The following is a 57,358-nucleotide window of genomic DNA, read 5'->3' on the forward strand; positions in this document are numbered from 1 at the left end:
GGGACGCCGCCGCACGTGCCCACCGCGGTGCACGACGGCCGGCAGCTCACCGCGGTGTCCGCCCTCGCGCGGGCGGAGGGGGTGCGTCGGGGGATGCGTCGTCGCCAGGCCCAGGGTGTCTGCCCCGAGCTGGTGCTGCTGCCCGCGGACGACGCCCGGGACGTCCGGCTGTTCGAGCCGGTCGCGGTCGCGGCCGAGACCGTGGTGGCGGGCATCGAGGTGGTCCGCGCGGGGCTGCTGCTGCTGCCCGCGGGCGGCGCCAGCCGGTACCACGGCTCCGAGGACGCCCTGGCGGAGAAGCTCATCGACGCGGTCGCGGCCGGCTCGGGCCACGAGTGCGCGGTCGGCACCGCCGACGGGCTGCTGGCTGCGGTGCTGGCCGCCCGGACCGGTGCGGTGGTCCCTGCGGGGACGTCGGCCGCGTACCTGGCGCCGCGCGCGATGGGTGAGCTGCTGCACGCGGCGGTCACCGACGAGGCGGCGTCCGCGGTGGCCCAGCTGGTCGAACTGCTGCACCGCCTGGGGCTGCGGCAGCTCGGCCACCTCGCCGCCCTGCCCGCCACCGACGTGCAGGCACGCTTCGGGCGCCTCGGTGCGTGGGCGCAGCTGCTCGCCCGCGGGGACGACGAGCGGCCACCGGCGCGTCGCCGACCGGAGGCGGACCTCGAGGTGGCCGCCGACCTCGACCCGCCGCTCGACCGGGTGGACACCGCGACGTTCGCCGGCCGCAGGCTGGCCGAGGAGCTGCACGCGCTGCTCGTGCAGCACGCCGTGACCTGCGGCCGGCTGCAGATCTCCGCCCGCACCGACGAGGGCACCGACCTGGTGCGGACCTGGCGCACCGACCTCGGCGGGTGGGGTGGACTGACCCCGGCGCGGATCACCGACCGGATCCGCTGGCAGCTGGAGGGCTGGTTGGCGTCCGGCGCGGTCGAGACGGCCCGGGCACGTGCCGCCGACGACCCTGCAGCCCGGTCCCGCGCACGGTCGGCACGGCACGCCGTCGCGTCCGGGAAGGACCCGTGGGCGCACGACGACCTGCCGGTGGACCCGTGGCCTGACGAGTCCCGTGCGGTCACCCTGGTGCACCTCGCGGTCACCGCCCTCGACGTCGCCCCGGCGGGTGCCGAGCAGGGGCGGCTGTGGGGCGGGCCGTCGGGGGGCGACCTGCGCGCGCACCGGGCGCTCGACCGGGTGCAGGGGATCGTCGGCGGGTCGGGGATCCTCGTCGCCACCCTGCAGGGCGGGCGGGACGTGCGCGACCAGGTGCACCTGCAGCCGTGGGGGGAGCAGGCCGAGCCCGCCCGGCCCGTGGACCGACCGTGGCCGGGGCGGTTGCCCGACCCCGCGCCGGCGACGGTGCTGGACCCGCCCGAGCGGGTCGACGTGCGCGACGCCACGGGGGCGCCCGTGGTCCTCGACGTGCGCAGCGGGATGAGCGGGGAGCCCGCGTGGGTGCGGTGGCTGCCGCAGGCGTCCGACGAGGACCGCGCGGAGCGCGCGCACGAGCGCGGTGACGAGCGTCGCCGAGGCCAGGGCAGGCGACGTCGCGCCGAGGCGTGGGACGTCGCCGTCGAGCGGCTGCGGACGGCGGACGACGGGCCGCGCGCCGTCGCCGGGTGGGCCGGGCCGTGGCTGCTCAGCGAGCGGTGGTGGGTGGCGGCCGCCGACCGCCCTGGACTGCGGGCGCACCTGCAGGTGACGTTCGACGACGGCCGGGCGGTGCTGCTGGCGTGCACGGCGAGCGGCTGGACCTGCGAGGCGACCTATGACTGAGAGCTTTCCCCCGCGCTACGCCGAGCTGCACGCGCACTCGGCCTTCAGCTTCCTCGACGGTGCCAGCCAGCCCGAGGAGCTCGCGGCGGAGGCGGCCCGGCTGGGGCTGGGCGCGCTCGCGCTCACCGACCACGACGGGCTGTACGGCGTGGTGCGGTTCGCGCAGGCGGCCAAGGCGGTCGGGCTGCCGACGGTGTTCGGGGCGGAGCTGCACCTTCCCGCGCCGGACGGTCGCCGCCACCCGCGGGAGAAGACCGGGCTCACCCCAGGACCCCCGGTGCTCGACCTGCCGACGGGCGTCCCGGACCCGCGGGCCTCGCACCTGCTGGTGCTCGCGCGCGGACCCGACGGCTACCGGGCCCTGTCCCGCGCGATCGCCGAGGCGCACCTGCGGACCGGCAAGAAGGGCGCCGCGGACTATCGGCTCGAGGAGCTCGCAGCCACGGCCGCCGGGCAGTGGCTGGTGCTCACCGGCTGCCGCAAGGGGGCGGTCCGGCGCGCGCTCGCGGGCGGGGACCCGTCCGGGGTCACCGGCGTGACCACAGCGGGGGTCGAGGCGGCGCGCACCGAGCTCGACCGGCTCGTCGCGCTGTTCGGCCGGGACAACGTGGCGGTCGAGACCACGGCGGTGGGCGACCCCTACGACGCGGACCGCGCCGACGCGCTCGCGCACCTCGCGGCGGACGCCGGCCTCCCGCTCGTCGCCACGGGGAACGTGCACTACGCCACCCCGAGCGACGCCGACCTGGCCGCCGCGCTGTCCGCGGTGCGCGCCCGCTCGTCCCTGGAGGACCTGGACGGCTGGCTGCCCGGCGGTCCGACGGCGCACCTGCGGTCGGCCGTCGAGATGCTCGCGCTGCACCGTCGGCACCCGTCGGCAGTGGCGACCGCGGCGGGCCTGGCCGCCGAGTGCGCGTTCGACCTGTCCCTCGTCGCGCCCCGGCTGCCGCCCTACCCGGTGCCGCCCGGGCACACGGAGGCGACGTGGCTGCGCGAGCTGGTCCGCCGCGGCGCGCTCGAGCTCTACGGACCGCCCGAGGCAGAGCGCGTTCCGGGTGCGTACGCGCAGCTGGCGCACGAGCTGACCGTCATCGAGGACCTCGGCTTCCCGGGGTACTTCCTCGTGGTCTACGACCTGGTCGACTTCTGTCGCCGGAACGGGATCATGGCGCAGGGCCGCGGGTCGGCTGCCAACTCCGCCGTCTGCTACGCGCTGCGGGTCACGGCCGTGGACGCGGTGCGGCACGGCCTGCTGTTCGAGCGGTTCCTCGCTCCGGAGCGGGACGGGCCGCCGGACATCGACGTGGACATCGAGTCCGCGCGGCGCGAGGAGGTCATCCAGTACGTCTACGAGAAGCACGGCCGCTCGCACGCCGCCCAGGTGGCCAACGTCATCTCCTACCGGCCGCGGTCGGCCGTCCGGGACGCCGCGCGGGCGCTCGGGTACGACACCGGGCAGCAGGACGCGTGGGCGTCGTCGATCGAGCGGTGGGGGAGCCTGCGACCGGCACCCGCACCGGCACCGGCACCGCCGCCCGAGAAGCCGTCCGCGTCGGGTCGACCGGCGCGGCCGCACGTGGACCACGCCGGTCACGTGCCTACCACGGCGCGCGACGAGCGCCGGCGGACGCAGGCCTCGATGTGGGGCAACACGTGGGAGCCGCCGTCGGTGCTGCGCGCCGCGAAGGGCGTCGACACACCGGGCCTGGTCACCGCCGACGGTCACGACGTGGTCCCGGCGGTCCTGCCGCCGTCCGCCAGCGACCTCGACGAGATCCCCGAGCAGGTCATCGACCTGGCCGACCGGTTCCTGCGGCTGCCGCGGCACCTCGGCATCCACTCGGGCGGCATGGTCATGTGCGACCGGCCGGTGATCGAGGTGTGCCCGGTGGAGTGGGCGCGCATGCCGGGCCGCACGGTGCTGCAGTGGGACAAGGAGGACTGCGCGGACGCGGGGCTGGTGAAGTTCGACCTGCTGGGTCTGGGCATGCTCACCGCGCTGCGCATCGGGTTCACCTCTGTGCACGAGCACGAGGGTGAGCTGCTCGACCTGCACGGCCTGCCGGCCGAGGACCCGCGCGTCTACGACCTGCTCAGCGCCGCGGACACGGTCGGGGTGTTCCAGGTGGAGTCGCGCGCGCAGATGGGCACCCTGCCGCGCCTGCAGCCCCGCACGTTCTACGACATCGTCATCGAGGTCGCGCTCATCCGCCCCGGACCCATCCAGGGCGGCTCGGTGCACCCGTACATCGAGCGCGCGCACGGCCGCCAGCCGGTCACGTACCTGCACCCGCTGCTGGAGAAGTCGCTGGCCAAGACCAAGGGCGTGCCGCTGTTCCAGGAGCAGCTCATGCAGATGGCCATCGACGTCGCGGACTTCACCCCGGCGGAGGCCGACCAGCTGCGACGCGCGATGGGTTCCAAGCGGTCGACCGAGCGGATGGAGGCGATGCGGGAGCGGCTGATGTCCGGCATGGCCACGCACGGGATCGATGCCGAGACCGGTGGGCAGATCTTCGACAAGCTCAAGGCGTTCGCCGACTTCGGCTTCCCCGAGTCGCACGCGTACTCGTTCGCGTTCCTGGTCTACGCCAGCGCGTGGCTGAAGGTGTACCACCCTGCCGCGTTCTACGCGGGGCTCCTGGCGGCGCAGCCGATGGGCTTCTACTCCCCGCAGAGCCTGGCCGCCGACGCCCGTCGGCACGGCCTGGAGGTGCTGCGCCCGGACGTGCAGGCCTCCGACGTCCAGGCGTGCGTGGAGCGCCTCGGTCCCACGCCGCCCGGCGGGGAGCCGCTGCTGGTACCGACGCCGAGCGGGACGGGACCGGTCACCGCTGCGGGGGTGCGCACGGGGGACGGCGCCCGCTCGCTCGCGGTCCGGCTCGGCCTGGCCTCGGTGCGATCGGTGGGCGAGGACGTCGCGCAGCGGGTGGTGGACGAGCGCCGCGCCCACGGCCCGTTCACGGACCTGCGCCAGCTGGTGCGGCGGGTGCAGCTGTCCACCGCTCAGCTCGAGGCGCTCGCCACCGCGGGTGCGCTCGACTGCCTGGGGGTCACGCGCCGTGAGGCGCTGTGGGCGGCCGGCGCGCTTGCGCAGGAGGGACCGGACACGCTGCCCGGCGTCTCCGTCGGGGTGAGCGCGCCGATGCTGCCCGGGCTCAGCGACGTGGAGATCGCGACCGCGGACGTGTGGGCCACGGGCGTCTCCGTGGACTCCTACCCGACGCAGTTCGTCCGGGACGGGCTCGATGCCGCCGGGGTCCTGCGGGTCGAGCAGGCGTACACCCACGAGGTCGGGCGACGGGTCGCCGTCGCGGGCGTCGTCACCCACCGGCAGCGGCCCGGCACGGCGGGCGGGATCACCTTCCTGTCGCTCGAGGACGAGACGGGGCTGCTCAACATCATCTGCTCGGCGGGGCTGTGGCAGAAGTTCCGCAAGGTCGCCCGCACCTCGCGCGCCCTGGTGGTCCGCGGGCGGCTGGAGCGGTCGGACGGTGCCACCAACCTGGTCGCGGAGCACCTGACGCCCATGTCGCTGAAGGTCAGGACGGCGTCGCGGGACTTCCGGTGAGGCTCAGGCCTGAGAGACGACCTCGTCGTCCTCGATCTCCGCGACGCTCTCGACCGGCTCGACGTCGTCGTCCGCCTCGTCCTCGTCCATCGGCGGGTCGGGGGTGTGCAGCCGGGAGAAGACCGCCCAGCACACCGCGACGAGCGGCACCGAGATGACGGCGCCCAGGATGCCTGCGGTCAGGGTGCCCCCGGTGACGGCGAGCGCGATGACCACCGGGTGGATCGCCACCTGCTTGCCCATCACCAGCGGCTGCAGGATGTGCCCCTCGAACTGGCCGATCAGGGCGATGCCGACACCGACGATCGCGGCGGCGAGCAGGCCGTTCGCGGCGAGCGCCACGATCATGGCGACGACCATCGCCAGCGGCGCCCCGATCAGGGGGATGAACGCACCGATCATGACCAGGACCGCGAGCGGGGCCGACAGCGGCACCCGCAGGATGCTCAGCAGGATGAAGGCCAGGATGCCGTCGGTGACCGCGATGATCACCGTGCCGCGGGTGTAGCCGGAGAACGTGTACCAGCCGGCACCGCCCGCCGTCTTCCAGCTCTCACGGGTGCGGGCGGGCAGCTGGTTGAGGAACCACGTCCACATCTCACGGCCGCGTGCCAGGAAGAACACCGTGCAGAAGATCGCGAGCGCGAGCGCGGTGAAGACCTCGACCACCGACCCGGCCCCCGCGGCGGCCTGGCTGGCCAGGTCTCCCGCGTGCTCCTGGACCCACCGCTGGCCGTTGGTGATCGCCTCGGCGATCTGCTCGTTGGTGATGGTGAAGGGCAGTGAGCCGTTCTCCAGGAAGTCGATGATCTGGTCGATGCCCTCGCTGAACTGCTTGGCCAGGTCGGTCCACTGGTTGGCGATCGAGTACGCCACGTACGTGAGCAGGCCGAGGAAGAAGACGATGCCGCCGAGGATGCCGAGCGCGGTCGCGAGGCCGCGGGGGAGCACGCGCCCGAGGAGGTCGACGACGGGCCGCAGGACGGCCGTGAAGACGAGCGCGAGGAAGACCGCGACGAACAGCAGCTGCACCTGGGACGTGGCGTAGAAGACCAGGGCGACCATCGCGATCACCACGAGCAGGCGCCACGACACCCCCGCGGCACCACGCAGCCAGCGCGGTGCCGTCTGCTCGGAGCCGTACGCGCTCGGGTTGCGTCGGGCACCGGCGACCCGGCGTGCCGTCGGGCTGGCCGGCCCGCGTCCCGTCGAGCCGTTGACGTCGGTCATGGGTCTCCCTGCGTCGTGCCTGGTGACAGCCTGGACTGGCTCGTGCGGCCAGTGTCCCTCTCCCGGCCGATGCGTGCTCGCCCGCCGCGCCGTGCTATCTTTTCTGCCGCACCTGAGGGCGCCTCCGGGTGCCCTGCGGTCCACCCGTCCGGGTGGCGGAATGGCAGACGCGCTAGCTTGAGGTGCTAGTGCCCGAAAGGGCGTGGGGGTTCAAGTCCCCCTCCGGACACTCGTTGAGACAGCGACGAAAGTGCCCCTGATCTGCGGAGACGCGGAGCGGGGGCATTTTTCGTTCTCCGCCGGGCGAGGCCTGTGCCCGCCGCTGGTCGCCGGCGCAGGCCGCGCCGCCCGGTGCTCGCCGTCGCCGGACGAGGTGGCGCGAGCTCGCGCCCGACCAGACCCGCCGGGCACCCGCAGCGCGTGACGCTCGACACGGTGCCTCCCGACGACGACGACCCCCGATCGCGCGATCGGGGGTCCGTCGTCGTGCAGCGTCGTCGGCTACCGGTCCAGCGACTCGGTCGTGGGGACGGACCCCGGGGAGGCGGGCTCGTGGCCGGTCCCGCGCCACTGCTCCAGCACGCGCATCAGGTGGTAGACGCCGAGAGCGGCAGCGGTGCCGAGCGCGATGCCGCCGAACTCGAGATCGCCGGGCGCCCAGGTGAAGTTGGCGATGCCGACGACCAGCGCGACGGCGGCCGTCGTGAGGTTCTTGGCGTCGGAGAAGTCGACCCTGTTCTGCACCCAGATCCGGGCGCCGAGGATGCCGATCATCCCGTACAGGACGGTGGTCGCCCCGCCGAGCACGCCGGCGGGGATCGATGCCACGACGGCCCCGAACTTCGGCGACAGGGACAGCACCAGCGCGGTGGCGGCGGCGACCCAGTAGGCGGCGGTGGAGTACACCTTGGTGGCGGCCATGACACCGATGTTCTCGGCGTAGGTGGTGGTGCCCGAGCCGCCACCGAGGCCGGCGACGGCGGTCGCGATGCCGTCGGAGAACAGGGCGCGCCCGGCCAGCGGGTCCATGTCCGTCCCGGTCATCGCGGCGACGGACTTCACGTGCCCGATGTTCTCCGCGACCAGGACCAGCACGACGGGGACGAACAGCCCGAGGACCGTGATGTCGAAGGTCGGGGTGACGAACTCGGGGAAGCCGACCCAGTCGGCGGCCGTCACGCCGGAGAAGTCGACCTCGCCGCGCAGGGTGGCCACGAGGTAGCCGACGAGCACACCGACCAGGATGGACAGGCGCCCGAGGATGCCGCGGAAGAGCACCGAGCACAGGATGATCGCGAGCAGCGTCACGAGCGCGGTCACGGGGGCGGCCCGGAAGCCGTTGGTGCACGACTCGACGATCTCGCCGTCGACCACGCTCTGCGTGCAGGTGCCCCAGGCGGTGGGGGCGAGGTTCAGCCCGATGAGCGCGACGATGGTGCCGGTGACGACGGGCGGCATGAGCCTGTCGATCCACCCGGTGCCCGCGACGTGCACGACCGCGCCGATCACGGCCAGCAGCACGCCGACCACGACGATGCCGCCGAGCGCCACGGACTGCCCGCCGCTCGCGGTCGCGGCGCTGATCGGCGCGATGAACGCGAACGACGAGCCCAGGTAGCTGGGCAGCCTGTTGCGCGTGACGAGCAGGAAGATCACCGTGCCGACGGCGGAGAAGAACAGCGTCGTGGCCGGGGAGAAGCCCGTCAGGAGCGGGACCAGGAACGTGGCGCCGAACATCGCCACGACGTGCTGCATGCCGATGCCGATGGTCCGCGGCCAGCTCAGGCGCTCGTCGGGTGCGACGACCTCACCGACGGGGATCGTCCGACCGTCACCGTGCAGCCGCCATCCGATGCTCATGGGGGTTCCTACTCCTCGACGTCGATGGGCTGTTGCCCCGCGCACCTGTGCGGCAGCCGGACGCTAGCAACGTGAGCACACGCGGCGCCAGCGCGTCCACCCGACCGGGACATGAATACCGTCGCGCACCGGGTGACGCCGCGCATAGCGTCGGCTCCGTCATCCGTTCCCTGGTGAGAGGCGGTTCTCATGACTCCCACGGCCGATCGTGTCCTGGGCAGCTCCGGCATCCAGGTCAGCGCCCTCGGGCTCGGCTGCTGGGCGATCGGCGGCCCCTGGACGATGGACGGTGCGCAGGCCGGCTGGAGCACGGTCGACGACGAGGAGTCCGTCCGTGCCCTGCGCAGCGCCCTGGACCTCGGTGTGACCTTCTTCGACACGGCGGCCAACTACGGCGCCGGGCACAGCGAGGTCGTGCTCGGCCGGGCGCTGCGCGGCCGGCGCGACGAGGCGGTGCTCGCCACCAAGTTCGGGTACGAGGTCGACGAGGCCGAGCGCGTGGTGCGGACCTACGACGGCGACGCGGAGGACGGCGATGTGGCCGGCCGGGTGCGCGCCGACCTGGCGGAGAGCCTGCGGCGGCTGGGGACGGACTACGTCGACGTCTTCCAGCTCCACGTCGGGGGCCTGTCGATCGAGCGGGCGCTCGAGGTGCGGGACGTGCTCGACGAGCTGGTCGTCGAGGGGACGATCCGCACGTACGGCTGGAGCACCGACCGTGTCGACGCCGTGCGGGCGTTCTCCACGCACCCCGGCTGCGGTGTCGTCCAGCAGGGGCTGAGCGTGCTGGACGACGCCAACCCCGCGATGCTCGCGCTGTGCGAGGAGCTGGACCTGGCCAGCATCAACCGCGGTCCGCTGGGGATGGGCCTGCTCACCGGGAAGTTCTCGCCGACGACGACGTTCGCCCGCGACGACGTGCGCGCCTCGATGACCTGGCACCGCGGCTTCGTCGACGGTCGGCCCACGACGCAGTGGTTGGACCGGCTCGCGGCGATCCGCGACGTGCTGACCAGTGACGGACGGACCCTGGCACAGGGGGCGCTCGCGTGGATCTGGGGGCGCAGCGGGCGGACGGTGCCGATCCCTGGTTTCCGGACCACCGCGCAGGTGGCGGAGAACGCCGGTGCGCTCGCGTTCGGGCCGCTCACCGGCGCGCAGATGGCCCAGGTGGCGCAGATCCTCGACGAGAACGCCGCCTGACACCACGGCGGGGTCGTCAGCTCTCCGCGGCGCCCGGCACCTTGTCGGTGATGTCGTCGTACGTCTGGTCGCCGGGCAGCTCGCTCGGGGCGTAGACCAGGTGCACGACGCCGGTGGGGAAGACGGCCGACCGCAGCAGCGCCAGCGGGTAGATCGGCTCTCCCTCGTCGAACAGTCGCTCGCCGTGGCGGGCGGCGACCGGGTGCACCAGGAGGCTGAGCTCGTCGACCAGCCCGGCCGCCAACAGCTGGCGGACGACGGAGATGGACCCGGGGATCAGGACCTTGTCGACACCCGGCTCCGCCTTCAGCGCGGTCACGGCCTCGATCAGGTCGCCCCTCAACGCGGAGGCGTTCCGCCAGCCGAGGTCCTGGTCACCGCGCGTCGCGACGAGCTTGCGCATGTCACCCAGCTGGGCGGCGAAGGTGGCGTCCTCGCCACCCGCGGACTCCCGGTCCGGCCAGGCCCCCGCGAAGCTGTCGTAGGTGACCCGGCCCAGCAGCAGGACGTCGACGCCCGTGTAGTCCTCGTCGACCACGGCGCCCATGTTCTCGTCGAAGTAGGGGAAGTGCCACGCCGGGTCGATCTCGACCACGCCGTCGAGGGAGGTGAACAGGGTGGAGACGAGCTTCGCCATCAAGTCCTCCAAGGTGTGCGACCGCTCGGTGCGGCCGCTCCACCCGAGCGAACCGCATGGCACCCACGCACGCCCAGACCTTTGAACGACGAGATCCCCGACGAGCGGTGAGCACGGATGTCCCCCTCGGCGCCCGTACGCACGCCGCTGGGCGGGATCCGGACCCCGGGTCTACCGTCGATGACGCAGGACAAGACAGGCACGATCCGAACAGCAGGGGGAGCATTTCATGTCCGACGACCAGCCCAATGACGTCCTCGCCGTCTCCGACGGCGCATACACCCTCTTCGTGGCCGACTTCGCCGACACCGACACGGCCTGGGCCGCCTACGAGGAGCTGAAGTCGGTCGAGGACCGCAAGACGTTCGACATCGACGGCGTCATCGTGGTGAAGCGCGAAGCCGACGGCAAGCTCCAGATCCAGAAGGCGACCGACCACAGCACGCTGCGCGGGCTGGGCTGGGGAGTCGTCGGAGGCATCGTCCTGGGTGCGATCTTCCCGCCGACGATCATCGGCAGCGCCGCGGTCCTGGGTGTGATCGGCGCGGCGACGGGCAAGGCCGTCGAGCTCAAGCATCACAAGGACCTGCGCGAGGACCTCCAGGACGCCATCCCGGAGGGCCACTCCGGGCTCATCGCCCTCGTCTCCGACCCCGCCGCCGTGCACATCCGCAAGGCGCTCGACAAGGCGGACGCGATCGTGGAGAAGGCGGTCGACAAGGCGGCGGTCGACGAGATCAAGGCCGCCGCCAAGCAGGCGAAGGTGGACGCGGGCTGAGCCGGGGGCCGGCCGGTCAGTCCACCGGGCTGACCGACCGCGGGTGGCGCCGACCGAGCGGGACGACGGCTCGGTCGGCGACCACCGCGTCGGTCGCGACGCGGGCCCCGGGGGCGATGACGACGGCCGCGCCGATGCGGGCGCCGGCGCTGATCTGCGCTCCGTCGCCCACCCGGGTGCCGGCCCCCAGGTGCACGTTGCGCCCGACCCGCACGCCGGCGCCGACCCGCACACCGGCGTCGACCCAGCTGCTGGCACCGATGGACGTGCCGTCGCCCACGACGGCGCCGGCCTCGACGTAGGCGGAGTCGTGCACCGACGCGCCGTCGTGCACCCGTGCGGTCACCTCGACGAGCCCGCCACCCAGCGGGTGGGGCGCGTACCGAGACACCTGCCCGTAGAGGCTCTCGACGTCGATGTCGAGGCGAGGGGTCCGGCTTCCCACGGTACTGGTGGACACGGTGCTCTCCTGCTCGTCACGTCCCGTGCACGGCGGTGTGCCGACGGGTCCTGCCATCGTCACTGCGGGCCACCGGCGTCACCAGTGACCTACGGCCCTAGCGGTGGCAGGCAGCGGCGGGCGGCACGACGATCGTCGTGTCCAGCCGAAGGGAGTCACTCGTGCCCAAGACGACCCGGTCCGGAGCCGCCCGGCGCAGCGAGCTGCCGAGCACGCTGCAGCGCTCCGGGGAGAAGGCGCAGCGGACGTACGCCCACGCGTACGACGCGGCGATCGAGCAGTACGACGGCGACGAGGAGCGCGCGCACCGCGTCGCGTTCGCCGCGCTGAAGCACACCCACGAGAAGGTCGGCGACAGCTGGCGCCCCAAGGCGGAGCCCGGACCGTCGGACCCACATGCCGAGCAGGGCGGCGGATCGACGGCATCGACCGCCGGCGGGGTGGACGCGAACGCGTCCAAGACGCACCTGTACGACGTCGCCAAGGAGCTCGACATCGCGGGGCGCTCGCGGATGAGCAAGGCCGAGCTGGTCGAGGCCATCACGAGGGAGAACGACCGCCGCAGCAGGCAGGCCCGGGCCTGAGGCAGGGATGACCGAGCGGATGGTCGACGTCGGCGACGGCGTCCGGCTGTGCGTCGACGTCCGCGGGACCGGCGACGCGCTGGTGCTGATGCACGGTGCAGGCTGCGGGCTCGTCGCGTGGCCCGAGGAGCTGGTCGAGCGGTTGGCCGCGCACCACCGGGTGCTGCGGTACGACGCCCGGGACCAGGGCAGGTCGACCACGTGGCCCGTGGGGCAACCCGGCTACGGCATGCCCGACGTCGTCGGTGACGTCCTGGCGCTGACGGACGCGGAGGCGTTCGGGCGCGCGCGTCGTCGGGGTGTCCGCCGGTGCGGTGGTCGCCCAGCTGCTCGCCCTCGACCATCCCGACCGGGTCGCGGCCCTGACGCTGATCAGCGGCACGCCCGGCACTGGTGGTGCACGGCGAGGAAGACCCGCTCTTCCCGCTCGCGCACGGTGCGGCGCTCGCCCGCGAGATCCCTCGCGCGCAGGGTCAGGCGTGGAGGGCCGGGGTCAACGGCGGTACGAGCACCAGCGGGTCCGTCTCGAGGTCGACCACCTGCGAGCGCGCAGGTGGCGTGTCGACGGTCTCGAACCGCACGGTGGCCTGCCGTCCCCGCACGTGCACCACCCAACCGCGGCCGAGCTCCTCGTGCTCGACGTCGAGACCCGGTCGTGCGTTCTCCTCCGTCAGCAGCCCGAGGGAGGAGACCAGGTCCGGCGGGTTGTCGAGGACCACCGGAGCGGGCTCCTCCTCGCCCCACGGCAGGGTCAGCTGCGCGTGCGCCGACAGGTTGTGGAACGACACGCCGAGCAGGCGGACCGAGTCGCTGATGCCGGCCGCGCGCGCGGCCTGGTGGGCGGCTGCGCGCAGCTCGGCCGGCTCGGCGCTCGGCTGGGGGAGCGTGACCGAGCGGGTCAGTGTGGTGAAGTCGGCGAACCGGACCTTGGCGACGACGGTCCGGGCACCGCCGCCGTGCGCGGTCAGTCGGCGCAGCGCCTCGTCGGTCACCCGGTCGATGGCGGCGGCGATCGGGTCGGCCCCGAAGATGTCCTCGGCGAAGGTGCGCTCCGCGCCCACCGACTTGCGCTCGGTGCTCGGTGCCACGGGACGGGGGTCGATGCCGCGGGCCAGCCGGAACAGGTTGACCCCGGACGACTCGCCGACCGTCATGGTCAGGATGTCCAGCGGCTGGCGGCGCAGGTCCGCGACGGTGCGCACGTCGAGCCGCTCGAGCGCCGCGGCCGTGGCGGGGCCGATGCCGGGCACCGCCCGTACCGGCAGCGGCAGGAGGAAGTCGTCCTCGTCGGCGGGCTCGACGACGAGCAGCCCGTCCGGCTTGCCGGCGTCGGACGCGAGCTTGGCGACGAGCTTGGTCCGTCCGACCCCGATGGAGACGGCCAGCCCGGTGAGCTCACGGATCCGCGCCCGCACGCCCGCGGCCGCAGCGGCGGGGTCGTCGGCGAACGTGCCCGCCTCCAGGTCGACGAACGCCTCGTCGATGCTGAGCGGCTCGACCAGGTCCGAGAGGGTGCCCAGCGCGGCCATGATGATCCGCGAGTACGCGGAGTACGCCTCGAAGCGGGGGAAGAGCACGGCCGCGGCCGGGCACAGCCGGCGTGCGCGGCTCATCGACATCGCCGAGCGCGCACCGGAGGTGCGCGCCTCGTACGACGCGGTGGAGACGACTCCGCGCGGCCCGGTCCCGCCGACGAGGACCGGTCGGCCGCGCAGCGACGGCTTGTCGCGCTGCTCGACGGCCGCGAAGAAGGAGTCCGCGTCGGCGTGCAGCACCGTCGCGCGGGTGCGCAGCCGCGAGGCGTCGGCCAGCTGCGCGGGATCCACGCCTCTACTCTGCCTGGTCCGCCGCCGTGGTCACGTCAGGCGATCGCGAGCCCGCCGCGCTGGCGCAGCTCCTGCAGGGCGTCGAGCAGGACGCGGTTGAACGCGACGGGCGCGTGCGCGTTCACGTCGTGCCCGGCGCGCGGGACGACCGTCAGCCGAGTGCCGGGGCGCGCCTCGACGTAGCGGCGCTCGTCCATCCGCAGCGGGTCGCGCGACCCGTTGACCAGCCACACCGGCACGGCCGTGCGGCGCAGGTCCGCCAGGGGCGAGTAGCCCTCGAGCGCGGCGAGCATGTCCGTCACCACGGACCAGTTGTGGCCGCCCACCCGCAGCGCGCTCGTGACGGCCGCGGCGGCGCGTCGGTAGGCGCCGAGCGGCTTGCCCTTGATCTCCGTCGAGCAGCCGGCCAGGACGACGCCCGCGATCTTGGCCTCGTGCCGGCGCGCGTACGCCAGGCTCGTGTACCCGCCGAGGGACAGTCCGACCAGCAGCGGCGCCTCCGTGCAGGCGTCGACCGCCTCGTCGATGGCGGTCAGCGCCCCCTCGAGGCTGAACCGCTCGTGCATCCGTCGCCCGTGACCCGGCAGGTCGAGCGCCACGGTCGGGTGCCCGGAGCGTTCGAGCGCGTCCACCTGCCGACGCCAGATGGCGGACGACGTGCGGGTGCCGTGGACGAAGACGATCGGTCTGCGGGGGATGGAGTGCTCCTCGGAACGGCGGTGCTGCGGTCTGGCGGGAGCCTACGCGCGGCACCTGGGAGTTCCGGGGGCGCGGTGCGGACCTCGTGTGAAGGTCCGGTCAGATGCCCGGGGCGCACCCGCCGGCGCCGAGGGCCGCCAGCCCGGCGCGGTCGCCCGCACCGAAGACGGAGGCCAGCTCGGTGCTGGGGTACATGAGCTGCGTCGGGTCGGCGACGTGGTCCAGGCCGACGAGGTGCCCGAGCTCGTGGGTGACGATGCCGAGTGCGGTGGCGTGGGTGCCGGGCGCTGCTGCGAGCCTGCCGATGTCCTCCGCGTCGAGCGTGACCGACCCGGTGACGTAGACGGTGTGGCCCGCGCGCGTCACGGAGGCCGAGCCCGCGATGCCTGCCACGTCACCGGCCAGGTCGGGCGACTCCGCGTCGGTCGACCACGTGATGAGGACCGGTGCCCACCTGCGGCCGTACACCTCGGGCTGGTAGGCCTCACGGTCGGTGGTCGGCGCCTCCTGGGTGGGGCCGTCGTCGACGAACCGCAGCCCGGTGGCCGACGAGACGGTCGCGACCGCGTCGGCGATGAGCGTCTCCCCACCGGCGGGCGTGCCGTCGGGCCGCACCACGTAGTGGATCGGCCGGCACGGGCTGTACGCCACGGGCCCGGCACCGTCGGGCTGGACGGCCGTGAACGCGTACCCGCCCGGTGCCGCCGGGACCACGGGTGGTGCGCCCAGCGGCGCGGCGGCCTCGCCCACGCCGGCCGGCGGGCCGAACGCGGTGGAGGTGGACATCCACCAGCGGCCACCGAGCACCACGGCGGCCGCCAGCACCGCGACGACGAGCAGGAACCCCGGGCGCGGTCCGCGACGGACGCGGACGGCGGGTCCGAGGAAGCGGACGGCGCGCTGCTCCGCCGGCAGATGAGGATGGGGGAGCAGGGGCGGGTAGGGGTTCTGGCCGCGCGCGTCGACCCAGGGGTTGAGCCCGTGCGGGTCCCCAGCCGTCACGCCGTGCCCCTCCCCGCGATCCGCCCTGTCCGTGCGCAGGATCGCACACGCCGCGGCCCCCGTGGCAGGACCATCCGACCCACCGCGGTCCACGTTCACCCGGCGGGCGCAGCAGTGCGGCGACACCGCGGCGATACTGCGACGTGCGCCGAGCGGCGCGGGGGAGGAGGGGCGGTGCCCGACGTCGTCGTGCCACCGATCCTGCGGGACGGGCTGGGGCGCACCCCCGCCGGCCGGGAGTGGATCGACCGGCTGCCCGTCCTGGTGGACCGCGCGCGCGAGCGCTGGGGTCTGCGGCTCGCGGAGCCCTTCACCAACGGCTCGGCGTCGTGGTGCGCGCCCGCCACGCTCGGTGACGGGGGCCGGGCGGTCCTGAAGGTCTCCTTCCCGCACGACGAGGCGCGTGACGAGGCGGTGGCCCTGCGCGCCTGGCACGGGCACGGCGTCCCGGAGCTGCTCGGCTCGCAGCCGGAGGACTGGGCGCTGCTGCTGGCGCGCATCGAACCCGGCACCCCGCTGTCCGACACCGCGGGAAGCGCCCAGGAGCGGCTGACCGCCGCGGCGGGTGTGGCCCGGGCGCTGTGGTCGGTCCCGGGGGACGTGCCGGTGCCGTCGATGGTCGAGGTCTGTGCCGGGTGGGCCGACCTGCTCGAGGACCGGGGAGCGCGCCACGGGGTGGACGTGGGCGTCGCGGCCGGCCTGCTGCGCACGCTGCCGGGCTCGTCGGACGTGCTGGTGCACGGGGACCTCAATCCCGGCAACATCCTGGCGGCGGGCGATCGCTGGCTGGCCATCGACCCCAAGCCCCTGCGGGGAGACCCGGCGTACGACCTGTGGCCGCTGCTCGAGCAGATCGACGACCCGTTCCTGCACGCATCCCCCGTCCGCGTGCTGCGCGCGCGGGTGACGCTGCTGTCCGGGCTGCTCGACCTCGACCCGGACCGGGTCGCCGCCTGGGGGTTCGCGCGGTCGGTCGAGTCGGCCCTGTGGGTGTGGGACCACCTCGAGGACGAACCGGGCGGGCGACGGGACCTCGCGCAGGCACACGTCTGGGAGCAGCTGCTGGGCTGACCGCCCGGCCGTGGGTCGGGGCTCCGTCAGATCGAGGCCGTGCCCGGGGCGTGCACGTGCTCGAACACGAGGCTCGTCTGGGTGTGGGCCACCTCGGGCCGCGTGCTGAGGTGCTCCAGGACGAACGCCCGCAGCTGCGGCGAGTCCCGTACGGCCACGTGGACGAGGACGTCGTCCACCCCGCCGAGCAGGTACACGTCGCGCACCTCGGGCCGCTGCGCCAACCGGTGCGCGACCTCCGAGAGCCGGGCCCGTGCCGAGGGCTGGAGCCGCACCGCGATCATGGCCTGCAGGCCGCGCCCCACGGCCGCCGGGTTCACCTGGGCGTGGAAGCCCCGCAGCACGCCGGACTCGCGCAGCGCGCGGACGCGGGCGTGGCATGTCGACGGCGCGATCCCGACCAGGGCGGCGAGCTCCTTGTCAGAATAGCCAGATCGGCTCATCCCGCCCGGACGGAGACCAGCATGAAGGTCGGCATCCCCAGCGAGGTCAAGAACCACGAGTACCGCGTGGCGCTGACGCCCGCGGGCGTGCACCAGCTCGTCAGGTCCGGTCACCGGGTGCTCGTCCAGTCCGGGGCCGGACTGGGCTCGGCGATCACCGACGAGCAGTTCGCCGCCGCCGGGGCGGAGATTGTCCCCGAGGCCGCGCAGGTGTGGGGCGACGCGGACCTGGTGTGCAAGGTGAAGGAGCCCGTGGCGTCCGAGTACGGCCACCTGCGTCGCGACCTGGTCCTGTTCACCTATCTGCACCTGGCCGCCGACCGGCCGGCCACCGACGCGCTGCTCGCAGCGGGGACCACGTCGATCGCGTACGAGACCGTGCAGCTGCCCGACGGCTCCCTGCCGCTGCTCGCGCCGATGAGCGAGGTCGCCGGCCGCCTGTCCGCGCAGGTCGGCGCCTACCACCTGATGAAGAACGAGGGCGGCTCGGGCGTGCTGCTCGGCGGTGTCCCCGGGGTCGACGCCGCCAAGGTCGTGGTGCTCGGCGGTGGCGTGGTGGGCCGGCACGCCGCCGAGATCGCGGTCGGCATGCGCGCGAACGTCGCCCTGCTGGACGTCTCGATGCCGCGCCTGCGTGACATGGACTCGGCGTTCGGCGGGCGGGTCCGCACGGTGGCGTCCAGCGCGTACGCGGTCGAGCGCGAGGTCCTGGACGCGGACCTCGTCATCGGCGCGGTGCTGCTGCCCGGCGCCCGGGCGCCGCACCTGGTCACCAACGACCTGGTCGCCCGCATGCGGCCCGGCTCGGTGCTCGTCGACGTCTCGGTCGACCAGGGCGGCTGCTTCGAGGACACCCGTCCCACGACGCACGACGAGCCGACGTTCCGGGTGCACGGCTCCGTCTTCTACTGCGTCGCCAACATGCCCGGGGCCGTACCGGTCACGTCCACCCGGGCCCTGACCAACGTGACGCTCCCGTACCTGAGCGCGCTCGCGGACCTGGGCTGGACGGCCGCCGTCGCCGCCGACCCCGCCCTGGCGGCGGGTCTGACCACGCACGACGGCCGGCTGCTCAACGCGGCGGTCGCCCGGGCGCACGGCTACCCCATGCCGGGGACGCCGGCGCTCGCCTAGCCTCGGGTCATGGCCACGGCGCTGGTGATCGGTGGCAGCGGGCAGATCGGCCGGGCTGCCGTGCCCGCGCTGCTCGCGGACGGCTGGGACGTGCGCGTGCTCGCCCGGCACCGGGCGGACGTCGGCGAGGCCGAGCTCGTGCTCGGGGACCGCGACGATCCCGCCGCGCTCGACGACGCGCTGGGCTCCGGTGTGGACGTCCTGGTCGACGTGGTGGCGTACGACGACCGGCACGCCGCGCCGCTGCTCGAGCGCGCGGACCGGATCGGGTCGGCGGTGGTCGTGTCGAGCGCGGCCGTGTACGTGGACGTCGTCGGGGACGGGTTCGAGTCCGCGCGGCTCGGCGCGTTCCCGGTGCCGATCCGCGAGGACCAGCCGACCGTGCGTCCCGGGCGTGACTCGTACGCGACGGGCAAGGTCGCGCTCGAGCAGGCCTGGGCCGGTTCGGCGGTGCCGACGACGATCCTGCGCCCCGGCGCCATCCACGGACCGGGTTGCGTGCAGCCCCGCGAGTGGACGTTCGTGAAGCGGGTGCTCGACGGCCGCGACGTGCGGGTGCTGGCCTACGACGGGCTCAGCAGGTTCCACACGACCGCCACGGCCGTGCTGGCCGAGCTCGTCCGGCTCTCCGCGGCCAGGCCGGGGGACCGGGTGCTCAACGCCGCAGACCCGCAGGCGCTCACGGTCGCCGAGATCGCCGCCGCCGTCGACGCCGCGATGGGCGCCACGTCGCGGCTCGTCACCGTGCCGGGGCCGCCGGTCGACGGAGTAGGCCTCACGCCGTGGTCGGTGCCCGGGCCGGTGGTGCTCGACACGTCGCGGGCCGCGGTCGAGCTCGGCTACTCGGCCCCGGGCGGGTACGCGGACACCGTCGGGGCGTGCGTCGAGTGGCTCGTGCGGGCGGCGTCGGACCGCGACTGGCGCGAGGCGTTCCCCGGATTCGTGCGGATGGGGGCGATGGGCGACTTCTTCGCCTACGCCGCCGAGGACGAGTTCCTGGCTCGCGCGACGTGACCCGCCCCCGTCGGCAATGATGGCCGCCATGCAGCCGACCGACCTCGCCGCCGACAACCCCTTCGGCGCCCCGTCCACCCTCCCGTACGGCCTCCCCGACCACGCGCGGATCCGCGAGGAGCACTACCGACCGGCCCTGCTGGCCGGCATGGCGCAGCAGCGCGACGAGATCGAGGCGATCGCGGCGGACCCCGCCGCGCCGACGGTCGAGAACACGCTCGAGGCGCTCGAACGCTCCGGGCGGCTGCTGCACCGGGTCGTGGCGAGCTTCTACAACCAGTCCAGTGCGGACTCGACACCCGGGCTGGAGGCCGTCGAGGAGGAGATCGCCCCGCTGTTCGCCGCCCACCACGACGCGATCTACCTCGACCCGCGCCTGTTCGCGCGCGTCGCCGAGCTGCAGGCGCAGGTGGACTCCGGCGCGCTCGAGCTCGAGCCCGACACCGCGTGGCTGTTGCACCGGACGCACACCCGGTTCGTCCGGGCCGGGGTCGGTCTGGACGAGGCCGCGCAGGACCGGCTGAAGACCCTGAACGCCGAGATCATGAGCCTCGAGACGGCGTTCGGCCGCGACCTGCTGGCCGCGACCAACGAGGCCGGGGTGCTGGTCACCGATGTCGACGAGCTCGACGGCCTCGCGCCGGACGCGGTCGCGGCTGCGCAGAAGGCGGCACGGGACCGCGGTCACGAGGAGGGCTGGTTCCTGGAGCTCGCCCTGTCCACGCAGCAGGCGGCGCTCGCCGTCCTGCGGGACCGGGGCCTGCGCGAGCGGCTGTTCCGGGCGTCGATCGGGCGCGGGACCTCGGGACCGCACGACACCCGGACCTCCGTGCTGCGGCTGGTGCGGGCCCGCGCCGAGCGCGCCCAGCTCCTCGGCTACGCCCACCACGCGCAGTACGTGGCGGCTGACGCGACGGCGAAGAGCGCCGAGGCGGTCGCCGAGATCCTCGGCTCGCTCGCACCGGTCGCCGTCGCCAACGCGCGGGCGGAGGGAGCGGACCTGGCCGACGCGCTCGAGCGCGACCACCCGGACGCTCGCCTCGAGCCGTGGGACTGGCAGTTCTACGCCGAGCAGGTCAAGAAGGAGCGGCGCGCGCTGGACGACGCGGTCCTGCGGCCGTACCTGGAGCTCGAGCGGGTGCTCGCCGACGGGGTCTTCCGCGCGGCCACCGAGCTGTACGGGGCCACGTTCGCCGAGCGGCACGACCTCGTGGGCTACCACCCCGACGTCCGCGTGTTCGAGGTGTTCGACGCCGACGGCAGCGGTCTGGGCCTGTTCCTGGCCGACTACTGGACCCGCGAGTCCAAGCGCGGCGGCGCGTGGATGAACAACCTCGTCGACCAGTCGACGCTCCTGGGGGAGCGGGCGGTCGTCGTCAACAACCTCAACATCCCCAAGCCCCCGCAGGGTCCCACGCTGCTGACGTGGGACGAGGTCATCACGATGTTCCACGAGTTCGGGCACGCGCTGCACGGCCTGTTCTCGGCCGTGCGCTGGCCCTCGCAGTCCGGCACCGAGGTGCCGCGCGACTTCGTGGAGTACCCGTCGCAGGTCAACGAGATGTGGGCCTGGGACCCGGCGATCCTGCGCGCGTTCGCGCTGCACCACGAGACGGGCGAGCCCATGCCGGCCGAGTGGGTCGACACGCTGCTCGCGGCGCGACAGGACGGCGAGGGGTTCGCGACCACGGAGTACCTGGCCGCAGCGCTGCTGGACCAGGCCTGGTACCGCCTGTCGCCCGACGAGGTGCCGACGGACGTCTCCGAGGTCGAGGCGTTCGAGACCGCGGCGCTGCAGCGCGCCGGCGTCGACTACGCGCCGGTACCGCCGCGCTACCGGACGACGTACTTCAACCACGTCTTCGGCGGCGGCTACTCGGCCGGCTACTACTCGTACATCTGGTCGGAGGTGCTCGACGCGGACACGGTGGAGTGGTTCCGCGAGAACGGCGGGCTCGACCGGCGCAACGGTGACGTCTTCCGCGCCCGGCTGCTGTCGCGTGGCGGGTCGGTCGACCCGCTCCAGGCGTTCCGGGACCTGCGGGGACGCGACCCGCTGATCGACCCGCTGCTGGCGCGCCGCGGCCTGCTCGGGGCCAACGCCGGCTGACCGCGGGACGCGCCGGCGGCCCGGTACGGTGGCGGCATGTCCGTCTCCCACCCGGCCTCCGGCGCGCCCGAGGGTCGCCCCAGCACCACCGTGACCGCGCAGGACGAGGTCGTGCAGATCTGCCGCGACCTCATCCGCATCGACACGTCGAACTACGGCGACGGCTCGGGCCCCGGCGAGCGGGCGGCCGCCGAGCACGTCATGTCGCTGCTCACCGAGGTGGGCCTGGACCCGGAGCTGTTCGAGAGCGCGCCCGGCCGCGCCAGCGTCGTCGTCCGCCTCGAAGGCGCCGACCGGAGCCGGCCGGCTCTCGTCCTGCACGGGCACCTGGACGTCGTGCCCGCACGGGCCGAGGACTGGAGCGTGGACCCCTTCGGAGCCGAGGAGGTCGACGGGCTGGTCTGGGGCCGTGGCGCCGTGGACATGAAGGACATGGACGCGATGATCCTGTCCGTCGTGCGGCAGATGGCACGGGAGGGCCGCAAGCCGGCACGGGACGTCGTCGTCGCCATGTTCGCGGACGAGGAGGCCGGCGGCGCCATGGGCGCGAGCTGGGCCGTCGAGCACCGCCCGGAGCTGTTCGAGGGCGCGACCGAGGCGATCAGCGAGGTGGGCGGCTTCTCCGTGGAGGTCGGTGGGCAGCGCGCCTACCTGCTGCAGACGGCCGAGAAGGGCCTGTCGTGGATGCGGCTCGTCGCCGACGGCCGCGCGGGGCACGGCAGCCAGGTGAACACCGACAACGCGGTCACGCACCTCGCCGAGGCCGTCGCGCGCCTGGGCCGGCACCCCTGGCCGCTGCAGCTCACGCCGACCGTGCGCGCCCTGCTCGACGGTGTCGCGCAGCTGACCGGCCTGCCGTTCGACCCGGAGGACCCCGCGGGCATCGACCGGCTCGTGGCGGCCCTCGGGCCGGCCGCCAAGTTCGTCGGCGCCACCCTGCGGCACACCACGAACCCGACGCAGCTCGCCGCCGGCTACAAGGCCAACGTCATCCCCGGGTCTGCCGAGGCGACCGTCGACGGGCGCTTCCTGCCCGGCCTCGAGGACGAGTTCGCGCAGAGCGTGGCTCAGGTGGTGGGCGAGCACGTGCGCGTCGAGCGGCTGCACCACGACACGGCCCTCGAGGTCCCCTTCAGCGGGGACCTGGTGGATCGCATGGTGGAGTCGCTGCTCGCGGAGGACCCCGGCGCCACCGTCCTGCCGTACACCCTGTCCGGCGGCACGGACAACAAGTCGCTGTCCCGCCTGGGCATCCGCGGTTACGGCTTCGCGCCGCTGCGGCTCCCTGCGGACCTGGACTTCGCCGGCATGTTCCACGGCGTCGACGAGCGCGTTCCCGTCGACGCCCTGCGCTTCGGCACCCGCGTGCTCGACCGCCTGCTGCGCACCTGCTAGCTGTCGGTCTGCTCCGTCGGGAAGCTGGTCTCGGCCAGCGTGCTGCGCACACGGATGACCTTGCGCCGCAGCCAGACCTTCCGCTCGCCACCGGCGAACAGGAGCGTCCTGGACAGCTCCCAGCGGCCGAGCTCTGCCTGTTCGGTGAGCATCCTGCGTGCGTCGTTGCGGGACGTCGTCGCGGGGATCCGCAGCACGCGGTACTCGTACTGGCCGCCCTGCGCCACCCAGTCGGGTCGCCTCGTTCGTGTCTGGCCGGTTGCCATCGCCACCCCGTCCCGCCCGGCGCCCGCGCCGCGACGATAGAGAGTCAGAGCCTGGTGCCGAAGAATCCTACGCGGTGCCAATGTGCTCTGCGGACGACTACCGTCATCGCATGACCGTCGACCCCCGCGCCGCGCTGGACCGCCTGATCGCAGCCCTCGAGGCCCATTACACCGCAGTCTCCGCGCCCCACGGCGAGGACGACCCGGCAGTCGACGACGCGTACGACATCCTGGCCGACGCCTTCGAGGTCTACGACGACGCCCTGGGCACCGTGCACGGCGAGGCCACGCCGTTCTACCTCGCCGAGGAGGACGACGGCGACGACGACGGCGACGAGGACGACGAGGACGACGACGACGAGGAGTACGACGACGCGCTCGCCGACGACCTCGCCGACGACGCCCGCTAGGGACGCCGCTGCAGTCGCGGGGACCGCGGCTAGAACCGTTCGGGGTAGCCGAGCGCCGGGGCGCTGATCTCGTCGAGCGCCCGGCGCAGCTCGTCGGGCAGCACCAGGTCCTGCGCACCGAGTGCCCCGCGCAGCTGGGTCGCCGTCCGCGCCCCGACGATCGCGGAGGCGATCCCGCGGCCCTGCACCCAGGCGAGCGCGACGTCGAGCGGGGTGCGGTCCAGCCCTTCGGCCGCCGTCGCAACCGCCTCGACGACCGTCGCGGCGGCCCGGGCGAGGTACGGCTCGACGAAGCCCGCGAGGTGCGGGGAGGCCGCGCGCGAGTCCGCCGGGATGGTCCGGCGGTACTTGCCCGTGAGGACCCCCCGGCCGAGCGGGGACCACGCCAGCACGCCGACCCCGAGCCCGACGGCCGCGGGCACCACCTCGCGCTCGATCCCGCGCTGGAGCAGCGAGTACTCGGCCTGGACGGCGGTCAGCCCGACCTCGCCCTCGAGCAGGCTCGCGGCCCGGGCCACCTGCCAGCCCGCGTGGTTCGACAGCCCGACGTAGCGGGCGCGACCACTGGTGACCGCCAGCCGCAGCGCGGACACGGTCTCGTCCAGGGGCGTGCGCGGGTCGGGGGTCTGGACCAGCCACAGGTCCACGTGGTCGGTCCGCAGCCGGCGCAGCGAGCCGTCGAGCGACGCGAGCAGGCCGCCGCGCGAGGCGTCCACGACCCCACCGTTGCTGGTGCGCCGGATCCCCGCCTTGGTGCAGAGCACCACCTCGTCGCGGGGCACCACGTCGTCGAGCAGCTCGCCGAGGAGCTCCTCGGCACCACCGTCGGCGTAGGAGGCCGACGTGTCGACCAGCGTGCCGCCGGCGTCGGTGAAGTCCCGCAGCTGCTCGGCCGCGTCGTGCGCGTCGGTGTCGCGGCTCCACGTCATCGTGCCGAGCCCGAGCCGGGAGACCCGCAGGCCGGTTCGGCCGAGGTGGCGCTGTTCCATGAGGCGCAACCCTAATCGGCGCGCGTGTCGTCGGCCGCGACGCACCCCGGCTATCGTTCCGCGGGTGACGGAGGCCATGGGACTGGGACAAGCGATCCTGCTGGGGCTCGTGCAGGGTCTGACCGAGTTCCTACCGGTCTCCTCCAGCGCGCACCTGCGGATCGTCGGCGAGCTCATCGGCTCCTCGGACCCCGGTGCGGCGTTCACCGCGATCACCCAGCTGGGCACCGAGACCGCGGTGATCCTCTACTTCCGGCGCGACATCGCCCGGATCGCCGGTGCCTGGTGGCGAGCGGTCCGCGGCGACCACGGCACCGACTGGCGCTCGCGCGCCGGTATGCCGCCCGGGCAGCCGTCCGACCACGACGCCCTCATGGCGTGGTTCATCGCGCTCGGCTCGCTGCCGATCGTCATCCTCGGCCTGACGTTCCAGGACGCCATCGAGCAGACCTTCCGCAACCTGTGGCTGATCGCGCTGACGCTCGCCGGCTTCGCCCTCGTGCTCGGCTGGGCGGACGGCCGGGGCGCCAAGCAGCGCCAGCTCTCCGACCTGACCGGCCGGCAGGCGCTCCAGTTCGGGTTCTGGCAGGCGCTCGCCCTCATCCCCGGGGTGTCGCGGTCGGGCGGCACGATCACCGGCGGGCTGCTCATGGGGTTCACGCGGGAGGCCGCCGCGCGGTACTCGTTCCTGCTCGCGATACCGGCCGTGTTCGGCTCCGGGCTGTTCCAGCTGGCCAAGAGCGTCGACGACTTCGGCAAGGGTGGGACGCCCGGCTTCGGGGCGACCCTGGTGGCGACGCTCGTGGCGTTCGTCGTCGGGTACCTCGTCATCATCGTGTTCCTGAAGATCGTCTCGACGTTCAGCTACAAGCCGTTCGTGTACTACCGGCTCGGCTTGGCGGCGCTCGTCGTGATCCTGCTGCTCACGGGCGTGCTCGAGCCCAACAGCGCTCCCGTCACGACGTAGCGTCAGAGCCAGCCCGACCGGCGGAACAGCGCATAGAGCGAGACGCAGACGGCGGCCATCGTGGCGATCGACAGCGGGTACCCGAGCGTCCAGGACAGCTCCGGCATGTTCTCGAAGTTCATGCCGTAGATGCTGGCGACCAGGGTCGGCGCCGCGGCGATCGCCGCCCAGGACGAGATCTTGCGGACGTCCTCGTTCTGCCGCACCGAGACCTGCGACAGGTGCACCGACAGCATGTCGCCGAGCAGGTCGTCGTACCCGTCCAGGTGGTTGTCCAGGCGGTCGACCCAGCTCACGGCCCGGATCAGCCACGGCCGCGAGCGCCGGTTCTCGGACGACTCCTCGGCCTCGGCGATGAGCTCCGGCAGCATCGATGTCACGGGCCCGAGCGCCCGTCGAGCCTCGGCGATCTCCCGCTTGAGGTCGTAGATCCGCTCCACCGTGTCGGTGTGGCGGGTCGAGGTGAAGACGACGTGCTCCAGGTCGGCGACCGCGTCCCCGAGGGCGATCTCGACCGCGGACGCCTCCGCGACCATCGTGAGCACCACCGCGGCGAGCACCTGGTGCACGCCCTCGTCCGGCACGGGGAAGCCGCCGGTGAGCTTCTCCACCGCGCGTCCGGTGACGTCCGCGTCGCCCACCTCGCTCATCACCACGACGTCCGCGCCGACGACGCAGATCAGCGCGCCGGTGTGCACGTCGTTCGTCGCCTCGACGAACGACAGCGTGGGTGCGGTCAGCACGAACTCGCCGTCCGACGACCGGTCGAGGCGCGCGCGCAGCGGGTGGTCGGGGCCGGACGGGTGTGCCCCCGGCCCCCGGTGCTGGAGCAGCGCGATCGCCTGCTCGCCCAGGCCGTGCCGCCGTGCGGCCGCCGGCAGGTCGTCCGGCGACGCGACGATCACCCACCGCGGCCCCGCCGACGACTCGCCGGGCGGACTCGGGGCCCAGCCGTCCGACGTCTTCACAAAGGCCCGCTCGCGCGGGGCATCGGTCCCTGTCTCGTGCGTCACCCGGGCATTGTGGACCTCGCGGCGCAGTTAGGCTTCCGGCGTGCTCACCTGGCCGTCCCCGTACATCCCACAGCTGCCCGGACGCGGCCTCCCGGTCCGGGTACGCGACTCCTCGACCGACCAGCTCGTCGTCGCCGCAGCCGGGACGGACGCGACGCTCTACGTCTGTGGCATCACCCCCTACGACGCCACCCACATGGGCCACGCCGCCACCTACGTGGCCTTCGACATCCTGGGCCGCGCGTGGCGCGACGCCGGGTACCGCGTCCGGTACGCCTCCAACGTCACGGACGTCGACGACCCGCTCCTCGAGCGCGCGGCCCTGCTGGGCGTCGACTGGCGCGACCTGGCCGCGGAGCAGACGCTGCTCTACGCCGAGGACATGACGGCGCTGGCCGTCATCCCGCCCGACGTGTACTGCGGCGTGGTCGAGGTCATCCCCGCGGTCGTCGAGGCCGTCGAGGTCCTGCTCGCCGCGGGTGCGGCGTACCGCGTCGCGACGCCCGAGGCACTCGGTGACCCCGGCCTGGGCGACGTGTACGCCGACCTCACGGCCGACGTCGACTTCGGCGCCGTGGCCGGCCTCGACGACGACACCATGCGCGCGCTCTCGGCGGAGCGTGGGGGCGACCCCGAGCGGCCCGGCAAGCGCGCACCGCTGGACCCGTTGCTGTGGCGGCGCGAGCGGGTGGGGGAGCCGGCCTGGGACGGCGGCTCGCTCGGCCGGGGACGTCCGGGCTGGCACATCGAGTGTGCGGTCATCGCCCGCGACGCGCTGGGCCTGCCGTTCGACGTCGAGGGCGGTGGGTCGGACCTGCTGTTCCCGCACCACGAGATGAGCACCTCGCACGCGCGGCTGCTCGACCAGGGTCACGGCGCGCGGGTGCACCTGCACACCGGCATGGTCGGGCTCGACGGGTACAAGATGAGCAAGTCCCGCGGGAACCTCGTGCTCGTCTCCCAGCTGCGCGCCCAGGGCGTCGACCCGATGGCCGTGCGTCTCGCCCTCCTGGCGCACCGCTACCGCGACGACTGGGACTGGACCGACGCGGGCCTGCACGCCGCGCAGGTGCGCCTCGAGCGCTGGCGCTCCGCCGTCTCGGGCAACGGTGGCCCGGACGCGACCGGCACGCTGGCCGCGGTACGGGCGGCACTGGCCGACGACCTCGACACCCCGACCGCGCTCGTCGCGATCGACGCGTGGGCGGACCTCTCGCTGGCGGGGACGGCCGTCCCGTTCGAGGGCGCCCCCGGCGTGATCGGCCGCACCCTGGACGCCCTGCTGGGGATCCGCCTGTAGCGCGGCGCCGCGCTACAGGCGGATCAGCCGCCGGTGCCCTTGTCCCGGCGGCGCAGGTAGCGCTCGAACTCCTGCGCGATCGCCTCGCCGCTCGCCTCCGGCAGGTCGGCCGTGTCCTTGGCCTCCTCGAGCTGGTGCACGTACTCGCCGATCTCCGCGTCCTCGGCGGCCAGCTCGTCGACGCCGTGCTGCCAGGCGGCCGAGTCGTCGGGCAGCTCGCCGAGGGGGACCGGCTCGCCCAGGAGGGACTCGAGGCGGTGCAGGATGGCGAGCGTGGCCTTCGGGGACGGCGGGTGGGCGACGTAGTGCGGGACCGCGGCCCACAGGGACATCGCGCGCATGCCGCGCGCGGCCGCCTCGTGCTGCAGGACGCCGACGATGCCGGTCGGACCCTCGTAGGTGTTCGGCTCGAGGCCGAACATGCCCCGGACGTCGGGGTCCTCGCTCGTCGCGTTCACCGGGATGGGCCGCGTGTGGGGGACGTCGGCCAGCAGCGCGCCGACAGTGACCACGGTGTCGACGCCGAGGCCGGCGGCAATGTCGAGCAGCTCGGTGCAGTACCGGCGCCACCGCATGGAGGGCTCGATGCCGTGCACGAGCACCACCCGCCGCCCGCTCACGGGCGCGGTCGCGACGGCCACGGCGGTGGTCGGCCACGTGATCTCCCGGCGGCCGTCGGCACCGGGACCGACCACCGGCCGGTTGACCTGGAAGTCGTGGTACTCCTCGGGGTCGAGCTCGTCCACCTGCTCGGCGGCCCAGACCTCGTGCAGGTGCTCGAGCGCCTGGGTCGCGGCCGACCCGGCGTCGTTCCACCCCTCGAACGCCGCGAGCAGGACGGTCTCGCGGACGGGAAGGTCGGCCGGCGGGGTCTGGCTCATCGGTCCAGCCTATTGCGAGGGGCCGCGGGGGACCCGGACGGGCGGGCCCGCGCGCGTCGGCTCGTACGATGGAGCGATGCCCCCGACCTACCCCGACCTCGTCCTGCCGTCCGCCGTCCTGTGGGACATGGACGGCACACTGATCGACACCGAGCCCTACTGGATGGCCGCCGAGACCGAGCTGGTCGAGGCGCACGGGGGCGTCTGGACGCACCAGGACGGGCTGGCCCTGGTGGGCAACCCGATGATGGTCTCCGCGTCGGTGCTGCGGGACCGCGGCGTGGACCTGCCGCTCGAGGAGATCGTCGACTTCCTCAACCGCCAGGTCGCCGCGGCCGTGGCCGCCGAGTTGCCGTGGCAGGCGGGTGGCCAGCAGGTGCTCGCCGACCTGCGCGACGCGGGGGTGCCGATGGCGCTGGTCACGTCGTCGTTCCGAATCCTCGCCGAGCCGTTCGCGGAGGCGGCGGGCCTGTTCGACGTGGTGGTCACGGGGGACGGGGTGACCCGGGCGAAGCCTGACCCCGAGCCCTACCAGCTGGCGGCGCAGCTGCTCGGCGTGGACATCGAGGACTGCGTCGCGATCGAGGACTCGGGTGCCGGCATCACGTCGGCCCTCGCGTCGGGTGCGCGGGCAGTGGCCATCGAGGTCATGCAGCCCGTCGCGGCCCGTCCCGGCCTGAGCCGCATCGCGGCGCTGAGCGACCTCACCCTGCCGACCTTCGCGCGGATCGTGCGCGGCGAGGTGCTGGACCTGCGCCGGGCGGGCTGACGGCGGGACTCAGGCCGCGGGGACGACGCCGATCGACCGCTCGACGGCGCCGTCCGGGATCTGCGGGGGCGTTCCGCCGAACGCCGGGCAGAGCGACTTGAACGAGCACCAGTCGCACAGCTTGGAGGTGCGCGGGCGCCAGTCGCCCGATCGGGCGGCATCCTCGATGCCCGCCCAGATGGAGCGCACCCGCGCCTCGACCGTCGCCATCTCGACCTCGGTGGGCTCGTGCGTGAGGACGACACCGTCACCCAGGTACTCCAGCTGCAGCCGCTTGGGCAGCACGCCACGGGTGCGCCAGATCACGTACGCGTAGAACCGCATCTGGAAGAGCGCCGAGCTCTCGTAGCCCGCACGCGGGGAGCGGCCGGTCTTGTAGTCGACCACCCGCACCCAGCCGTTGGGTGCCACGTCGACGCGATCGACGATCCCGCGCAGCTGCGGGCCGCCCTCGTCGAGCTCGGTGGACACGAGCAGCTCGCGCTCACGGGGTTCGATGCGGGTCGGGTCCTCGAGCGTGAAGTACGTCGCCAGCAGCGCCTCGGCACTGGTGAGCCACTCAGCGAGGTCCGCCGGCTCGGCGAACAGCTCACCGATCGCCGGGGAACGCTCTAGGAGCGTCGCCCACTGGTCCGGCAGGAGCGCGTGCGCCGCCGCGAGCGTGCGCTCGGGGGCGGGCAGGTCGAAGAGGTGCTCGAGGACGGCGTGCACCAACGTGCCGCGCGCGGCCGCGGAGCTGGGCGGCTCCGGCAGGCGGTCGATCACGCGGAACCGGAAGAGCTGGGGGCACTGCAGGAAGTCGTTGGCCCGCGAGGGGGACAGCCCCGGCCGGGACGGCGGACGACCGGTCACCGCGGCCTCGACCGCGACCTCGACCGCCTCCTCGGCGGCTGCCTCGGCGACCGCGTCGACGGGGGGCAGCACGGCGGGAAGCGCGGCGGGAAGCACGGGGGCGAGGTCGGCAGAGGACGGCTGGTCGAGCTCGTGCACGGTCACCCCACGAGAGTAGGCGCGAGCGCCGACACGGCGGATCAGCGACCCACCTACTCTGGGACGGTGAGCTCCCCACGCCCCCCCGCCCGACGGTCCGGCTGGGTGATCGGCCGCGTCGTCGGCGCCCCGATCATCCTCGCTCCGTCCTGGCTGATCGCCGCGGTGCTGCTGACCCTGATCTTCGCGCCCACCGTTCGCGCCCGCTCCGAGAACCTCGGCGCGCTGGTGTACGTCGTCGCCCTCGCCTTCGTCGTGCTCCTCTTCGCCTCCGTCCTGGTGCACGAGCTCGCGCACGGGCTCATGGCGCGTGCCCGGGGGCAGCAGCCGCGCGAGTTCGTCCTCACGCTGTGGGGCGGGCACACGGCCTTCGGCGGCGTCACCCCGACGCCCGCGAGCAGCGCGCTGATCGCGGTGGTCGGCCCGCTCGCCAACCTGGTGCTCGCCGCCGGCTTCTTCGCGATCGCTCAGGGCGTGGACGCGACCAGCCTGGTGGGGCTGTTGATCTGGTCGGGGTGCCTCACCAACGCCTTCGTCGGGCTGTTCAACCTGATCCCGGGGCTGCCGCTCGACGGCGGTTTCCTGCTGGAAGCAGCCGTGTGGGCGGCCACCAAGAACCGGCACACCGGGACGGTGGCCGCGGGCTGGGTGGGGCGCGTCGTCGCCGTCGGCGTGTTCGCCTGGGCGCTCCTGGTGCCGTGGTCGCAGGGCCGTCCGCCGGAGCTCTACGACATGGTGTGGGGCGGCCTCATCGGCGCCTTCCTGTGGTCGGGCGCCTCCGCCGCGGTCCGCGGGGGGCGGACGCAGAAGGCGGTCGGGCTCATCACGGCCGCGTCGGTGGGTCGCCGGGCGGTGGGTGTCGAGCACACCGTGTCGATCGCGCACGCGGGAGCGCTCGCCGCCGCGGCCGGCGCCGAGGAGGTCGTGATCCTGTCGCCCGACGGCCGCCCGGCCGCGTACGTCGACCGGGCCGCCGCGGCCTCCGTGCCCGCCGACGTGGCCGGCACCACACCGGTCACCGCGGTCGCCGTCCCGCTGCCGGGAGGAGCGGTGGTCGACGCGCGCCTGACCGGGCAGGAACTCGTGGGGGCGGTCGGTCGCGCGACCGAGCACTCACCGGTCGCGGCTGCCGTCGTGGACGGCCGCGTGGTCGGGCTGATCCGCGCGATGGACGTCGTCGCCGCCATCCGCTCCTAGACTCGGGCACCGTGAACCCCGACCAGACGTCCACCGGGGCCGCGCAGCGCCGCGGCCTCCTCCGAGCGGGCGACCGCGTGCAGCTCACCGACCCCCGCGGCCGGCTGCACACGATCACGCTCGCCGAGGGCGGCTCCTTCCACACCCACCGCGGGTACCTCAGCCACGACCAGCTCCTGGGCGCGCCCGAGGGTTCGGTGGTGCGCAACACGGCCGGCATCGAGTACCTCGCGGTGCGTCCGCTGCTCGCCGACTACGTGCTGTCCATGCCGCGCGGAGCCGCCGTCGTCTACCCCAAGGACTCCGGGCAGATCGTCGCCATGGCCGACATCTACCCCGGTGCGCGCGTCATCGAGGCGGGCGTCGGCTCCGGCGCCCTGACCATGTCCCTGCTGCGTGCGGTGGGCGACGGGGGCTCCCTGCACTCGATCGAGCGGCGCGAGGACTTCGCGGCGATCGCCCGGGGGAACGTCGAGGGCTTCTTCGGCGGACCGCACCCGGCGTGGGAGCTGTCGGTGGGCGACCTCTCGGACGTCCTGCCGACCGTCGCCGAGCCCGCCAGCGTCGACCGCGTGGTGCTCGACATGCTCGCCCCGTGGGAGAACCTCGAGGCGGTGGCCCATGCGCTCGCACCCGGTGGCGTGCTGATCGCCTACGTCGCGACCACCACGCAGCTGTCCCGGCTGGCCGAGGACATCCGCAGCGACGGCCGGTACACCGAGCCCGAGGCGTGGGAGTCGATGGTCCGCGGCTGGCACCTGGAGGGGCTGGCGGTGCGCCCGCAGCACCGGATGATCGGCCACACGGGCTTCCTGCTGACCACGCGCCGCCTCGCGGACGGCGTCGACGCCCCCCAGCGTCGTCGGCGGCCCGCCAAGGGTGCCTACCCGGTGGCCCCGGACGGCGCGCCCGCGGTGGACGACTCCGAGCTGTGGTCGCCCGAGGCGATGGGGGAGCGGCTGGTCTCCGACAAGAAGCTGCGCCGGGCGCGCCGCGACGTGGGCCAGGCGCCGGCCGTCGATTAGGTCGGGTGTCCGCCCGTCGAGAACCGCGCGCGCGTCGCGCCCTGGTGTGTTGACACTGGTGGTTAGGGTCGTCGGACCAGCAGGCACAGAGCCGTGCACGGTGGGGACGCACTGACGACCACTTGCGACGCGGAACGGAGGCCGACGAGATGACCGATCCGGCAGCCACTGGGCGGGACCTGCACCGCGAGCTGAGCGTGCTCGCGGCCAAGAACGAGCGGCTCAGCGACGCCCTGGTCGCGGCCCGTGAGCAGATCATCGACCTCAAGCGCCAGGTGGACGACCTGGCCAAGCCGCCGGGCACGTACGCGACGTTCCTGGCCGCCCGGTCCGACGGCAGCGTCGACGTGGTGTCCTCCGGCCGCAAGATGCACGTGGGCGCCAGCCCGGCGCTCGACGTCTCCGGCCTGCGCCCCGGCCAGGAGGTCATGCTCAACGAGGCGCTGACCGTGGTCGAGGCCGGCGGGTACGAGGAGGTCGGCGAGCTCGTCAGCGTCAAGGAGCTGCTGGGTGCCGACCGCGCCCTGGTGGTCGGCCGCGGCGACGAGGAGCGGGTGGTGCGGTTCGCCGGGCAGGTCCGCGACGCGCACGTGCGCGTCGGCGACGCCCTGACCATCGACTCGCGCAGCGGCTTCGTCTTCGAGGTCATCCCGCGCGCCGAGGTCGAGGAGCTGGTGCTCGAAGAGGTGCCGGACATCGACTACGAGGACATCGGCGGTCTCGGACCCCAGATCGAGGCGATCCGCGACGCCGTGGAGCTGCCGTTCCTGCACCCGGAGCTGTTCCGCGAGCACGGGCTCAAGCCGCCGAAGGGTGTGCTGCTGTACGGCCCGCCCGGCTGCGGCAAGACGCTCATCGCCAAGGCGGTCGCGCACTCGCTCGCGGCCACCGCGGCGGCGGCCCGCGGCGAGGACACCGCGGACACCAAGAGCTTCTTCCTCAACGTCAAGGGCCCGGAGCTGCTCAACAAGTACGTCGGGGAGACGGAGCGCCACATCCGGCTGATCTTCGCCCGGGCCCGCGAGAAGGCGTCGCAGGGCCACCCCGTCGTGGTGTTCTTCGACGAGATGGAGTCGCTGTTCCGTACCCGCGGCACGGGCGTCTCCAGCGACGTGGAGACGACGATCGTGCCGCAGCTGCTCAGCGAGATCGACGGTGTGGAGCGGCTCGAGAACGTCATCGTGATCGGTGCGTCGAACCGCGAGGACATGATCGACCCCGCCATCCTGCGGCCCGGTCGGCTCGACGTGAAGATCAAGATCGAGCGGCCCGACGCGGAGGGCGCCCGGGAGATCTTCGGCAAGTACCTGGTGCCGACGCTGCCGATCCACCCGGACGACATCGCCGAGCACGCGGGCTCCACCACAGCGGCCGTCGAGGCGATGATCACGCGCGTCGTCGAGCGGATGTACACCGAGAGCGACGAGAACCGCTTCCTCGAGGTCACCTACGCGAGCGGCGACAAGGAGGTCCTCTACTTCAAGGACTTCAACTCGGGCGCCATGATCCAGAACGTCGTCGACCGCGCCAAGAAGTCCGCCATCAAGGACTTCCTCAGCACGGGCCAGCGGGGCATCCGCGTCGACCACCTGCTGACGGCGTGCGTGGACGAGTTCCGCGAGAACGAGGACCTGCCCAACACGACCAACCCGGACGACTGGGCGCGCATCTCGGGCAAGAAGGGCGAGCGCATCGTCTTCATCCGCACGATCGTGCAGGGCAAGAAGGGCACCGAGGGGTCGCGCACGATCGAGAACGTGACCAGCACGGGGCAGTACCTCTGACCGACCGCCGGTCGCACGGTCCTAGGGTGGTCTCGTGACCGTGCGCCGTGTGATGGGGATCGAGACCGAGTACGGGATCCTCCAGCCCGGACGCCCGCTGGCCAACCCGATGCTGCTCTCGAGCCACGTCGTCGCCGTGCACGCCGCCGCGCGCGAGGGCGCACGGACCAAGGCGCGCTGGGACTACGACGACGAGGACCCGCTGCACGACGCTCGCGGCTTCCACCTGCAGCGTGCCTCGGCGCACCCGTCCATCCTGACGGACGACCCGGGGAAGCCCGCGCCGTCGGGTGACGAGCGGTCCTCCGACGGGCGATCTGCTGACGGGCCGCAAGCCCTGCCCCGCGCGACCACCGAGGAGTACGAGGACCCCGGCGCCGCCAACGTCATCCTGACCAACGGCGCCCGGCTCTACGTGGACCACGCGCACCCGGAGTACTCCTCGCCGGAGGTCACCAACCCGCTCGACGCCGTGCGCTGGGACCGTGCCGGCGAGCGGATCATGCTGGCCTCGGTGCGCGCCCTCGCGTCGACGCCGGCGCTGCCCGACGTCGCGCTCTACAAGAACAACGTGGACGGCAAGGGCGCGACCTACGGCATGCACGAGAACTACCTGGTGGACCGCGCGGTGCCGTTCCAGGACCTGGCGGCCCGGCTGATCCCGTTCTTCGTGACCCGCCAGGTGTTCACGGGCGCCGGCCGGGTGGGCCTCGGCCAGCGCGGCGAGGAGCCCGGCTACCAGCTCTCGCAGCGCGCCGACTACATGGAGGCCGAGGTCGGGCTGGAGACGACGCTGCGCCGCCCGATCATCAACACGCGGGACGAGCCGCACGCGGACCCGGACCGGTGGCGTCGGCTGCACGTGATCATCGGCGACGCGACCATGCTCGAGGTCGCGACCTACCTGCGGCTGGGAACGACCTCGCTGGTGCTGTGGCTCATCGAGCGGGCGGTCGCGGAGGGTGGCTCCGCCGGAGCGCTGGCGGCGATCGAGAGGTTGACGCTGCGGGACCCCGTGCACGCCGTGCACGTCGTCAGCCACGACGTCGCTCTCACGGCGACCCTCGAGCTCGCCGACGGGCGCCACCTGACTGCCCTGGAGGTGCAGCGCGAGTACCTCGCGGCGGTCACCGCCGCCCTGGCGCACGCGGGGTCGGAGCTCGACCCCCAGACCGCCGACGTCCTCGCCCGCTGGGAGTCGATCCTGGACCGGCTCGGTTCGGACCCGGCCTCGTGCGCGCGTGAGGTGGAGTGGCTGGCCAAGCTCCGCCTGATCGAGGGCATGCGGCGCCGCGACCGGCTGGCCTGGGACCACCCGCGGCTGGCGGCGATGGACCTGCAGTGGTCCGACGTGCGGCCCGAGCGCGGCCTCTACCACCGGCTGGTCCAGGCGGGTGCCGTGGAGCTCCTGGTCGACGCCGAGGAGGTGGCGGACGCCGTCGTGCACCCGCCCCAGGACACGCGGGCGTACTTCCGGGGAGAGGCCGTGGCGCGGTACGGCGGGGAGATCTCGGCCGCCAGCTGGGACTCCGTCGTGTTCGACGTGCCGGGCGCCGCCACGCTCCAGCGGGTGCCCATGCGGGACCCGCTGCGCGGTACGTACGCGCACGTCGGGGCGCTCCTGGACCGCAGCCCCGACGCCGCCGCGCTGCTGGACGCGCTCGGCGCGTAGCCGGACCGGGACGAGGAGCGTCGGAAGATGGGCCTAGGGTGGGCCTGAGCACGTCGTCTGGCACCTCGGGAGGTCACCATGGCTGGTCAGGAACACGTTCGCCCGCGCCGCGAGGACGCCGAGCCGGACGACGGTCCGGACGCGCCCGTCCCGGCCGCGGCGAACGCCCAGTCGCGTGACGCCGAGGTGGACGCCCTCCTCGACGAGATCGACGACGTCCTCGAGTCCAACGCGGAGCAGTTCGTGCGCGGGTTCGTTCAGAAGGGCGGGCAGTGAGCGCCGATGGCCCCATCGACACCAGGTCCCGCCTCGTCATCGTCCGGGCGGTTGCCGCACGCGTTCACGACGCCCGGGTCCGCGTCGTTCGTCGACTTCCTGTCCAGCTACGCGCCCCAGCTCCTGCCGGCTGACCGGCCCACCGTGGACGTGCAGGCCCCGCACGGTACGACGATCGTCGCGCTGACCTTCGACGGCGGTGTCGTCATGGCCGGCGACCGCCGCGCGACCATGGGCTCGATGATCGCGAGCCGGGAGATCGAGAAGGTCTTCCCGGCCGACGAGTACTCGGCGGTCGGCATCGCAGGCACCGCGGGCCTCGCGGTGGAGCTGGTCCGGCTGTTCCAGCTCGAGCTCGAGCACTACGAGAAGATCGAGGGCAGCCTGCTGTCGCTCGACGGCAAGGCCAACCGGCTCGCGACGATGATCCGCGGGCACCTCGGCCTGGCGATGCAGGGTCTGGCCGTGGTGCCGCTGTTCGGCGGCTTCGACCTCGACCGCCGGCTCGGCCGCATCTTCTCCTACGACGTGACGGGCGGCCGGTACGAGGAGCACGACCACCACGCCGTCGGGTCCGGCTCGGTGTTCGCCCGCGGCTCGCTCAAGAAGCTCTGGCGCCCGGGCCTCGACGCGGCCGCCGGGGTCCGGGTGGCCGTCGAGGCGCTCGTCGACGCCGCCGACGACGACTCCGCCACCGGAGGGCCGGACCACACGCGCCGGATCTGGCCGGTGGTCGCAACCGTGACCGCGTCGGGCTACCTGCGCGTGCCCGACGACGAGCTCGCTGCCGTCGCCACGCAGGTCGAGCAGGAACGCCGGCGCACGCACGAGAGCCGCGGAGGTGCGCGATGAGCATGCCGTTCTACGTCTCGCCCGAGCAGCTGATGAAGGACCGGGCCGACTACGCGCGCAAGGGCATCGCCCGGGGGCGCTCGGTCGTGGTCCTGCAGTACGACGACGGCATCGCGTTCGCCACCGAGAACGCCTCGCGTGCCCTGCACAAGATCTCGGAGATCTACGACCGCATCGGCTTCGCGGCCGTCGGCAAGTACAACGAGTTCGAGAACCTGCGCGTGGCCGGCGTGCGGTACGCCGACCTGCGCGGCTACTCCTACGACCGCGAGGACGTGACCGCTCGCGGCCTGGCGAACGCGTACGCGCAGACGCTCGGCACGTCGTTCACCACGGAGTCCAAGCCGCTCGAGGTCGAGCTCGTGGTCGCCGAGGTCGGGCGGGAGGCGGCGGGCGACCAGATCTACCGGCTCGCCTACGACGGGTCGGTGACCGACGAGCACGGCTATGTCGTGATGGGAGGGCAGGCCGAGCGGCTCGGTGTGCTGCTGGCCGAGCAGTGGCAGGCCGGCCTCTCCCTGCCCGAGGTGCTCGCGCTCGCCGTGCGGACCCTCGGCTCCCCGACGGAGGATGGAGCGCAGCCCCGTTCCATCCCGGCGGCCCAGCTCGAGGTCGCGGTGCTCGACCGCACGCGGCCGCGCCGCACGTTCCGGCGGCTGGCCGGGCCGCTGCTCGAGGACCTGCTGGGCACGGACTGACGGCGACCGACTGACGGGCACGGCACGGGCCACGGAGGGGAGCACGGCGATGGACAGGCGGATCTTCGGCCTCGAGACGGAGTACGGCGTCACGTGCGCCGCCCAGGACGGGCGCGGGCTGTCGGCCGACGAGGTCGCGCGGTACCTGTTCCGCAAGGTCGTCGCGTGGGGCCGCTCCTCCAACGTGTTCCTGCGCAACGGGTCGCGGCTCTACCTCGACGTCGGGTCGCACCCCGAGTACGCGACGGCCGAGTGCGACGACGTGCGTCAGCTGGTCACGCACGACCGCGCCGGTGAGCGCATCCTCGAGGGACTGGTCGCGGACGCCCAGCAGCGGCTCGAGCACGAGGGTCTGCCCGGCAAGATCCACCTGTTCAAGAACAACACCGACTCCGCCGGCAACTCCTACGGCTGCCACGAGAACTACCTGGTGCGCCGGCAGGGTGACTTCTCGCGGCTGTCGGACGTCCTGGTGCCCTTCCTCATCACGCGCCAGATCCTGACGGGCGCCGGCAAGGTGCTCACCACGCCGCGGGGAGCGCTGTTCAGCCTGTCGCAGCGCGCGGACCACATCTGGGAGGCGGTCTCGAGCGCCACCACCCGCTCGCGGCCCATCATCAACACGCGCGACGAGCCGCACGCGGACGCGGAGCACTACCGGCGCCTGCACGTCATCGTCGGCGACTCGTCGATGTCCGAGACCACGACGATGCTCAAGGTCGGCACCACGGACCTGCTGCTGCGGATGATCGAGGCCGGCGTCCCGATGCGGGAGATGGCGCTCGAGAACCCGATCCGCGCGATCCGGGAGATCAGCCACGACCTGACCGGCATGCACCCGGTCACGATGGCGAACGGCCGGACGGTCACCGCGATCGACCTGCAGGAGGAGTACCTCACGCGGGTGACGGAGTTCCTGGCGTCCGAGGGGGGTCCGAGCCCCGAGAACAAGCAGGTGCTCGACCTGTGGGAGCGCGGGCTGCGGGCGATGCGCACCGGCGACCTGTCGCTGGTCGACCGCGAGCTGGACTGGGTCATCAAGTACCGGCTGATCGAGCGCTACCGCGCCAAGCACAACCTGGAGATGTCGGACGTCCGCGTGCAGCGCCTCGACCTGGCGTACCACGACATCTCGCGCACCGAAGGGCTCTACAACCTGCTGGCGGCCAAGGGTCTGGTCGAGCGGGTCACCACCGACCTCGAGATATTCGAGGCCACGGCGGTCCCGCCGCAGACCACGCGCGCCAAGCTCCGTGGCGACTTCGTGCGGGCCGCCCAGGACGCCCGCCGCGACTACACGGTGGACTGGGTGCACCTCAAGCTCAACGACCAGGCGCAGCGCACCGTCCTGTGCAAGGACCCGTTCCGCAGCGTCGACGACCGGGTCGACCGGTTGATCGAGTCCATGTAGCACGGCCCTGACAGCGTCGCGCCGTACAGTGTCACGCGTCCTGGCGGCCGCCGGGACGCGTGGAGCGTGGAAGGAACGACGTGCGACGACTGCAGGGCCGGGCACTGGTCGTTGTGCTGGCGGTAGCGCTGTTCAGCCTGGCGGGGTGCACTCCGCCCCCGTCGGAGCCGGCCGCGGTGACGGTGTCCGGTGAGCCCGGCGAGGCGCCGACCATCACCTACCTCACCCCGCTGCACGTCGACGTGACGCGGACCGAGCAGATCTGGCCCGGCACCGGTGCCGAGCTGCTCGAGGGGGCGCCGGTGCTCATCGACTTCTGGCTCGAGGACGCCACGGACGCCTCCCTGGTCAAGGAGAGCTACTCCACGAACCCGACGGCGATGCTGCTGACCGAGGAGGACCTCGGCACGGACCTCTACGAGACGCTGCGGGGCCAGAAGGTCGGTGCCCGCCTGCTGCAGGTGAGCCCGGGCAGCGGGTCCGGCGCGTCCGACTACCCGACGGTGACGGTCGTCGACGTGCTGCCCACCCGCGCCGACGGGCAGCCGGTGCCCGCGCGCCCGGACCTGCCGGCCGTGTCGCTGGACGCGTCGGGCGCCCCGACCATCACACCGACGGGGACGGAGCCCCCGGCGATCCTCGTCGGTCAGCCGCTGATCCGCGGGAACGGCGACCAGGTGGCGGCGAACGACGTGGTGACCGTGCAGTACACCGGCTTCGCGTGGACCACGGGCGAGGCGTTCGACTCGACGTGGACACACGGCCTACCCGTGTCGTTCTCCCTGCAGGACGTCAAGGCGTGGGCCGAGGGGCTCGTCGACCAGCCGGTGGGCAGCCAGGTGATGCTCGTGGTCCCGCCCGACTACGGACTCGGCGTGACCGCGAGCGAGGAGCTGGCCGGCCAGACGGTGGCCTTCGTGGTCGACATCCTGGCGACCGGGCACCCCGAGCAGGCCGGCAGCTAGCGCGAGGGCAGCACGGCCTCGATCGACGCGACGTCGTCCGGGTCCCCGTCGACCCGGACGTCCGCCGCCGTGCCCCGGCCGAAGAGGTAGAGGACGAGCTCCGCGACGGGACCGCGCACCACGACGGTGCCGTGCCCGGCACGGGGGGAGCGCAGGCGGTGCCGGATCCCGTCGTCGCGGACGAGCACGACGCCCACGGGCACGCCGCGCAGGCGTAGCCCCCCGCCCCGCACCAGCTGCGACCACAGGGCCGCGACGTGGTCCGGGTCGAGCTCACGCGCCGGCACGGGACCGCCCCCGCGACGCACGTCCTCCGTGTGCACGAAGAACTCGACGAGGTTCGCGGGCTCACCGGCCCACGAGATCGGGTGCCAGCGCGCGGGACCGTCCGCGACGCGCGCGACCAGGTCCCGGTACTCGCCGTCGGTCACGGCGCGGTCGGCGAGCCGCTCGATGGCCGCCTCCGCGCGGGCGGACAACGCCGGCACGGCGATCCCGAGGCCGACCACGGCGGAGCGCTCGCGGAGCACCACGTGCGCGGCGAGGTGCCGCGCCTGCCAGCCCTCGCAGAGGGTCGGAGCCTCGGGTGCCACGTCCAGGAGGGCCTGCGTCAGCTGTGCGCGCTCGATCTCGTGCCAGGTCATGCCCGCAGGATGTCACGGGGCGGCGCGCGCCGTGCCGTCGGGAAGCGCTCTCGTGCGTGAGAGGATGCGTCCCATCCCCGCAGCTCCACGGAAGGTCCTGTCGTGCCCACGCGAGACGAGCACCCCCGGTCGATGGCGCTCACGGGTTCCGTGCCGCGACGTGCCGCCCAGCTGCTCGGGCGAGGCCTGCGCGCCCACCCACGCACCTACGTCCTCGCCATCGGCACCTCGGCGCTGTTCGGCATCCTCACGGTGGCGGTCAGTCGCGTGCTGGGCGCGGTCACGGACCAGGTCGTCGTCCCGGCGATGGACGGCTCGAGCGCCGCGCGCGACCGCATCTGGCTGGCGGGGCTCGCGATCGCGCTCGTCGCAGTGTCGCTCTCCCTGGCCGTCGCGGCCCGCCGGATCTTCGCGGGGCGGGGCTTCGCGCTGATCCAGGAGGACCACCGCACCGCCGTCACGCGCCAGTACCTGCGGCTGCCCATGTCGTGGCACCGCCAGCACCCCACCGGGCAGCTCCTGTCCAACGCCAGCGCCGACGTCGAGGCCGCGACCTCGATCTTCAACCCCCTGCCGTTCGCCCTGGGTGTGGTGGTGATGCTCGTGGTCGCCACGGTCGAGCTGGTGCGCACCGACTTCTGGCTGGCGCTCGCCGCCCTGGTGGTCCTGCCCCTCGCCGTGATCGCGAACATCGTCTTCCAGCGCCGGATGTCGCCCGCGGCGATCCGTGCGCAGCAGCTGCGCGCCGAGGTCGCCGACATCGCGCACGAGAGCTTCGAGGCGGCGGTGCTCGTGACGTCGCTCGGCACGGAGGCGCGCGAGGAGGCCCGCTTCGCCGAGAAGGCGGCCCGGCTGCGCGACGCGAACGTGCGCGTCGGCGTGGTGCGGGCGCTGTTCGACCCGGTCATCGACCTGCTGCCGAGCCTCGGCACCCTGCTCGTCCTCGTGGTGGGCACCGTGCAGATCCGCGCCGGTCGCGTCGAGACGGGCGACGTCGTCGCGGCGGCGTACCTGCTCACGCTGCTCGCCGTCCCGGTGCGCGCGTTCGGGTGGGTGCTCGGCGAGCTGCCCAGGGCTCTCGTCGGCTACGACCGGATCGCCCGGGTCATCGACTCGCACGGCGCGCTGAGCGTCGGCAGCACGCCCTGGTCGCCCGTGGGCGGTGCGCGCGTCGAGCTGCGCGACGTCAGCCGGGCGGTCGCGCTGCCCGGCGGCGGGGAGCTGGAGCTGCTGCACGACGTCGACCTGGACGTGCCCGCTGGCCGGACCATCGCCGTCGTCGGGCCGACGGGTGCGGGCAAGACGACCCTGGTCTCGCTGCTGAGCCGGCTGTACGACCCGTCGCGCGGGTCGGTGCACGTGGATGGCCTCGACCTGCGGGACGTGCGTCCCGCCGACCTCACGCGGCACGTGGCGCTCGTCTCCCAGTCGACGTTCGTCTTCGAGGACACCGTGCGCTCGAACGTCACCCTCGCCGACGCCGGTGCACCCGGGGCGCCCGACGACGAGGCGGTGTGGGACGCCCTGCGGCTCGCCCGGGTGGACGACGTCGTCCGCGCGCTGCCGGGCGGCCTGGACGCCCCCCTCGGCGAGCGGGGTGCCAACCTGTCGGGCGGTCAGCGACAGCGCCTCGCACTGGCCCGTGCGCTGGTCCGCCGGCCGTCGGTCCTCGTGCTGGACGACGCCACCTCCGCGGTCGACCCGCGGATCGAGCAGGCGATCCTGCGCGGGCTGCGGGGCGAAGGCGAGGCGAGCAGCCCGACCGTGCTCCTGGTCGCCTACCGGATGTCGTCCGTCCTGCTCGCCGACGAGGTCGTGCACATCGAGGGCGGGCGGGTGGTCGACCGCGGCTCGCACGAGGAGCTCCTGGCGCGCGACGCCGGGTACCGCGAGCTGGCGACCGCGTACGAGCAGGAGACCGCGCGCCGCGTCGCCGAGGCCGCGGACGAGGAGGCCCTCGAGGTCGTGGAGGACCCGGCATGAGCGCGCAGCAACCCACCCACCGGTTCGCACCCGCCAGCACGCTCGGCGTGCTCGCCACGCTGCGCCGCGGCCTGCAGGTCTCACCCGAGCTGCTCGCCGGCTGGCAGGTCACGGTGCTCCTGGCCGTGGTCGCCTCGGTCGGCCGCGTCCTGGTGCCCATCGCGGTCCAGCAGACGGTCGACACGGGGATCCTCGCCGAGGGCGGCCCCGACGTGCCGCGTGTCGCGGCGCTCGCCGGGCTCGCCGCGCTCGGTCTGCTGATCGGAGCCGTCTGCTCGGCGTACGTCAACGTGCGCCTGTTCCGGTCCAGCGAGAGCGGCCTGCTCACGCTGCGCACCCGCGCCTTCCGGCACGTGCACGACCTGTCGGTGCTGACGCAGAACACCGAGCGACGGGGGTCGCTGGTCTCGCGGGTCACGTCGGACGTCGACACGATCTCGCTGTTCGTGCAATGGGGCGGGATCATGCTCCTGGTCTCCGTGCTGCAGATCGGGGTGGCGACCGTCCTGATGGCCGTCTACTCGTGGCAGCTGACCCTCATCGTGTGGGCCGGTTTCGTGCCGCTGTTCATCCTGCTGCAGCCGCTGCAGAAGCACGTCAACGCCCGGTACACGGTGGTGCGCGAACGGGTCGGCGCGATGCTGGGCGCGATCTCCGAGGCCGTCGTGGGCGCCGAGACGATCCGCGCGTACGGCGTCGCGGACCGCACGCAGGGCAGGATCGACGCCGCGGTGGCGGCGACCCGCTCCGCCATGGTCCGCGCCCAGAACCTGGTCGCCGCGGTGTTCTCGAGCGGCGTCCTCGTCGCCAACCTCGTCCTCGCGCTGGTCGTCGTGGCGGGGACCTACCTCGGCATCGCCGGGGAGATGTCCGTGGGCCGGCTGCTCGCGTTCCTGTTCCTGGTCCAGCTGTTCACGGGCCCCGTGCAGATGGCCACCGAGATCCTGAACGAGCTGCAGAACGCGGTCGCCGGGTGGCGCCGGGTGCTCGGCGTCCTCGAGACGCCGGTCGAGGTCGTCGACGCCGGGCCGGCCGGCGTGCCGAGCCCGCGCGGACCGGCGCACGTCGAGCTGCGGGGTGTCGGCTTCGCCTACCCCGACGGCCCACCGGTGCTGCGCGACGTCGACGTGGCCATCCCCGCGGGCACCTCGGTCGCGGTGGTGGGCGCCACCGGGTCCGGCAAGACGACGATCGCCAAGCTCGTCGCCCGGTTCATGGACCCCACCAGCGGGGCCGTGCTGCTGGACGGCGTCAACCTGCGGGACATCCCCGTGGCGGACCTGCGCCGCCGCGTGGTGCTCGTGCCGCAGGAGGGCTTCCTGTTCGACGGGACGCTCGCCCAGAACGTGGCGTACGGGCTGCGGCACGAGGACGGGACGACGGCAGCGGCGGACGACGACGCGCGGATCCGCGCGGCGATCGAGGCGCTGGGCCTGGACGGCTGGGTCGACGAGCTGGCCGACGGCCTCGACACCCCGGTGGGTCAGCGCGGTGAGTCGCTGTCCGCGGGGGAGCGGCAGCTCGTCGCGCTCGCGCGGGCCTACCTCGCCGAGGCCGACCTGCTGCTGCTCGACGAGGCCACCTCAGCCGTGGACCCGGCGACCGAGGTCCGGATCGCCCGGGCCCTGGACTCGCTCACCCGCGGGCGCAGCACCCTGACCATCGCGCACCGTCTCTCGACGGCCGAGGCCGCCGACACCGTCGTCGTCGTCGACGCCGGTCGCGTGGTCGAGGTGGGAACGCACGGTGACCTCGTCGCCCGCGGCGGCCACTACACCGCGATGCACGCCGCCTGGGTGTCCCAGACCCGCTGAGCGCGTGGACGGCTCCGTGCGGGCCTGCGCTGCGTGGCAGGATCGGGACCGTGTCCTCGAGTCCCGCACCCGCCCTCGACCCCGCCGTCGCCCGGCGCCTCACGCGTGACGACCGGGGGCTCGTGGCGGCGATCGTCCAGCAGCACGACACGCGCGAGGTCCTCATGCTCGGCTGGATGGACGACGAGGCGCTGCGCCGGACGCTGACCACGGGCCGCGTGGTGTTCTGGAGCCGGTCCCGCCAGGAGTACTGGCGCAAGGGCGACACGTCCGGCCACGCCCAGTACGTCAAGGCCGTGAGCCTCGACTGCGACGGCGACGCCCTGCTGGTCGAGGTCGACCAGGTGGGCGCCGCGTGCCACACGGGCGCCCGGACCTGCTTCGACGCCGGCGGGCCGCTGCCGGCCGCCGTCGGCGCGCGCCCCCTCGAGAACGGAGAACCGTCGTGACCGCCACCATCGTTCCCACCGACGTCGCCGCGGTCGAGGTCCCGTGGGGCGGCACGTGGCCCTCCCTCGACGGCTTCCGGACGCTCGCGCAGGACCGTCGGGTGATCCCGGTCGCGCGCCGGCTCCTCGCGGACGACGTCACGCCCGTCGCGCTCTACCGGACGCTCGCCGCGGGGCGCCCGGGGACGTTCATCCTCGAGTCCGCCGAGACCGACGGCACCTGGGACCGGTACTCGTTCGTGGGCGTGCACTCGCGCGCGACCCTGACCGTGCGGGACGGTTCCGCGGTCTGGGTCGGCGACGTCCCGGTCGGCGTGCCCACCGACGGCGACGTCCTCGACGTGCTCGGCCGGACCCTCGACGCCCTGCGCACGCCTGCCATCGCCGGGCTCCCGCCGTTGACCGGCGGGCTCGTCGGCGCCCTCGGGTGGGACATCGTGCGGCACTGGGAGCCGACGCTGCCGGCGAACGCACCCGACGAACTCGGCGTGCCCGAGCTGACGCTCCTGCTGGCCACCGACCTGGCCGTCGTCGACCACCACGACGGTTCCGTCTGGCTGATCGCGAACGCGATCAACTTCGACGGCACCGACGCGCGGGTCGACGACGCGTACGCCGACGCGGTCGCCCGGATCGACGCGATGCAGGCCGCCCTGCTGCGGCCAGCCGACCCGGCCGCCGCCGTGCTGGCCGAGGACCCCGAGCCCGAGCTGAGCTTCCGGTCCACGCGTGAGGAGTTCGAGGACGCGGTGCGCACCGGCCAGGACGCCATCCGCGAGGGCGACGTGTTCCAGGTGGTCCTGTCCCAGCGCCTCGACCTCGACTGCCCCGCGGAGCCGCTCGACGTCTACCGCGTCCTGCGGACCATCAACCCGAGCCCGTACATGTACTACCTGCAGCTCCAGGACGCCGACGGACGGGACTTCGCCGTGGTGGGCTCGAGCCCGGAGACCCTGGTGAAGGTGACGGCCGGCCGGGTCGTCACGTTCCCCATCGCCGGGTCACGGCCGCGCGGGGCGACCCCGGACGAGGACCGCCGCCTGCAGGACGAGGTGCTGGCGGACCCCAAGGAGCGGGCCGAGCACATCATGCTGGTGGACCTGTCCCGCAACGACCTGGTCAAGGTCTGCGAGCCGACGAGCGTCGAGGTCGTCGAGTTCATGGCGGTCAAGCGCTACTCGCACATCATGCACATCTGCTCGACGGTGGTCGGCCGGCTCCGTGAGGGGGCGACCGCCCTGCAGACGCTGGTGGCGACGTTCCCCGCGGGCACGCTGTCCGGGGCGCCGAAGCCGCGTGCGATCGCGCTCATCGACGAGATCGAGCCGGCCCGCCGGGGGATCTACGGCGGCACGGTCGGCTACTTCGACTTCGCCGGGGACATGGACATGGCGATCGCCATCCGCACCGCGCTGATCCGCGAGGGACGGGCGAGCGTGCAGGCCGGCGGCGGCATCGTCGCGGACTCCGTGCCGGCGGTGGAGTACCAGGAGTCGCGCGACAAGGCGGCCGCGGCCGTGCGTGCGGTGCAGGTGGCGTCCCGGCTCCGGCGGGCCGGCGGGTGACCGCTCCGGCACCGACGGCCCGGCGACGGGGACGTGGCCGGGCGGCGGCCCTGCTGCTGGTCCTCGCGGGCCTGACAGCCGTCGTGGCCGTGCCCACCTGGTTCACCACGACCGGCACCGACCCCCTGCGCGGGACGGTCAGCGTCGAGGTCTCCGGCACGCAGGTCGCACCGGCCGTGGTGGCCGGCGCCGTCGTGATCCTGGCCGCGGTCGCCGCCGTCGGCCTGGTCGGGCGCATCGGGCGGTGGTTCGTCGCCCTCGTGGTCGTCGCGGTCGGCGTGCTCGTGGTCGCCACGACCCTCGGCGTGACGACCGACCCGGTGGCCGCGGTGACGCCGTCGGTCGCGGCGCAGACCGGTGTCGGCCGCCTCGACGGGCCTGTCACGACCACCGTCTGGCCGTGGGCCGCCCTCGCGGTCGGCGTGCTCGACGTCGTGGCCGGCGCGTGGTTCGCCGCCGCCTCGCGGACGTGGTCGGGGCCGTCGCGACGGCACGAGACGGGACCCGCGGCCAGCGCGGTGCCCACCGGGCAGGCACCCGACGAGCGGTCCGACTGGGACGCCCTCAGCCGCGGCGACGACCCGTCCTGACGTGCAGCGGCGTACCGGGCTGGGCCCGGAGGGTCGGATAGGGTGGGCGCAGAACCGAGCACGAAGGGCAACTACTGATGGCTGACGACTCGCTGGCGCACCGCGCCCAGCACGCCACGACGACCGAGACGATGCACCTGCCGCCGAAGGCAGCACCGACCAACCACGGCAAGACGCTCGCCGCGTGGTTCACCACCTACGGCGTCATCATCTCGTTCACGATCGCCGCTCTGGGGGTCGCGTTCGCGCTCGCCTGGCTCTTCTGGGTCGGCATGGGCCTCGTCGTGGCGACCCTCGTGGTGGGCAAGGCGCTCCAGCTCTCCGGCCACGGCCAGGGCGGCGACAAGACCCGTGCCCGCCAGGCACGTTCCGGCGGGCACTGACCCGCACCAGCTTCACCGCCGCCCGCAGCGGGCGCGCGTCCGCGACCCAGGAGGACCCATGTCGACCCCCAACGAGCCGCAGAACCCGTACGGAGCCGGCGAGCCGCAGCAGCGGCAGGAGCCCGGCGCCGCCCCGCAGTACCCGGCCACGCCGCCGCCCAGCGCTCCCGGTGCACCGCAGTACCCCAGCGCCGGCGGGGCGCCGCAGTACCCGGCGGCGGCGCCGTACGGCCAGGCCCCGGGCGGCTACGGCCAGCCCGCACCCGGCTACGGCGCGACCTACCCCAAGAACAGCCTCGGCGTGTGGTCGCTGGTCCTCGGCATCGTGTCCTTCGTGCTGTCGTGCGGGCTGTTCACGGGCATCCCCGCGGTGATCGTCGGCAACAACGCGAAGAAGGCCGTCGCGCGCGGCGAGGCGAACAACGGCGGCATGGCCACCGCTGGCGTCATCCTCGGCTGGGTGGCCATCGCGCTGTCCGTGCTGGGCGCCATCCTCCTCGCCGTGCTCTTCTCGAACGCGGAGTTCCGCGACGCGTTCAACGAGGGTTACAACTCGAGCTACTGACATGGGGACCGTCCACGACGGTCCGCAGGTGCTGCCGACCGGCCCGCTCCCGCCCGACGCTCCGGCGTCGGGCGGGGCGGGCCGTCGTGCGTCGCTGACGGCGCCGCTGGTCGCCGGCGGCGTGGTCGTCCTCTCCACCATCCTGCTGGCGGTCCGCGACCCGCACGTCAGCGGCAGCTACGGCGCCTGCCCGCTGTACCTGGTGACCGGCCTGTGGTGCCCGGCCTGCGGCGGTCTGCGGGCGACGCACGAGCTCGCGCACGGCGACCTGGCCGGCGCCTGGGCGATGAACCCGCTGTGGGTCCTCGCCGTGCCGGTCGTGGTCGGGCTGTGGGTGCGCTGGGTGGGGCGGGCGTCCCGTGGGGGCCGGGCCGCACCTGCGCCGACCTGGGCGGCCTGGGCGCTGCTCGTGGCCGTCGTGGGCTTCGGTGTGCTGCGCAACGTCCCCGCGCTCGCCCCGGCGCTCGCGCCCTGACGACCGGGTTCGTCCCAGTCTGCGGCTTGTGGTCCGGGTCACTGCGCGGTCGTTCTACCATGTGCCACTGGACCAGCGGCCGCCTGCGACGGCGGCGCCGCCGGTCCGGAACCGACCGGGGGAGAAGGTGAGTTCTCGATGACCGTGCTGGATGACATCGTGGCGGGAGTCCGACAGGACCTCGCCCTGCGCGAGCAGGCCGTGCCGCTCGAGACGGTCAAGGAGCGCGCCCACCGCCGGGAGTCCGCGATCGAGTGCGTGGGTCGCCTGCGCGCCGAGGACGCCGTCCGGGTGATCGCCGAGGTGAAGCGGTCGAGCCCGAGCAGGGGTGCGCTGGCCACGATCAAGGACCCCGCTGCCCTCGCGGCCGAGTACGAGAAGGGCGGCGCCGCCGTCATCTCGGTGCTCACCGAGGAGCGCCGGTTCCACGGGTCGCTGGCGGACCTGGACGCGGTGCGTGCGAGCGTCGACATCCCGGTGCTGCGCAAGGACTTCGTGGTGACGCCCTACCAGGTCTGGGAGGCCCGCGCCCACGGCGCCGACCTCGTGCTGCTGATCGTGGCGGCCCTCACGCAGACCATCCTCGAGTCGCTCGTCGAGCGGGTGCACTCCCTGGGCATGACGGCGCTGGTCGAGGTGCACGACACCGAGGAGGTCGCCCGGGCCGCGGACGCCGGTGCCCGCGTGATCGGCGTGAACGCCCGGGACCTGCGCTCGCTCGAGGTGGACCGCACCACGTTCTCGCGGGTCGCCCCGGCCATCCCGTCGCACATCGTCAAGATCGCCGAGTCAGGGGTCCGCGGCCCGCACGACGTCATGGACTACGCGCGCGCCGGGGCCGACGCGGTCCTCGTCGGCGAGGCGCTGGTCACGGACGACGCCCCCCGCGAGTCGGTGGCCGACCTCGTGGCGGCGGGCGCCCACCCCTCGCTGCGGGCGGTGCGGCAGTGAGCGGTCGGCCGAGCGTCGACGCGCTGTCGGAGAAGCTGCTGGAGGCCACCGCGGGCGGACCGCTGTCCACCCACGCGGGTCCGTACTTCGGCGAGTTCGGCGGCCGGTTCGTGCCCGAGGCGCTCATCGCCGCGCTCGACGAGCTCGACACCGAGTACCACAAGGCCCTCACCGACCCGGCCTTCGGACGTGAGCTGTCCCGGCTGCACCGCACCTACACCGGCCGCCCGAGCCCGCTGACCGAGGTCCCGAGGTTCGCGCGGCACGTGGCGCCCGGCGTGCGGGTGTTCCTCAAGCGCGAGGACCTGAACCACACCGGCTCGCACAAGATCAACAACGTGCTGGGGCAGGCGCTGCTGGTCAAGCGGATGGGCAAGACCCGGGTGATCGCGGAGACCGGTGCCGGCCAGCACGGCGTCGCGACGGCGACCGCCGCTGCCCTGCTCGACCTGGAGTGCGTCGTCTACATGGGCGAGGAGGACACCCGACGGCAGGCCCTGAACGTCGCGCGGATGAAGCTCCTCGGAGCCGAGGTCGTCCCCGTGACGATCGGGTCGCGCACGCTCAAGGACGCGATCAACGAGGCCTTCCGCGACTGGGTGGCCAACGTCGAGACGACGCACTACCTCCTGGGCACCGTCACGGGACCGCACCCGTTCCCGGAGATGGTGCGCGACTTCCACAAGATCATCGGCGAGGAGGCCCGGTCCCAGCTGCTCGAGGAGATCGGCCGGCTGCCCGACGCCGTCGCGGCCTGCGTGGGCGGCGGCTCCAACGCGATGGGCATCTTCAACGCGTTCCTCGACGACCCCGCGGTGCGGCTGTTCGGCTTCGAGGCGGGCGGCGAGGGCATCTCCTCGGGCCGCCACGCCGCGCGGTTCAGCGGTGGCTCGCCCGGTGTCCTGCAGGGCGCCAAGTCGTACCTGCTGCAGGACGACGACGGACAGACCCTGCCCAGCCACTCGGTGTCCGCCGGGCTCGACTACCCGAGCGTCGGACCGGAGCACGCGTGGCTGCACGACATCGGCCGTGCCGAGTACCGCCCGGTCACCGACGCCGAGGCGATGGAGGCCTTCCGCCTCCTGTGCCGGACCGAGGGGATCATCCCCGCGATCGAGTCGGCGCACGCCCTGGCCGGCGCGATCCAGCTCGGCAGCGAGCTGTCCGGCTGGACCGGCGACGACGGCCACGAGCCCGTGCTCCTGGTCAACCTGTCGGGCCGCGGTGACAAGGACGTGGCCACGGCCGCGGCGTGGTTCGACCTGATCGAGGACAAGCCGGTCGTGCTGGCCGACGAAGGAGAGCAGCTGTGACCACGACCGCCGTCCAGTCGCAGGTCGGTGACCTGCTCGACGGCCTCGGTCGGGCCGCGCTCATCGGCTACCTGCCGGTGGGCTACCCGACCGTCGACGGCTCCGTGGACGCCGTCCGCACGATGATCGACGCCGGCGCCGACGTGGTCGAGCTCGGCATGCCCTACAGCGACCCCGGCATGGACGGCCCGGTGATCCAGCGGGCCGTCGACGCGGCGCTGGCGGGCGGCACCAAGGTGCGCGACACCCTCCGTGCGGTCGAGGAGGTCTCGGGACGCGGCGCGCCGGTCCTCGTGATGACCTACTGGAACCTCGTGCTGAAGTACGGCGTCGACGCCTTCGCCCGCGACCTCGCCGCCGCGGGCGGCGCGGGGATGATCACCCCCGACCTGATCCCCGACGAGGCCGGCGAGTGGATCGCCGCCTCCGACGCGTACGGCCTGGACCGCGTGTTCCTGGTCGCGCCCAGCTCGACGCCCGAGCGGCTCGCGTCGACCAGCGCCGCCTCGCGGGGGTTCGTCTACGCGGCCTCCACCATGGGCGTCACGGGCGAGCGCACCACGCTCGGTACCCGTGCCGAGCAGCTCGTCGCCGACACCCGCGCAGCCGGCGCCGCGCACGTGTGCGTGGGCCTGGGAGTCTCCCGCCCGGAGCAGGCGGCACAGGTGGCCGGGTATGCCGACGGCGTCATCGTCGGGTCGGCGCTGGTTCGCGCCCTGCTCGACGCGCCGGACCCCGCGGCGGGCCTCACCGAGCTCGCCCGCGTGACCGCCGGTCTGGCCGACGGCGTACGGTCTGCACGATGAACGCTCTCCTGCCGCTCGCCCTCCCGAGCCCGTCGCAGGGCGTCTGGCACCTCGGTCCGTTCCCGCTGCGCGCCTACGCGTTCGCGATCCTGCTCGGCATCGTCGCGGCGCTGTGGCTGACCCGGCGGCGCTGGATCGAGCGCGGGGGAGACCCGGACACCACCCTGGAGATCGCGTTCTGGGCGGTGCCGTTCGGCATCGTCGGAGGCCGCATCTACCACGTCATCAGCTCCCCGGACGCGTACTTCGGCGTCGGCGGCGACCCCGTGCGCGCGCTGTACATCTGGGAGGGCGGCCTCGGTATCTGGGGCGCGGTGGCGTTCGGCGCGGTCGGGGCGTGGATCGGCTGCCGGCGGCAGGGGGTGCGGCTGGCGCCGTGGGCCGACGCGCTCGCCCCCGGCCTGCTCGTGGCGCAGGCGCTGGGCCGGCTCGGCAACTGGTTCAACCAGGAGCTCTACGGCGGGCCCACCACGCTGCCGTGGGGCCTGCGCATCGACCCGGCGAACATGCCGATCGGCGACCCGGCCGGCACGCTCTACCACCCGGCGTTCCTGTACGAGATGATCTGGAACCTCGCGGGCGCCGCCCTGCTGATCTGGCTGGACCGCAAGCTGCAGCTCGGGTACGGGCGCGTGTTCTGGCTCTACGTGGTCATCTACACGTCGGGGCGGCTATGGATCGAGATGCTGCGCATCGACCCCGCGCACGAGTGGCTGGGCCTGCGGATCAATGTCTGGACGTCCATCATCGTCGGCCTCGGAGCGCTGGTAGCGTTCGTGGTGGTCGGCCGCCAGCACCCAGGGCGCGACACGACCCTCCTGCTGGCACCACAGACCGAGCAGGACGACGAGGAGATCGCGACCGATCCCGCCCGCTGACCCGCGAGCGAGACGGTCGCCGTGCTCCGCACGACGATGCAGGAGGTCCGCGGACCGCGCTGTATCGTCACCAGACCTGGGCCGACGGCGTCCCGCGTTCCCCCCATGATCGTGCAAGGTTCCCGACCCGTCGGGGACCGTGAGGACGGTGCTGATGTCGACGTCGCCCGCGAGCCCTGGCGCAGTACGTGCGCCGCAGCCGCAGGGTCTCTACGACCCCGCGGCCGAGCACGACGCATGTGGATTCGCCTTCGTCGCCACGCTGCGCGGCACACCGGGCCGGGACATCGTCGATGCCGGCCTGACGGCGCTGCTCAACCTGGACCACCGCGGCGCGGTGGGTGCCGAGGAGGACAGCGGTGACGGCGCCGGCATCCTGACCCAGATCCCGGACGCCTTCCTGCGGGACGTCGTGGACGCGGAGCTGCCCGCGGCGGGCTACTACGCGATCGGCATGGCGTTCCTCCCGGTGGACGAGGCGGAGCAGCGCCAGGCGGTCGCCGCGCTCGAGGCGATCGCGGCCGAGGAGAAGCTCGACGTGCTCGCCTGGCGGGACGTCCTGGTGACCGCGGACCTGGTCGGGCCCACCGCGCGCGCCTCCATGCCCGTGTTCCGCCAGCTGGTCGTCGCCGACCCGTCGCGGGAGCTGTCGGGCATCGCGCTGGACCGTCGCGCGTACCGGCTGCGCAAGCGCGCGGAGCGGGAGCACGGCCTGTACTTCGCGTCGCTGTCCGCCCGCACGATCGCCTACAAGGGCATGCTGACCACCGGCCAGCTCGAGCCGTTCTTCGCGGACCTGTCCGACCCGCGGTACGCCTCCGAGATCGCGCTCGTGCACTCGCGCTTCTCCACCAACACGTTCCCGTCCTGGCCGCTCGCGCAGCCGTTCCGGCTGATCGCGCACAACGGCGAGATCAACACGGTGCGGGGCAACCGCAACTGGATGGCGGCCCGCGAGGGCACGCTCGCCAGCGAGGAGCTGGGCGACCTGGCTCCGCTGCTGCCGGTGTGCACCCCCGGCGGTTCGGACTCCGGCAGCTTCGACGAGGTGCTCGAGCTGCTGCACCTGTCCGGCCGGCCGCTGCCGCACGCGGTGATGATGATGATCCCGGAGGCGTGGGAGAACCACGCCCAGATGGACCCCGCGCGGCGAGCGTTCTACGAGTACCACTCCACGCTCATGGAGCCGTGGGACGGTCCGGCGGCGATCACGTTCACCGACGGCACCCTGATCGGCTCCGTGCAGGACCGCAACGGACTGCGGCCGGGCCGGTACTGGGTCACCGAGGACGGGCTGGTCGTGTGCGCGTCCGAGGCGGGCGTGCTGGACATCGACCCCGCGACGATCGTCGCGAAGGGCCGTCTCGAGCCCGGCCGCATGTTCCTGGTGGACACGGGCAAGGGCCGGATCATCGAGGACCAGGAGATCAAGTCGTCCCTGGCCGCGCAGCGCCCCTACGCCGAGTGGGTGCGCGACAACTCGGTGTTCCTGCAGCAGCTGCCCGAGCGTGAGCACGTGGCGCACTCGGCCGCCTCGGTCCGTCGCCGGCAGCGCGCCTTCGGCTACACCGAGGAGGAACTGCGGATCCTGCTCAGCCCGATGGCCGCCGCCGGGGCGGAGCCACTGGGTGCGATGGGGTCCGACACGCCGGTCGCCGTGCTCTCCACCCGGCCCCGGCTGCTCTTCGACTACTTCACGCAGATGTTCGCCCAGGTGACCAACCCGCCGCTCGACGCGATCCGCGAGGAGCTCGTGACGGCGATCGGCGGCGCGATCGGCCCGGAGCCCAACCTGCTGCAGGACGGCCCCGGCCACGCCCGCAAGCTGATCCTGCCGTTCCCGGTGATCGACAACGACCAGCTGGCCAAGATCGTGCACGTCGCCAGGGAGCCCGCGCTCGGGTTCCGGGCGGCCACCATCCGGGGCCTCTACAAGGTCGACGGCGGGGGAGCCGCGCTCGAGGCGCGCCTCGAGGAGATCTTCGCGGAGGTCGACGCCGCCGTGGCCGACGGCGTGAGCTTCCTCGTGCTGTCGGACCGCAACTCCGACGCCGACCTGGCGCCCATCCCGTCGCTCCTGCTGCTGTCCGCCGTGCACCACCACACGCTGCGTCGGCACACCCGGACGCAGATCTCGCTCGTCGTCGAGGCCGGCGACGTGCGCGAGGTGCACCACGTGGCCCTGCTGATCGGCTACGGCGCGGCCGCGGTCAACCCGTACCTGGCGATGGAGACGGTCGAGGACCTGGCGCGCAACGGCTACCTGCCCGGGGTCGACCCCGAGAGGGCCGTCGCCCACCTCATCAAGGCGCTCGGCAAGGGCGTGCTCAAGGTCATGTCCAAGATGGGCATCTCGACGATCGCGTCGTACCGCGGCGCGCAGGTGTTCGAGGCCATCGGGCTCTCGCAGCCGCTCGTCGACAAGTACTTCACCGGGACCACCAGCCGGCTGGGCGGGATCGGGCTGGACGTGATCGCGGCCGAGGTCGCCGCGCGCCACGCCGACGCCTACCCGGCGAGCGGCAACCGACAGGCGCACCTGCGCCTCGCGGTCGGCGGCGAGTACCAGTGGCGTCGCGACGGCGAGGACCACCTGTTCGACCCCGAGACGGTCTTCCGGCTGCAGCACTCCACCCGCACCCGGCAGTTCGACGTGTTCCAGAAGTACACGAACCGGGTGGACGAGCAGTCCACGCGGCTGATGACGCTGCGCGGGCTGCTGACGTTCAAGGAGGGCGAGCGCGAGCCCGTACCGCTCGACGAGGTCGAGCCCGTCAGCGAGATCGTGAAGCGGTTCAACACCGGCGCCATGTCCTACGGCTCGATCTCGATGGAGGCGCACGAGACGCTCGCGATCGCCATGAACAGCATCGGTGGCAAGTCCAACACCGGTGAGGGCGGCGAGGACCCGGAGCGGCTGCACGACCCGGTCCGGCGCTCGGCGATCAAGCAGATCGCGTCCGGCCGGTTCGGCGTGACCAGCGAGTACCTGACCAACGCCGACGACATCCAGATCAAGCTCGCGCAGGGCGCCAAGCCCGGCGAGGGCGGTCAGCTGCCCGGCAACAAGGTGTACCCCTGGATCGGCCGCACGCGGCACTCGACGCCCGGCGTCGGGCTCATCTCGCCGCCGCCGCACCACGACATCTACTCGATCGAGGACCTGGCGCAGCTGATCCACGACGCCAAGAACGCGAACCCGCGGGCCCGGATCCACACCAAGCTGGTCAGCGAGTTCGGCGTCGGCACCATCGCGGCAGGCGTCGCCAAGGCGCACTCCGACGTCGTCCTCATCTCGGGTCACGACGGCGGCACCGGCGCCAGCCCTCTGACGTCGCTCAAGCACGCGGGCACGCCCTGGGAGATCGGCCTCGCCGAGACGCAGCAGACCCTGGTGCTGAACAACCTGCGCGACCGCGTCGTGGTCCAGGTCGACGGGCAGCTCAAGACCGGCCGCGACGTCGTGATCGGGGCGCTGCTCGGCGCCGAGGAGTTCGGCTTCGCCACGGCTCCGCTCGTCGTCTCCGGCTGCGTCATGATGCGGGTCTGCCACCTCGACACGTGCCCGGTGGGGGTCGCCACCCAGAACCCGGAGCTGCGCGCGCGGTTCACGGGCAAGCCCGAGTTCGTCGTGACGTTCATGGAGTTCATCGCGCAGGAGGTCCGGGCGCTGCTCGCGCAGCTCGGCTTCCGGACGCTGCTGGAGGCCGTGGGCCACGTCGAGCTGCTCGACACGCGTGCGGCGATCGACCACTGGAAGGCGGAAGGGCTGGACCTGTCCCCGGTGCTCGCCGTCCCGTCGCCGGTGCCCGGCACGGAGCTGCACCACACCAAGGACCAGGACCACGGCCTGGACCGGGCGCTGGACAACCGGCTGATCGCGCTCGCCGCGGACGCTCTCGAGCGCAGCGAGCCGGTCCGGATCGATCTGCCCGTGCGCAACGTGAACCGCACCGTCGGCACGATGCTCGGGCACGAGGTCACCAGCCGGTTCGGCGGCGCGGGCCTGCCCGACGACACGATCGACGTCACGCTCACCGGCTCGGCAGGGCAGTCGTTCGGGGCGTTCCTGCCCCGGGGGATCACCCTGCGGCTGTTCGGCGACGCGAACGACTACGTCGGCAAGGGCCTGTCCGGCGGGCGCATCGCCGTGCGGCCCGACCGCAACGCGGTGCTGTCCAGCGAGCACAACGTCGTCGCCGGCAACGTCATCGGCTACGGCGCGACCACGGGGCAGATCTTCCTGCGCGGTGTCGTCGGCGAGCGCTTCGGCGTGCGGAACTCGGGCGCGACGCTGGTCGTCGAGGGCGTCGGGGACCACGGCTGCGAGTACATGACCGGCGGGACCGTGCTGGTGCTCGGCCGGACCGGGCGCAACTTCGGGGCCGGGATGTCAGGGGGCACGGCGTACGTGCTGGACCTGGTCCCGGCGCTGGTGAACGTCGACGCCGTCCACACCCGGGAGCTGGCGCTGGACCCGCTCGACGACGACGACGCCGCCCTGGTGCGCGACCTGCTGCGCGCGCACCTGGACGAGACCGCCTCGCCGGTCGCTGCCCAGCTCCTCGAGGACTTCGGCTCGACCCGCTCGCGGTTCACACGACTTCTGCCCACCGAGTTCGCCCGCGTCCGTCGCGCGCTCGCGCAGGCCCAGGCCGACGGCCTGGACCCTGCCGCGCCGGGC

The 57,358-nt window shown here is 73.5% G+C and carries 50 protein-coding genes and 1 tRNA gene (2 of these 51 cut by a window edge); 37 read left to right on the top strand and 14 right to left on the bottom strand.

Annotated elements, in window-relative coordinates; all coding sequences use genetic code 11:
- Positions 1–1,776 carry the 3' portion of a DNA polymerase Y family protein gene (locus KG102_RS07665; protein ID WP_208290079.1) on the top strand. 66 nt of this gene lie to the left of the window's left edge, so 1,776 of the gene's 1,842 nt are visible here — the last part of the coding sequence; its start codon lies beyond the left edge, outside the window; it ends in the stop codon at positions 1,774–1,776.
- The gene (locus tag KG102_RS07670; RefSeq protein WP_208290078.1) at positions 1,769–5,347 is read left to right on the top strand and encodes an error-prone DNA polymerase; all 3,579 of its coding nucleotides are present in this window, start codon (positions 1,769–1,771) and stop codon (positions 5,345–5,347) included. Before KG102_RS07665 ends, KG102_RS07670 begins: the two co-directional genes overlap by 8 nt.
- A gap of 3 nt (positions 5,348–5,350) precedes the next feature.
- On the opposite strand, the gene KG102_RS07675 is transcribed toward KG102_RS07670, so the two are convergent.
- Positions 5,351–6,577 carry an AI-2E family transporter gene (locus KG102_RS07675; RefSeq protein WP_208213667.1) on the bottom strand — a complete coding sequence of 409 codons (1,227 nt, stop codon included), beginning with the start codon at positions 6,575–6,577 and terminating at the stop codon, positions 5,351–5,353.
- Positions 6,578–6,723: 146 nt separating this feature from the next.
- Between KG102_RS07675 and KG102_RS07680 the strand changes: the two genes are divergently transcribed.
- Positions 6,724–6,806, top strand: a tRNA-Leu gene (locus KG102_RS07680).
- A gap of 272 nt (positions 6,807–7,078) precedes the next feature.
- Here KG102_RS07680 and KG102_RS07685 read toward each other — a convergent pair.
- Complete coding sequence (locus KG102_RS07685) at positions 7,079–8,437, bottom strand: uracil-xanthine permease family protein (RefSeq protein WP_208213666.1); 1,359 nt, start codon at positions 8,435–8,437, stop codon at positions 7,079–7,081.
- A gap of 189 nt (positions 8,438–8,626) precedes the next feature.
- Here KG102_RS07685 and KG102_RS07690 point away from each other — a divergent pair, with 189 nt between their 5' ends.
- Positions 8,627–9,640 (top strand): aldo/keto reductase, encoded by a 1,014-nt coding sequence (locus KG102_RS07690; RefSeq protein WP_208290077.1) that lies wholly within the window; start codon positions 8,627–8,629, stop codon positions 9,638–9,640.
- A gap of 16 nt (positions 9,641–9,656) precedes the next feature.
- Here KG102_RS07690 and KG102_RS07695 read toward each other — a convergent pair whose 3' ends face one another.
- Positions 9,657–10,277, bottom strand: coding sequence for a dihydrofolate reductase family protein (locus tag KG102_RS07695; protein ID WP_208290076.1), 621 nt, complete (start codon positions 10,275–10,277; stop codon positions 9,657–9,659).
- A gap of 229 nt (positions 10,278–10,506) precedes the next feature.
- On the opposite strand from KG102_RS07695, the gene KG102_RS07700 reads away from it, so the two are divergent.
- Complete coding sequence (locus KG102_RS07700) at positions 10,507–11,055, top strand: DUF1269 domain-containing protein (protein ID WP_208213663.1); 549 nt, start codon at positions 10,507–10,509, stop codon at positions 11,053–11,055.
- A gap of 16 nt (positions 11,056–11,071) precedes the next feature.
- On the opposite strand, the gene KG102_RS07705 is transcribed toward KG102_RS07700, so the two are convergent.
- Entirely contained in the window at positions 11,072–11,515 is a 444-nt protein-coding gene (locus KG102_RS07705; RefSeq protein ID WP_249667515.1) for a transferase, read from the bottom strand.
- A 161-nt stretch (positions 11,516–11,676) separates the two neighbouring features.
- On the opposite strand from KG102_RS07705, the gene KG102_RS07710 reads away from it, so the two are divergent.
- Positions 11,677–12,099 (top strand): ChaB family protein, encoded by a 423-nt coding sequence (locus KG102_RS07710; protein WP_208290075.1) that lies wholly within the window; start codon positions 11,677–11,679, stop codon positions 12,097–12,099.
- Positions 12,100–12,572: 473 nt separating this feature from the next.
- On the opposite strand, the gene KG102_RS07720 is transcribed toward KG102_RS07710, so the two are convergent.
- The 3 genes from KG102_RS07720 to KG102_RS07730 form a co-directional block, all read right to left on the bottom strand.
- A complete protein-coding gene (locus KG102_RS07720; RefSeq protein WP_208290074.1) occupies positions 12,573–13,925 on the bottom strand; it encodes a DNA polymerase IV in 1,353 nt (450 codons plus the stop codon).
- Positions 13,926–13,960: 35 nt separating this feature from the next.
- Positions 13,961–14,623 (bottom strand): alpha/beta fold hydrolase, encoded by a 663-nt coding sequence (locus tag KG102_RS07725; RefSeq protein WP_208290120.1) that lies wholly within the window; start codon positions 14,621–14,623, stop codon positions 13,961–13,963.
- A gap of 100 nt (positions 14,624–14,723) precedes the next feature.
- Positions 14,724–15,626, bottom strand: coding sequence for a matrixin family metalloprotease (locus tag KG102_RS07730; protein WP_208290073.1), 903 nt, complete (start codon positions 15,624–15,626; stop codon positions 14,724–14,726).
- A gap of 174 nt (positions 15,627–15,800) precedes the next feature.
- On the opposite strand from KG102_RS07730, the gene KG102_RS07735 reads away from it, so the two are divergent.
- The gene (locus tag KG102_RS07735; protein ID WP_208290072.1) at positions 15,801–16,697 is read left to right on the top strand and encodes an aminoglycoside phosphotransferase family protein; all 897 of its coding nucleotides are present in this window, start codon (positions 15,801–15,803) and stop codon (positions 16,695–16,697) included.
- 26 nt (positions 16,698–16,723) lie between these two features.
- Here KG102_RS07735 and KG102_RS18920 read toward each other — a convergent pair whose 3' ends face one another.
- Entirely contained in the window at positions 16,724–17,140 is a 417-nt protein-coding gene (locus tag KG102_RS18920) for an Lrp/AsnC family transcriptional regulator (protein WP_208290071.1), read from the bottom strand.
- Between the two features lie 21 nt (positions 17,141–17,161).
- On the opposite strand from KG102_RS18920, the gene ald reads away from it, so the two are divergent.
- From ald to KG102_RS07760, 4 genes are read left to right on the top strand one after another with little or no spacing between them, the layout of a single operon-like run.
- Positions 17,162–18,274 (top strand): alanine dehydrogenase, encoded by a 1,113-nt coding sequence (ald, locus tag KG102_RS07745; RefSeq protein ID WP_208290070.1) that lies wholly within the window; start codon positions 17,162–17,164, stop codon positions 18,272–18,274.
- Positions 18,275–18,283: 9 nt separating this feature from the next.
- The gene (locus KG102_RS07750; RefSeq protein ID WP_208290069.1) at positions 18,284–19,288 is read left to right on the top strand and encodes an NAD-dependent epimerase/dehydratase family protein; all 1,005 of its coding nucleotides are present in this window, start codon (positions 18,284–18,286) and stop codon (positions 19,286–19,288) included.
- A gap of 28 nt (positions 19,289–19,316) precedes the next feature.
- Positions 19,317–21,398 carry a M3 family metallopeptidase gene (locus KG102_RS07755; RefSeq protein ID WP_208290068.1) on the top strand — a complete coding sequence of 694 codons (2,082 nt, stop codon included), beginning with the start codon at positions 19,317–19,319 and terminating at the stop codon, positions 21,396–21,398.
- 36 nt (positions 21,399–21,434) lie between these two features.
- Positions 21,435–22,793: a M20/M25/M40 family metallo-hydrolase gene (locus KG102_RS07760; RefSeq protein WP_208213654.1), complete on the top strand. Its 1,359-nt coding sequence runs from the start codon at positions 21,435–21,437 to the stop codon at positions 22,791–22,793.
- On the opposite strand, the gene KG102_RS07765 is transcribed toward KG102_RS07760, so the two are convergent.
- Complete coding sequence (locus KG102_RS07765) at positions 22,790–23,059, bottom strand: DUF5703 family protein (protein WP_208213653.1); 270 nt, start codon at positions 23,057–23,059, stop codon at positions 22,790–22,792. The two genes, KG102_RS07760 and KG102_RS07765, sit on opposite strands and share 4 nt — an antisense overlap.
- Before the next feature lie 110 nt (positions 23,060–23,169).
- On the opposite strand from KG102_RS07765, the gene KG102_RS07770 reads away from it, so the two are divergent.
- Positions 23,170–23,469 (top strand): primosomal protein, encoded by a 300-nt coding sequence (locus tag KG102_RS07770; RefSeq protein WP_208213652.1) that lies wholly within the window; start codon positions 23,170–23,172, stop codon positions 23,467–23,469.
- A gap of 29 nt (positions 23,470–23,498) precedes the next feature.
- Here the strand turns inward: KG102_RS07770 and KG102_RS07775 are convergent, their stop codons facing one another.
- Entirely contained in the window at positions 23,499–24,458 is a 960-nt protein-coding gene (locus KG102_RS07775) for an aldo/keto reductase (protein WP_208213651.1), read from the bottom strand.
- A 76-nt stretch (positions 24,459–24,534) separates the two neighbouring features.
- On the opposite strand from KG102_RS07775, the gene KG102_RS07780 reads away from it, so the two are divergent.
- The gene (locus tag KG102_RS07780) at positions 24,535–25,425 is read left to right on the top strand and encodes an undecaprenyl-diphosphate phosphatase (protein WP_208290119.1); all 891 of its coding nucleotides are present in this window, start codon (positions 24,535–24,537) and stop codon (positions 25,423–25,425) included.
- A 2-nt stretch (positions 25,426–25,427) separates the two neighbouring features.
- Here the strand turns inward: KG102_RS07780 and KG102_RS07785 are convergent, their stop codons facing one another.
- Positions 25,428–26,438 (bottom strand): CorA family divalent cation transporter, encoded by a 1,011-nt coding sequence (locus KG102_RS07785; RefSeq protein ID WP_249667516.1) that lies wholly within the window; start codon positions 26,436–26,438, stop codon positions 25,428–25,430.
- Positions 26,439–26,478: 40 nt separating this feature from the next.
- Here KG102_RS07785 and mshC point away from each other — a divergent pair, with 40 nt between their 5' ends.
- On the top strand, positions 26,479–27,738 hold the full coding sequence (gene mshC / locus KG102_RS07790; protein ID WP_208290067.1) for a cysteine--1-D-myo-inosityl 2-amino-2-deoxy-alpha-D-glucopyranoside ligase: 1,260 nt from the start codon (positions 26,479–26,481) through the stop codon (positions 27,736–27,738).
- Positions 27,739–27,761: 23 nt separating this feature from the next.
- Here mshC and KG102_RS07795 read toward each other — a convergent pair whose 3' ends face one another.
- Positions 27,762–28,619 carry a PAC2 family protein gene (locus tag KG102_RS07795; protein WP_208290066.1) on the bottom strand — a complete coding sequence of 286 codons (858 nt, stop codon included), beginning with the start codon at positions 28,617–28,619 and terminating at the stop codon, positions 27,762–27,764.
- 76 nt (positions 28,620–28,695) lie between these two features.
- Here KG102_RS07795 and KG102_RS07800 point away from each other — a divergent pair, with 76 nt between their 5' ends.
- Positions 28,696–29,388 (top strand): HAD family hydrolase, encoded by a 693-nt coding sequence (locus tag KG102_RS07800; protein WP_243884860.1) that lies wholly within the window; start codon positions 28,696–28,698, stop codon positions 29,386–29,388.
- 9 nt (positions 29,389–29,397) lie between these two features.
- Here KG102_RS07800 and KG102_RS07805 read toward each other — a convergent pair whose 3' ends face one another.
- Positions 29,398–30,378: a RecB family exonuclease gene (locus KG102_RS07805; RefSeq protein WP_372438428.1), complete on the bottom strand. Its 981-nt coding sequence runs from the start codon at positions 30,376–30,378 to the stop codon at positions 29,398–29,400.
- Between the two features lie 66 nt (positions 30,379–30,444).
- Between KG102_RS07805 and KG102_RS07810 the strand changes: the two genes are divergently transcribed.
- The 9 genes from KG102_RS07810 to KG102_RS07850 all read left to right on the top strand — a co-directional run bounded on the left by KG102_RS07810 (position 30,445) and on the right by KG102_RS07850 (position 40,258).
- Entirely contained in the window at positions 30,445–31,575 is a 1,131-nt protein-coding gene (locus KG102_RS07810) for a site-2 protease family protein (RefSeq protein ID WP_208213648.1), read from the top strand.
- An 11-nt stretch (positions 31,576–31,586) separates the two neighbouring features.
- Positions 31,587–32,600, top strand: coding sequence for a tRNA (adenine-N1)-methyltransferase (locus KG102_RS07815; RefSeq protein WP_208213647.1), 1,014 nt, complete (start codon positions 31,587–31,589; stop codon positions 32,598–32,600).
- 149 nt (positions 32,601–32,749) lie between these two features.
- Positions 32,750–34,384, top strand: coding sequence for a proteasome ATPase (arc, locus tag KG102_RS07820; RefSeq protein WP_208213646.1), 1,635 nt, complete (start codon positions 32,750–32,752; stop codon positions 34,382–34,384).
- 34 nt (positions 34,385–34,418) lie between these two features.
- Entirely contained in the window at positions 34,419–36,056 is a 1,638-nt protein-coding gene (gene dop, locus KG102_RS07825) for a depupylase/deamidase Dop (protein WP_307802455.1), read from the top strand.
- A 78-nt stretch (positions 36,057–36,134) separates the two neighbouring features.
- Positions 36,135–36,332 carry a ubiquitin-like protein Pup gene (locus KG102_RS07830; protein ID WP_208290065.1) on the top strand — a complete coding sequence of 66 codons (198 nt, stop codon included), beginning with the start codon at positions 36,135–36,137 and terminating at the stop codon, positions 36,330–36,332.
- 6 nt (positions 36,333–36,338) lie between these two features.
- The gene (prcB, locus tag KG102_RS07835; RefSeq protein WP_208213644.1) at positions 36,339–37,184 is read left to right on the top strand and encodes a proteasome subunit beta; all 846 of its coding nucleotides are present in this window, start codon (positions 36,339–36,341) and stop codon (positions 37,182–37,184) included.
- A complete protein-coding gene (prcA, locus tag KG102_RS07840) occupies positions 37,181–37,882 on the top strand; it encodes a proteasome subunit alpha (protein ID WP_208213643.1) in 702 nt (233 codons plus the stop codon). The genes prcB and prcA overlap by 4 nt, the downstream gene beginning before the upstream one ends.
- Positions 37,883–37,931: 49 nt before the next feature.
- The gene (gene pafA / locus KG102_RS07845; protein ID WP_208213642.1) at positions 37,932–39,293 is read left to right on the top strand and encodes a Pup--protein ligase; all 1,362 of its coding nucleotides are present in this window, start codon (positions 37,932–37,934) and stop codon (positions 39,291–39,293) included.
- Between the two features lie 80 nt (positions 39,294–39,373).
- Complete coding sequence (locus KG102_RS07850) at positions 39,374–40,258, top strand: FKBP-type peptidyl-prolyl cis-trans isomerase (protein ID WP_208290064.1); 885 nt, start codon at positions 39,374–39,376, stop codon at positions 40,256–40,258.
- On the opposite strand, the gene KG102_RS07855 is transcribed toward KG102_RS07850, so the two are convergent.
- A complete protein-coding gene (locus tag KG102_RS07855; RefSeq protein WP_208213640.1) occupies positions 40,255–40,902 on the bottom strand; it encodes a TIGR03085 family metal-binding protein in 648 nt (215 codons plus the stop codon). The two genes, KG102_RS07850 and KG102_RS07855, sit on opposite strands and share 4 nt — an antisense overlap.
- A 132-nt stretch (positions 40,903–41,034) precedes the next feature.
- Between KG102_RS07855 and KG102_RS07860 the strand changes: the two genes are divergently transcribed.
- The 13 genes from KG102_RS07860 to gltB form a co-directional block, all read left to right on the top strand.
- Entirely contained in the window at positions 41,035–42,885 is a 1,851-nt protein-coding gene (locus KG102_RS07860; RefSeq protein WP_208290117.1) for an ABC transporter ATP-binding protein, read from the top strand.
- Complete coding sequence (locus tag KG102_RS07865) at positions 42,882–44,699, top strand: ABC transporter ATP-binding protein (protein WP_208213639.1); 1,818 nt, start codon at positions 42,882–42,884, stop codon at positions 44,697–44,699. The genes KG102_RS07860 and KG102_RS07865 overlap by 4 nt, the downstream gene beginning before the upstream one ends.
- A gap of 50 nt (positions 44,700–44,749) precedes the next feature.
- On the top strand, positions 44,750–45,148 hold the full coding sequence (gene hisI / locus KG102_RS07870; RefSeq protein ID WP_208213638.1) for a phosphoribosyl-AMP cyclohydrolase: 399 nt from the start codon (positions 44,750–44,752) through the stop codon (positions 45,146–45,148).
- Positions 45,145–46,713 (top strand): anthranilate synthase component I, encoded by a 1,569-nt coding sequence (locus KG102_RS07875; protein WP_208213637.1) that lies wholly within the window; start codon positions 45,145–45,147, stop codon positions 46,711–46,713. The genes hisI and KG102_RS07875 overlap by 4 nt, the downstream gene beginning before the upstream one ends.
- Positions 46,710–47,303, top strand: coding sequence for a Trp biosynthesis-associated membrane protein (locus KG102_RS07880; RefSeq protein ID WP_208290063.1), 594 nt, complete (start codon positions 46,710–46,712; stop codon positions 47,301–47,303). Before KG102_RS07875 ends, KG102_RS07880 begins: the two co-directional genes overlap by 4 nt.
- 77 nt (positions 47,304–47,380) lie before the next feature.
- Positions 47,381–47,686: an HGxxPAAW family protein gene (locus KG102_RS07885; RefSeq protein WP_208213635.1), complete on the top strand. Its 306-nt coding sequence runs from the start codon at positions 47,381–47,383 to the stop codon at positions 47,684–47,686.
- 58 nt (positions 47,687–47,744) lie between these two features.
- Positions 47,745–48,251, top strand: a complete 507-nt coding sequence (locus tag KG102_RS07890; RefSeq protein WP_208290062.1) for a DUF4190 domain-containing protein — start codon at positions 47,745–47,747, stop codon at positions 48,249–48,251.
- Position 48,252: 1 nt separating this feature from the next.
- Positions 48,253–48,726, top strand: coding sequence for a DUF2752 domain-containing protein (locus tag KG102_RS07895; protein ID WP_208213633.1), 474 nt, complete (start codon positions 48,253–48,255; stop codon positions 48,724–48,726).
- Between the two features lie 138 nt (positions 48,727–48,864).
- On the top strand, positions 48,865–49,677 hold the full coding sequence (gene trpC, locus KG102_RS07900) for an indole-3-glycerol phosphate synthase TrpC (protein ID WP_208213632.1): 813 nt from the start codon (positions 48,865–48,867) through the stop codon (positions 49,675–49,677).
- A gap of 35 nt (positions 49,678–49,712) precedes the next feature.
- Positions 49,713–50,990 (top strand): tryptophan synthase subunit beta, encoded by a 1,278-nt coding sequence (gene trpB / locus KG102_RS07905; protein WP_372438427.1) that lies wholly within the window; start codon positions 49,713–49,715, stop codon positions 50,988–50,990.
- A complete protein-coding gene (trpA, locus tag KG102_RS07910) occupies positions 50,987–51,796 on the top strand; it encodes a tryptophan synthase subunit alpha (protein ID WP_208213631.1) in 810 nt (269 codons plus the stop codon). Before trpB ends, trpA begins: the two co-directional genes overlap by 4 nt.
- Positions 51,793–52,674 (top strand): prolipoprotein diacylglyceryl transferase, encoded by an 882-nt coding sequence (gene lgt, locus KG102_RS07915; protein ID WP_208213630.1) that lies wholly within the window; start codon positions 51,793–51,795, stop codon positions 52,672–52,674. The genes trpA and lgt overlap by 4 nt, the downstream gene beginning before the upstream one ends.
- A 154-nt stretch (positions 52,675–52,828) precedes the next feature.
- Positions 52,829–57,358, top strand: partial view of a glutamate synthase large subunit gene (gene gltB / locus KG102_RS07920; protein WP_208290061.1) — the 5' portion only. The gene runs 36 nt beyond the window's last position; only the first 4,530 of its 4,566 coding nucleotides appear in the window; it begins with the start codon at positions 52,829–52,831; its stop codon lies off the right edge, out of view.

The sequence above is a fragment of the Cellulomonas fengjieae genome (assembly GCF_018388465.1).
Classification (GTDB): domain Bacteria; phylum Actinomycetota; class Actinomycetes; order Actinomycetales; family Cellulomonadaceae; genus Cellulomonas; species Cellulomonas fengjieae.

Bases quoted from the DNA above. Each gene is read 5' to 3' on its own strand.
- KG102_RS07670 (WP_208290078.1), top strand. From the start codon at position 1,769: ATGACTGAGAGCTTTCCCCCGCGCTACGCCGAGCTGCACGCGCACTCG.
- KG102_RS07675 (WP_208213667.1), bottom strand. From the start codon at position 6,577: ATGACCGACGTCAACGGCTCGACGGGACGCGGGCCGGCCAGCCCGACG.
- KG102_RS07685 (WP_208213666.1), bottom strand. From the start codon at position 8,437: ATGAGCATCGGATGGCGGCTGCACGGTGACGGTCGGACGATCCCCGTC.
- KG102_RS07690 (WP_208290077.1), top strand. From the start codon at position 8,627: ATGACTCCCACGGCCGATCGTGTCCTGGGCAGCTCCGGCATCCAGGTC.
- KG102_RS07695 (WP_208290076.1), bottom strand. From the start codon at position 10,277: ATGGCGAAGCTCGTCTCCACCCTGTTCACCTCCCTCGACGGCGTGGTC.
- KG102_RS07700 (WP_208213663.1), top strand. From the start codon at position 10,507: ATGTCCGACGACCAGCCCAATGACGTCCTCGCCGTCTCCGACGGCGCA.
- KG102_RS18920 (WP_208290071.1), bottom strand. From the start codon at position 17,140: ATGAGCCGATCTGGCTATTCTGACAAGGAGCTCGCCGCCCTGGTCGGG.
- ald (WP_208290070.1), top strand. From the start codon at position 17,162: ATGAAGGTCGGCATCCCCAGCGAGGTCAAGAACCACGAGTACCGCGTG.
- KG102_RS07750 (WP_208290069.1), top strand. From the start codon at position 18,284: ATGGCCACGGCGCTGGTGATCGGTGGCAGCGGGCAGATCGGCCGGGCT.
- KG102_RS07755 (WP_208290068.1), top strand. From the start codon at position 19,317: ATGCAGCCGACCGACCTCGCCGCCGACAACCCCTTCGGCGCCCCGTCC.
- KG102_RS07760 (WP_208213654.1), top strand. From the start codon at position 21,435: ATGTCCGTCTCCCACCCGGCCTCCGGCGCGCCCGAGGGTCGCCCCAGC.
- KG102_RS07765 (WP_208213653.1), bottom strand. From the start codon at position 23,059: ATGGCAACCGGCCAGACACGAACGAGGCGACCCGACTGGGTGGCGCAG.
- KG102_RS07770 (WP_208213652.1), top strand. From the start codon at position 23,170: ATGACCGTCGACCCCCGCGCCGCGCTGGACCGCCTGATCGCAGCCCTC.
- KG102_RS07775 (WP_208213651.1), bottom strand. From the start codon at position 24,458: ATGGAACAGCGCCACCTCGGCCGAACCGGCCTGCGGGTCTCCCGGCTC.
- KG102_RS07780 (WP_208290119.1), top strand. From the start codon at position 24,535: ATGGGACTGGGACAAGCGATCCTGCTGGGGCTCGTGCAGGGTCTGACC.
- KG102_RS07795 (WP_208290066.1), bottom strand. From the start codon at position 28,619: ATGAGCCAGACCCCGCCGGCCGACCTTCCCGTCCGCGAGACCGTCCTG.
- KG102_RS07800 (WP_243884860.1), top strand. From the start codon at position 28,696: ATGCCCCCGACCTACCCCGACCTCGTCCTGCCGTCCGCCGTCCTGTGG.
- arc (WP_208213646.1), top strand. From the start codon at position 32,750: ATGACCGATCCGGCAGCCACTGGGCGGGACCTGCACCGCGAGCTGAGC.
- KG102_RS07830 (WP_208290065.1), top strand. From the start codon at position 36,135: ATGGCTGGTCAGGAACACGTTCGCCCGCGCCGCGAGGACGCCGAGCCG.
- prcB (WP_208213644.1), top strand. From the start codon at position 36,339: ATGGCCCCATCGACACCAGGTCCCGCCTCGTCATCGTCCGGGCGGTTG.
- prcA (WP_208213643.1), top strand. From the start codon at position 37,181: ATGAGCATGCCGTTCTACGTCTCGCCCGAGCAGCTGATGAAGGACCGG.
- pafA (WP_208213642.1), top strand. From the start codon at position 37,932: ATGGACAGGCGGATCTTCGGCCTCGAGACGGAGTACGGCGTCACGTGC.
- KG102_RS07855 (WP_208213640.1), bottom strand. From the start codon at position 40,902: ATGACCTGGCACGAGATCGAGCGCGCACAGCTGACGCAGGCCCTCCTG.
- KG102_RS07860 (WP_208290117.1), top strand. From the start codon at position 41,035: ATGGCGCTCACGGGTTCCGTGCCGCGACGTGCCGCCCAGCTGCTCGGG.
- KG102_RS07865 (WP_208213639.1), top strand. From the start codon at position 42,882: ATGAGCGCGCAGCAACCCACCCACCGGTTCGCACCCGCCAGCACGCTC.
- KG102_RS07885 (WP_208213635.1), top strand. From the start codon at position 47,381: ATGGCTGACGACTCGCTGGCGCACCGCGCCCAGCACGCCACGACGACC.
- KG102_RS07890 (WP_208290062.1), top strand. From the start codon at position 47,745: ATGTCGACCCCCAACGAGCCGCAGAACCCGTACGGAGCCGGCGAGCCG.
- KG102_RS07895 (WP_208213633.1), top strand. From the start codon at position 48,253: ATGGGGACCGTCCACGACGGTCCGCAGGTGCTGCCGACCGGCCCGCTC.
- trpC (WP_208213632.1), top strand. From the start codon at position 48,865: ATGACCGTGCTGGATGACATCGTGGCGGGAGTCCGACAGGACCTCGCC.
- lgt (WP_208213630.1), top strand. From the start codon at position 51,793: ATGAACGCTCTCCTGCCGCTCGCCCTCCCGAGCCCGTCGCAGGGCGTC.